Source organism: Roseovarius sp. SK2, from assembly GCF_028807495.1.
In the GTDB taxonomy this organism is placed as follows: domain Bacteria; phylum Pseudomonadota; class Alphaproteobacteria; order Rhodobacterales; family Rhodobacteraceae; genus Roseovarius; species Roseovarius confluentis.
Window position 1 is genome coordinate 394714 of the sequence record NZ_JARAMK010000002.1, and the last position, 56030, is coordinate 450743.

At 63.6% G+C, this 56030-nt stretch carries 55 protein-coding genes and 1 tRNA gene (2 of these 56 only partly in view); 10 read left to right on the forward strand and 46 right to left on the reverse strand.

What is annotated here, in order from left to right; translation table 11 throughout:
• The 7 genes from rplD to rpsL form a co-directional block, all read right to left on the reverse strand.
• Positions 1–84, reverse strand: partial view of a 50S ribosomal protein L4 gene (rplD, locus tag PVV74_RS06185; RefSeq protein ID WP_103762136.1) — the 5' end (the start) only. The gene continues 534 nt to the left of window position 1, outside the view; 84 of the gene's 618 nt are visible here — the first part of the coding sequence; it begins with the start codon at positions 82–84; its stop codon lies off the left edge, out of view.
• Entirely contained in the window at positions 81–947 is an 867-nt protein-coding gene (gene rplC / locus PVV74_RS06190) for a 50S ribosomal protein L3 (protein ID WP_103762135.1), read from the reverse strand. Before rplC ends, rplD begins: the two co-directional genes overlap by 4 nt.
• A gap of 12 nt (positions 948–959) precedes the next feature.
• Positions 960–1274, reverse strand: a complete 315-nt coding sequence (gene rpsJ, locus PVV74_RS06195; RefSeq protein ID WP_103762134.1) for a 30S ribosomal protein S10 — start codon at positions 1272–1274, stop codon at positions 960–962.
• A gap of 155 nt (positions 1275–1429) precedes the next feature.
• Positions 1430–2605 (reverse strand): elongation factor Tu, encoded by a 1176-nt coding sequence (gene tuf / locus PVV74_RS06200; protein ID WP_103762095.1) that lies wholly within the window; start codon positions 2603–2605, stop codon positions 1430–1432.
• 84 nt (positions 2606–2689) lie between these two features.
• Entirely contained in the window at positions 2690–4813 is a 2124-nt protein-coding gene (gene fusA, locus PVV74_RS06205; protein WP_103762133.1) for an elongation factor G, read from the reverse strand.
• A gap of 21 nt (positions 4814–4834) precedes the next feature.
• The gene (rpsG, locus tag PVV74_RS06210; protein ID WP_057796812.1) at positions 4835–5305 is read right to left on the reverse strand and encodes a 30S ribosomal protein S7; all 471 of its coding nucleotides are present in this window, start codon (positions 5303–5305) and stop codon (positions 4835–4837) included.
• 12 nt (positions 5306–5317) lie between these two features.
• Positions 5318–5689, reverse strand: coding sequence for a 30S ribosomal protein S12 (gene rpsL, locus PVV74_RS06215; protein WP_103762132.1), 372 nt, complete (start codon positions 5687–5689; stop codon positions 5318–5320).
• 457 nt (positions 5690–6146) lie between these two features.
• On the opposite strand from rpsL, the gene PVV74_RS06220 reads away from it, so the two are divergent.
• Positions 6147–6974: a glycosyltransferase gene (locus PVV74_RS06220; RefSeq protein ID WP_274592597.1), complete on the forward strand. Its 828-nt coding sequence runs from the start codon at positions 6147–6149 to the stop codon at positions 6972–6974.
• Here PVV74_RS06220 and PVV74_RS06225 read toward each other — a convergent pair.
• The 8 genes from PVV74_RS06225 to PVV74_RS06260 all read right to left on the reverse strand — a co-directional run bounded on the left by PVV74_RS06225 (position 6907) and on the right by PVV74_RS06260 (position 15196).
• Complete coding sequence (locus PVV74_RS06225) at positions 6907–7809, reverse strand: DMT family transporter (RefSeq protein ID WP_274592598.1); 903 nt, start codon at positions 7807–7809, stop codon at positions 6907–6909. The genes PVV74_RS06220 and PVV74_RS06225 overlap by 68 nt on opposite strands.
• A 47-nt stretch (positions 7810–7856) precedes the next feature.
• A complete protein-coding gene (locus PVV74_RS06230; RefSeq protein ID WP_274592599.1) occupies positions 7857–7991 on the reverse strand; it encodes a hypothetical protein in 135 nt (44 codons plus the stop codon).
• Positions 7975–8127: a hypothetical protein gene (locus PVV74_RS06235; protein ID WP_274592600.1), complete on the reverse strand. Its 153-nt coding sequence runs from the start codon at positions 8125–8127 to the stop codon at positions 7975–7977. The genes PVV74_RS06230 and PVV74_RS06235 overlap by 17 nt, the downstream gene beginning before the upstream one ends.
• A gap of 157 nt (positions 8128–8284) precedes the next feature.
• On the reverse strand, positions 8285–9076 hold the full coding sequence (locus tag PVV74_RS06240) for an inositol monophosphatase family protein (RefSeq protein ID WP_274592601.1): 792 nt from the start codon (positions 9074–9076) through the stop codon (positions 8285–8287).
• Positions 9063–10406, reverse strand: coding sequence for a TldD/PmbA family protein (locus PVV74_RS06245; protein WP_103762127.1), 1344 nt, complete (start codon positions 10404–10406; stop codon positions 9063–9065). Before PVV74_RS06245 ends, PVV74_RS06240 begins: the two co-directional genes overlap by 14 nt.
• Before the next feature lie 111 nt (positions 10407–10517).
• Entirely contained in the window at positions 10518–12083 is a 1566-nt protein-coding gene (locus tag PVV74_RS06250) for a hypothetical protein (RefSeq protein ID WP_274592602.1), read from the reverse strand.
• Complete coding sequence (locus PVV74_RS06255) at positions 12046–13566, reverse strand: DUF2125 domain-containing protein (RefSeq protein ID WP_274592603.1); 1521 nt, start codon at positions 13564–13566, stop codon at positions 12046–12048. Before PVV74_RS06255 ends, PVV74_RS06250 begins: the two co-directional genes overlap by 38 nt.
• An 88-nt stretch (positions 13567–13654) precedes the next feature.
• The gene (locus PVV74_RS06260; protein WP_274592604.1) at positions 13655–15196 is read right to left on the reverse strand and encodes a DUF2125 domain-containing protein; all 1542 of its coding nucleotides are present in this window, start codon (positions 15194–15196) and stop codon (positions 13655–13657) included.
• A 164-nt stretch (positions 15197–15360) separates the two neighbouring features.
• Between PVV74_RS06260 and PVV74_RS06265 the strand changes: the two genes are divergently transcribed.
• Together PVV74_RS06265 and PVV74_RS06270 are read left to right on the forward strand one after the other, a co-directional pair.
• Positions 15361–16104: an SDR family oxidoreductase gene (locus tag PVV74_RS06265; protein WP_274592605.1), complete on the forward strand. Its 744-nt coding sequence runs from the start codon at positions 15361–15363 to the stop codon at positions 16102–16104.
• Positions 16101–16715, forward strand: a complete 615-nt coding sequence (locus PVV74_RS06270) for an enoyl-CoA hydratase/isomerase family protein (protein ID WP_274592606.1) — start codon at positions 16101–16103, stop codon at positions 16713–16715. The genes PVV74_RS06265 and PVV74_RS06270 overlap by 4 nt, the downstream gene beginning before the upstream one ends.
• Before the next feature lie 76 nt (positions 16716–16791).
• Here PVV74_RS06270 and PVV74_RS06275 read toward each other — a convergent pair whose 3' ends face one another.
• Genes PVV74_RS06275 through PVV74_RS06285 form a run of 3 tightly spaced genes read right to left on the reverse strand, consistent with a single transcriptional unit; the run spans position 16792 to position 18946 of the window.
• Positions 16792–18174 carry a multicopper oxidase family protein gene (locus tag PVV74_RS06275; RefSeq protein ID WP_274592607.1) on the reverse strand — a complete coding sequence of 461 codons (1383 nt, stop codon included), beginning with the start codon at positions 18172–18174 and terminating at the stop codon, positions 16792–16794.
• A 57-nt stretch (positions 18175–18231) separates the two neighbouring features.
• On the reverse strand, positions 18232–18594 hold the full coding sequence (locus PVV74_RS06280; RefSeq protein WP_103762121.1) for an STAS/SEC14 domain-containing protein: 363 nt from the start codon (positions 18592–18594) through the stop codon (positions 18232–18234).
• Between the two features lie 58 nt (positions 18595–18652).
• Complete coding sequence (locus PVV74_RS06285; RefSeq protein WP_274592608.1) at positions 18653–18946, reverse strand: HNH endonuclease; 294 nt, start codon at positions 18944–18946, stop codon at positions 18653–18655.
• A 73-nt stretch (positions 18947–19019) separates the two neighbouring features.
• Here PVV74_RS06285 and PVV74_RS06290 point away from each other — a divergent pair, with 73 nt between their 5' ends.
• Both PVV74_RS06290 and PVV74_RS06295 read left to right on the forward strand, forming a co-directional pair.
• Positions 19020–19202 (forward strand): hypothetical protein, encoded by a 183-nt coding sequence (locus PVV74_RS06290; RefSeq protein ID WP_338020418.1) that lies wholly within the window; start codon positions 19020–19022, stop codon positions 19200–19202.
• Positions 19199–20371 carry a TIGR03862 family flavoprotein gene (locus PVV74_RS06295; RefSeq protein ID WP_274592609.1) on the forward strand — a complete coding sequence of 391 codons (1173 nt, stop codon included), beginning with the start codon at positions 19199–19201 and terminating at the stop codon, positions 20369–20371. Before PVV74_RS06290 ends, PVV74_RS06295 begins: the two co-directional genes overlap by 4 nt.
• 22 nt (positions 20372–20393) lie before the next feature.
• On the opposite strand, the gene PVV74_RS06300 is transcribed toward PVV74_RS06295, so the two are convergent.
• Positions 20394–21317: a sulfite exporter TauE/SafE family protein gene (locus PVV74_RS06300; protein WP_274592610.1), complete on the reverse strand. Its 924-nt coding sequence runs from the start codon at positions 21315–21317 to the stop codon at positions 20394–20396.
• A gap of 147 nt (positions 21318–21464) precedes the next feature.
• Positions 21465–22052: a glutathione S-transferase family protein gene (locus PVV74_RS06305; RefSeq protein WP_274592611.1), complete on the reverse strand. Its 588-nt coding sequence runs from the start codon at positions 22050–22052 to the stop codon at positions 21465–21467.
• A gap of 132 nt (positions 22053–22184) precedes the next feature.
• On the opposite strand from PVV74_RS06305, the gene PVV74_RS06310 reads away from it, so the two are divergent.
• The gene (locus tag PVV74_RS06310; protein WP_274592612.1) at positions 22185–22613 is read left to right on the forward strand and encodes a GFA family protein; all 429 of its coding nucleotides are present in this window, start codon (positions 22185–22187) and stop codon (positions 22611–22613) included.
• A 6-nt stretch (positions 22614–22619) separates the two neighbouring features.
• Here PVV74_RS06310 and holA read toward each other — a convergent pair whose 3' ends face one another.
• Genes holA through PVV74_RS06330 form a run of 4 tightly spaced genes read right to left on the reverse strand, consistent with a single transcriptional unit; the run spans position 22620 to position 26892 of the window.
• On the reverse strand, positions 22620–23645 hold the full coding sequence (holA, locus tag PVV74_RS06315) for a DNA polymerase III subunit delta (protein ID WP_274592613.1): 1026 nt from the start codon (positions 23643–23645) through the stop codon (positions 22620–22622).
• On the reverse strand, positions 23642–24133 hold the full coding sequence (lptE, locus tag PVV74_RS06320; RefSeq protein WP_274592614.1) for an LPS assembly lipoprotein LptE: 492 nt from the start codon (positions 24131–24133) through the stop codon (positions 23642–23644). The genes holA and lptE overlap by 4 nt, the downstream gene beginning before the upstream one ends.
• Positions 24120–26672, reverse strand: coding sequence for a leucine--tRNA ligase (gene leuS / locus PVV74_RS06325; protein WP_274592615.1), 2553 nt, complete (start codon positions 26670–26672; stop codon positions 24120–24122). Before leuS ends, lptE begins: the two co-directional genes overlap by 14 nt.
• Positions 26673–26694: 22 nt before the next feature.
• Positions 26695–26892 (reverse strand): hypothetical protein, encoded by a 198-nt coding sequence (locus PVV74_RS06330; RefSeq protein WP_146049976.1) that lies wholly within the window; start codon positions 26890–26892, stop codon positions 26695–26697.
• On the opposite strand from PVV74_RS06330, the gene PVV74_RS06335 reads away from it, so the two are divergent.
• Entirely contained in the window at positions 26872–28119 is a 1248-nt protein-coding gene (locus tag PVV74_RS06335; protein ID WP_274592616.1) for a glycosyltransferase, read from the forward strand. The genes PVV74_RS06330 and PVV74_RS06335 overlap by 21 nt on opposite strands.
• Before the next feature lie 19 nt (positions 28120–28138).
• Here the strand turns inward: PVV74_RS06335 and PVV74_RS06340 are convergent, their stop codons facing one another.
• Positions 28139–28627, reverse strand: coding sequence for a DUF3576 domain-containing protein (locus PVV74_RS06340; RefSeq protein ID WP_103762110.1), 489 nt, complete (start codon positions 28625–28627; stop codon positions 28139–28141).
• 173 nt (positions 28628–28800) lie between these two features.
• On the opposite strand from PVV74_RS06340, the gene PVV74_RS06345 reads away from it, so the two are divergent.
• Positions 28801–29454 carry a YggS family pyridoxal phosphate-dependent enzyme gene (locus PVV74_RS06345; protein ID WP_274592617.1) on the forward strand — a complete coding sequence of 218 codons (654 nt, stop codon included), beginning with the start codon at positions 28801–28803 and terminating at the stop codon, positions 29452–29454.
• Positions 29455–29781: 327 nt separating this feature from the next.
• On the opposite strand, the gene PVV74_RS06350 is transcribed toward PVV74_RS06345, so the two are convergent.
• The 6 genes from PVV74_RS06350 to rplJ form a co-directional block, all read right to left on the reverse strand.
• Positions 29782–30279, reverse strand: a complete 498-nt coding sequence (locus PVV74_RS06350; protein ID WP_274592618.1) for a L,D-transpeptidase family protein — start codon at positions 30277–30279, stop codon at positions 29782–29784.
• A complete protein-coding gene (locus PVV74_RS06355; RefSeq protein ID WP_274592619.1) occupies positions 30276–31709 on the reverse strand; it encodes an amidase in 1434 nt (477 codons plus the stop codon). The genes PVV74_RS06350 and PVV74_RS06355 overlap by 4 nt, the downstream gene beginning before the upstream one ends.
• A 126-nt stretch (positions 31710–31835) precedes the next feature.
• Positions 31836–36077, reverse strand: a complete 4242-nt coding sequence (rpoC, locus tag PVV74_RS06360) for a DNA-directed RNA polymerase subunit beta' (protein WP_274592620.1) — start codon at positions 36075–36077, stop codon at positions 31836–31838.
• 91 nt (positions 36078–36168) lie between these two features.
• Entirely contained in the window at positions 36169–40335 is a 4167-nt protein-coding gene (rpoB, locus tag PVV74_RS06365) for a DNA-directed RNA polymerase subunit beta (protein WP_274592621.1), read from the reverse strand.
• Positions 40336–40659: 324 nt separating this feature from the next.
• On the reverse strand, positions 40660–41040 hold the full coding sequence (rplL, locus tag PVV74_RS06370; RefSeq protein WP_103762105.1) for a 50S ribosomal protein L7/L12: 381 nt from the start codon (positions 41038–41040) through the stop codon (positions 40660–40662).
• Between the two features lie 72 nt (positions 41041–41112).
• Positions 41113–41631 (reverse strand): 50S ribosomal protein L10, encoded by a 519-nt coding sequence (gene rplJ / locus PVV74_RS06375; protein WP_103762104.1) that lies wholly within the window; start codon positions 41629–41631, stop codon positions 41113–41115.
• Positions 41632–42172: 541 nt separating this feature from the next.
• Between rplJ and PVV74_RS06380 the strand changes: the two genes are divergently transcribed.
• Positions 42173–43159, forward strand: a complete 987-nt coding sequence (locus PVV74_RS06380) for a response regulator transcription factor (RefSeq protein ID WP_274592622.1) — start codon at positions 42173–42175, stop codon at positions 43157–43159.
• A gap of 69 nt (positions 43160–43228) precedes the next feature.
• On the opposite strand, the gene rplA is transcribed toward PVV74_RS06380, so the two are convergent.
• From rplA to PVV74_RS06450, 14 genes are all read right to left on the reverse strand, one after another.
• Positions 43229–43927, reverse strand: a complete 699-nt coding sequence (rplA, locus tag PVV74_RS06385; RefSeq protein WP_103762102.1) for a 50S ribosomal protein L1 — start codon at positions 43925–43927, stop codon at positions 43229–43231.
• A 1-nt stretch (position 43928) separates the two neighbouring features.
• Entirely contained in the window at positions 43929–44354 is a 426-nt protein-coding gene (rplK, locus tag PVV74_RS06390) for a 50S ribosomal protein L11 (RefSeq protein WP_103762101.1), read from the reverse strand.
• A 185-nt stretch (positions 44355–44539) separates the two neighbouring features.
• A complete protein-coding gene (locus PVV74_RS06395) occupies positions 44540–45127 on the reverse strand; it encodes a hypothetical protein (protein WP_274592623.1) in 588 nt (195 codons plus the stop codon).
• A gap of 81 nt (positions 45128–45208) precedes the next feature.
• The gene (gene nusG / locus PVV74_RS06400) at positions 45209–45742 is read right to left on the reverse strand and encodes a transcription termination/antitermination protein NusG (protein ID WP_103762490.1); all 534 of its coding nucleotides are present in this window, start codon (positions 45740–45742) and stop codon (positions 45209–45211) included.
• 191 nt (positions 45743–45933) lie between these two features.
• Positions 45934–46131: a preprotein translocase subunit SecE gene (secE, locus tag PVV74_RS06405; protein ID WP_057796846.1), complete on the reverse strand. Its 198-nt coding sequence runs from the start codon at positions 46129–46131 to the stop codon at positions 45934–45936.
• A gap of 133 nt (positions 46132–46264) precedes the next feature.
• Positions 46265–47122, reverse strand: a complete 858-nt coding sequence (locus PVV74_RS06410; protein ID WP_274592624.1) for a hypothetical protein — start codon at positions 47120–47122, stop codon at positions 46265–46267.
• 210 nt (positions 47123–47332) lie between these two features.
• Entirely contained in the window at positions 47333–48334 is a 1002-nt protein-coding gene (locus PVV74_RS06415; RefSeq protein ID WP_274592625.1) for a response regulator, read from the reverse strand.
• A 181-nt stretch (positions 48335–48515) separates the two neighbouring features.
• Positions 48516–48591 (reverse strand) — tRNA-Trp (locus tag PVV74_RS06420).
• 91 nt (positions 48592–48682) lie between these two features.
• Positions 48683–49921 carry a CoA transferase gene (locus PVV74_RS06425; RefSeq protein WP_245890415.1) on the reverse strand — a complete coding sequence of 413 codons (1239 nt, stop codon included), beginning with the start codon at positions 49919–49921 and terminating at the stop codon, positions 48683–48685.
• Entirely contained in the window at positions 49918–50772 is an 855-nt protein-coding gene (locus tag PVV74_RS06430) for an FAS1-like dehydratase domain-containing protein (RefSeq protein WP_245890441.1), read from the reverse strand. Before PVV74_RS06430 ends, PVV74_RS06425 begins: the two co-directional genes overlap by 4 nt.
• A gap of 255 nt (positions 50773–51027) precedes the next feature.
• The gene (locus tag PVV74_RS06435; RefSeq protein WP_274592626.1) at positions 51028–51684 is read right to left on the reverse strand and encodes a CatB-related O-acetyltransferase; all 657 of its coding nucleotides are present in this window, start codon (positions 51682–51684) and stop codon (positions 51028–51030) included.
• A 132-nt stretch (positions 51685–51816) separates the two neighbouring features.
• A complete protein-coding gene (locus PVV74_RS06440; protein WP_274592627.1) occupies positions 51817–52281 on the reverse strand; it encodes a thermonuclease family protein in 465 nt (154 codons plus the stop codon).
• A 105-nt stretch (positions 52282–52386) separates the two neighbouring features.
• Complete coding sequence (tuf, locus tag PVV74_RS06445) at positions 52387–53562, reverse strand: elongation factor Tu (protein ID WP_103762095.1); 1176 nt, start codon at positions 53560–53562, stop codon at positions 52387–52389.
• 161 nt (positions 53563–53723) lie between these two features.
• A complete protein-coding gene (locus PVV74_RS06450) occupies positions 53724–54392 on the reverse strand; it encodes a hypothetical protein (RefSeq protein ID WP_274592628.1) in 669 nt (222 codons plus the stop codon).
• A 153-nt stretch (positions 54393–54545) separates the two neighbouring features.
• Here PVV74_RS06450 and PVV74_RS06455 point away from each other — a divergent pair, with 153 nt between their 5' ends.
• On the forward strand, positions 54546–55928 hold the full coding sequence (locus PVV74_RS06455; protein WP_274592629.1) for a cytochrome P450: 1383 nt from the start codon (positions 54546–54548) through the stop codon (positions 55926–55928).
• 68 nt (positions 55929–55996) lie between these two features.
• On the opposite strand, the gene PVV74_RS06460 is transcribed toward PVV74_RS06455, so the two are convergent.
• Positions 55997–56030: the 3' portion of a YHS domain-containing (seleno)protein gene (locus tag PVV74_RS06460; protein ID WP_274592630.1), read on the reverse strand. It continues 425 nt past the right edge of the window; only the last 34 of its 459 coding nucleotides appear in the window; its start codon lies beyond the right edge, outside the window; its stop codon occupies positions 55997–55999.

Here is a 56030-nt window from a genome sequence, read left to right on the forward strand (position 1 = left end):
ACGCGGATCGAGATCGAAGATCTCGCCCGAGAGCTCGACCGAACCGGCCTTGCCGCCGTCGAGTTTGATCACGTCGAGTTTCATTCCTCACCGTCCTTCTTCTCTTCGCCGGCATCATCGGACTTGTCGGCCTCGATTTCGGCTTCGGCTTCCTGCAGCGCGGCCGCTTCCTGGGCTGCCTGCTCTTCGGCCAGGCGCTGTGCTTCGGCCTCGGCCTCTGCGGCTGCCGCGGCTGCGGCTTCTTCAGCGGCTTTCTCTGCTTCGGCCGCGGCCGATTTCAGAGCGGCGGGCAGGATGGCGCTTTCCGGGAACGGCTTCTTCACCGCGTCCTTGATCGTCACCCAGCCACCCTTGGAGCCGGGAACCGCGCCCTTGACCATGATCAGGCCACGGTCGGCGTCGGTTTTCACCACTTGCAGGTTCTGCGTCGTCACGCGGGCGGCGCCCATGTGACCGGCCATTTTCTTGCCCTTGAACACCTTGCCAGGGTCCTGACACTGGCCGGTGGAGCCATGCGAGCGGTGGCTGATCGACACACCGTGGCTGGCCCGCAGACCGCCGAAGTTGTGCCGCTTCATCGCACCGGCAAAGCCTTTACCGATCGAGGTGCCGGAAACGTCCACGAACTGACCTTCGAAATAGTGGTTCGCGGTGATTTCCTCGCCCACGTCGATCATGTTCTCGGGCGCCACGCGGAATTCCGCGACCTTGCGCTTGGGTTCCACCTTGGCGACGGCGAAGTGGCCACGCAGGGCCTTCGACGTCCGTTTCGCCTTGGCGGTCCCTGCACCCAGCTGAACAGCGGCATAGCCGTGCTCTTCGGGCGTACGCTGGGCGACGACCTGCAGTTTGTCCAGTTGAAGAACGGTCACAGGAACCTGCTTGCCGTCTTCCATGAAAAGCCGGGTCATGCCGACTTTCTTTGCGATTACACCAGAGCGCAACATGTCCTGCCCTCCTTAAACCGAGATTTGCACGTCCACGCCGGCAGCCAGGTCGAGCTTCATCAGCGCGTCGACGGTCTGGGGCGTGGGATCAACGATGTCCAAGAGACGCTTGTGCGTCCGGATCTCGAACTGATCGCGCGATTTCTTGTTCACGTGGGGGCCACGCAGAACGGTGAATTTCTCGATCTTGTTCGGCAGCGGGATGGGCCCGCGTACGTCTGCGCCGGTCCGCTTGGCGGTGTTCACGATCTCCTGTGTGCTGGCGTCCAGCACACGGTAGTCGAACGCCTTCAGGCGGATACGGATGTTTTGGCTAGCTACGGCCATTTTTCTTATCCCTAACAGGGTTCCAGCGGAGAGGAAGAGAAGCGGAATTGCCGCCCTTCTTCGCGCCTAAAGTGGGGCCGGGTGCCGACCTCGGTCAGCACCCGGATATTCTGTATCACCCCGGGGTTGCGCCCGGGATGACGCTTTGCCTCAGATCACTCGACGATCTTCGACACGACGCCGGCGCCGACGGTGCGGCCGCCTTCGCGGATGGCGAAGCGCAGGCCGTCTTCCATCGCGATGGGCGCGATCAGCTCGACCTCGAACTTCAGGTTGTCACCCGGCATCACCATCTCCGTGCCCTCGGGCAGCGTCACCGTGCCCGTCACGTCCGTCGTGCGGAAGTAGAACTGCGGACGGTAGTTGGCGAAGAACGGCGTGTGACGGCCACCCTCTTCCTTCGTCAGGATGTACGCCTCGGCCTCGAACTTCGTGTGCGGGTTCACCGAACCGGGCTTGCACAGCACCTGGCCGCGCTCCACACCGTCACGCTCGATACCGCGCAGCAGCAGACCAACGTTGTCGCCGGCCTCGCCCTGGTCCAGAAGCTTGCGGAACATCTCGACGCCCGTGCAGGTCGTCTTCTTGTTTTTGTTCAGGCCCACGATCTCCATCTCTTCGCCGACCTTGATCAGGCCACGCTCGATCCGGCCCGTGGCAACCGTGCCGCGGCCAGAGATCGAGAACACGTCCTCGACCGGCATCAGGAACGGCTGGTCCACGGCGCGCTCGGGCGTCGGGATGTAGTCGTCGACAGCCGCCATCAGCTCGCGGATCTTCTCTTCGCCGATCTCCGGGTTGTTGCCTTCCATCGCCGCCAGCGCCGAGCCCGCGATGATCGGAATGTCGTCGCCGGGGAAGTCGTACGAGCTCAGAAGCTCGCGGATTTCCATCTCGACCAGCTCCAGCAGTTCCTCGTCATCGACCTGATCGACCTTGTTCATGAACACCACCAGCGCGGGCACGCCCACCTGGCGCGCCAGCAGGATGTGCTCGCGGGTCTGCGGCATCGGGCCGTCGGCCGCGTTCACCACCAGGATCGCGCCGTCCATCTGGGCGGCGCCCGTGATCATGTTCTTCACGTAGTCGGCGTGGCCGGGGCAGTCCACGTGCGCGTAGTGACGGTTCTCGGTCTCGTATTCAACGTGCGCGGTCGAGATCGTGATCCCGCGCGCTTTCTCTTCCGGCGCACCGTCGATCTGGTCATACGCGCGGAAGTCACCGAAATACTTCGTGATCGCCGCCGTCAGCGTCGTCTTGCCGTGGTCAACGTGACCAACGGTCCCGATGTTCACGTGCGGTTTCGAACGGTCAAACTTTTCCTTTGCCATGATGGCCTCCTGTTCCTTTGCGGATGGTGGGTTATCACCCACCCTACGATGATGGGTAGGGCGGGGTTCACCCCGCCACCCGGGTTATGCGTATTTTGCCTGGATCTCTTCCGAGATGTTCGACGGCACGGGTTCGTAATGCGAGAACTGCATGGTGAACTGGGCGCGGCCCGACGACATCGAACGCAGCGTGTTGATGTAGCCGAACATGTTGGCCAGTGGCACGTTCGCGTTGATCGCGATGGCGTTGCCGCGCGGTTCTTGTCCCGAAACCTGCCCACGACGCGACGTCAGGTCGCCGATCACGTTGCCGGTGTATTCTTCCGGCGAGATCACTTCGACCTTCATGACCGGCTCCAGCAGTTTCGCGCCGGCCTTGCGCAGACCTTCGCGCATGCCCATCCGTGCCGCGATCTCAAAGGCCATGACCGAGGAGTCCACGTCGTGGAACTTGCCGTCGATCAGTGCGACCTTGAAGTCGATGACCGGGAAGCCGGCCAGCGGGCCGCTGTCCATCACGCTCTCGATGCCTTTCTCGACGCCGGGGATGTATTCCTTCGGCACGGCACCACCGACGATGCGGCTTTCGAACGAATAGCCTTCGCCCGGCTCGGTCGGCGAGATGATCATCTTGACCTCGGCGAACTGACCCGAACCACCCGACTGTTTCTTGTGGGTGTAGGTGTGTTCGATTTCGTGGCTGATGGTCTCGCGGTAGGCCACCTGCGGCGCACCGATGTTGGCCTCGACCTTGAATTCGCGCTTCAGACGGTCGACCAGGATGTCGAGGTGAAGTTCGCCCATGCCCTTCATGATGGTCTGACCGCTCTCCATGTCGGTCTCGACGCGGAAGGACGGGTCCTCGGCGGCCAGACGGGCCAGGCCCTGGCTCATCTTTTCCTGGTCGTTCTTGGTCTTCGGTTCGACCGCAATCTCGATCACCGGATCGGGGAAGGTCATGGTTTCCAGAACCACCAGTTCCTTGGGATCGCTCAGCGTGTCACCCGTGGTGGTGTCCTTCAGACCAGCCAGCGCGATGATGTCGCCGGCAAATGCCTCTTCGATCTCTTCGCGGTTGTTCGAGTGCATCATCATCATGCGGCCGATGCGCTCTTTCTTGCCCTTGGTCGAGTTCTGGATCGTGTCGCCCTTGTTCAGCACACCCGAGTAGATGCGCGTGAAGGTCAGCGAACCGACGAACGGGTCGTTCATGATCTTGAACGCCAGGCCCGAGAACGGCATGGAATCGTCCGCGCGGCGGGCGATGTTCCGGGTCTCGGTCTCGTCATCGGGGGCAAAGCCCATGTAGTCCACAACGTCGAGCGGGCTCGGCAGGTAATCGACCACGGCGTTCAGCAGCGGCTGCACACCCTTGTTCTTGAACGCGGAACCGCCCAGGACCGGAACAAAGCTCAGCGACAGGGTGCCCTTGCGGATCAGTTGCCGCAGGGTCGGGATGTCGGGCTCGTTGCCTTCGAGGTATTCCATCATCGCGTCGTCGTCCATTTCGACGGCGTTCTCGATCAGCTTGGCGCGCCAGTCGTCGGCCAGCTGCTTGAGATCGTCGCGAATGGGCTGACGGGTCCAGGACGCGCCCAGGTCTTCACCTTTCCAGGTCCATTCTTCCATGGTCACCAGGTCGATGATGCCTTCCAGCTCGTTCTCGGCACCGATCGGCATGGCGATCGGCACGGCTTTCGCGCCGGTGCGGTCTTCGATCATCGCGACACAGTTGAAGAAGTCGGCACCGATCTTGTCCATCTTGTTGACGAAGACGATGCGCGGCACCTTGTAGCGGTCGGCCTGGCGCCAGACGGTCTCGGTCTGGGGCTCGACACCCGCGTTGGCGTCCAGCACGCAGATCGCACCGTCAAGCACCGCCAGCGAACGCTCGACTTCGATGGTGAAGTCGACGTGACCGGGCGTGTCGATGATGTTCATCCGGAACTTGGTGTCGTCGGTGCCCTCTTTCGTCGGGTCTTCCTGCCACTGCCAGAAGGTAGTGGTAGCCGCCGACGTGATGGTGATCCCGCGTTCCTGCTCCTGCTCCATCCAGTCCATGGTGGCTGCACCATCGTGCACCTCACCGATGTTGTGGGATTTGCCGGTGTAAAACAGGATCCGTTCCGAGCAGGTGGTCTTGCCTGCGTCGATATGGGCCATGATGCCGAAGTTGCGGTAGCGTTCGAGCGGATAATCGCGTGCCATGATGCAAATGCCTCTAGGGTTTTACCAGCGGTAATGGCTGAAGGCTTTGTTCGCCTCGGCCATCTTGTGGGTGTCTTCACGTTTCTTGACGGCGGTCCCGCGCGAGTTCACGGCGTCCAGAAGTTCGCCGGCCAGGCGTTCTTCCATCGTGTTCTCGTTGCGGCCACGGCAAGCGGTGATCAGCCAGCGGATCGCCAGCGCTTCGCGGCGCTCGGGGCGAACTTCGACCGGCACCTGGTAGGTGGCACCACCGACACGGCGCGAGCGGACCTCGACCGACGGTTTGATGTTGTCCAGCGCTTCGTGGAAGATTTCCACGGGGGCGCGCTTGACCTTGTCTTCGACGCGATCGAGCGCGTTGTAGACGATTTTCTCCGCGACCGACTTCTTGCCGTCGATCATCAGGTTGTTCATGAACTTGGTCAGAACCCGGTCGCCATACTTGGCGTCGGGCAGAATTTCACGTTTTTCAGCGGCGTGACGACGAGACATCTCGAATTCCTCTTACTTGGGACGCTTGGCGCCGTATTTCGAACGACGCTGCTTGCGGTCCTTGACGCCTTGGGTATCCAGGACACCGCGCAGGATGTGGTAACGCACACCGGGAAGGTCTTTCACACGGCCGCCACGGATCAGGACCACCGAGTGCTCCTGCAGGTTGTGGCTTTCGCCGGGGATATAGCTGATTACCTCGAAACCATTGGTCAGGCGCACCTTGGCAACCTTCCGCATGGCCGAGTTCGGCTTCTTGGGCGTGGTGGTGTAGACGCGCGTGCAAACGCCGCGCTTCTGCGGGCACCCTTGCAGGTGCATCGACTTCTGGCTTCTTGTTTTCGGCTGCCGCGGCTTGCGGATCAGCTGTTGGATCGTTGGCATAGGGTCTCTTTCCCGTCTCTCAACACATGTGTTTGCACCGGGTCACCCCCGCGCGGTTTCAGTTCCTCGCACATCACGCGTCCGCAATGCGCAAATACCGCAATCGTTTCCATTCCGAGGTAAACGACGCGGCGGGTTCCCAGAGGATCGGGGCACTCAAACGGCCCGGATCTTGTCCACTAGAATTTTGAGTTCGACATTCAGGGCGGCCCCCGAGGTCGAGATGAGCGGCGTATAGGGGGAGTCGGGACGGCTGTCAACACTCCCATCCGCCCGGGATGACGACGCGGTTTACTCCTGACAGAAAAGCCCGGATGCGCGGAACAGGAAACCTGTCACCCCGCCGCCGCCTCGGCCTAACGCCCGGCACCGCCTCGGGCAACCCCGGTTTCGCGCTTGCCCGCCTCACGCGCATTTGCAACCATGCGGCCACCACGTCTCGAAGGTGCCCCGCTTCATGCGCGCAATCGGTATATGCCGCTTTTCCTATCCCGCGCTCGGCGGCTTCAAACGCATGCACGACACCGTCGAGGAGCGCGAGGCCTACCTTTACGCGCCCGAGCGGATGGAGCTGCGCTTTCGCCACTTCGAGGCGCTCACCCTGCCCTCCATAGCGGCGCAGAAGGACAAGCGGTTCACCTTCATCGTCCTGACCGGAGAGCGGATGCCCAAGCCCTGGTGGGACCGGCTCAACGACATCTGCGCCCCCGTCGAGCAGATCAAGATCGTCACCGCCGAACCGATGAAACACCGCACGGCCATGCGACTGGCGATCCAGCACGAGCTTGCCCAGGGCGACGACGACGAATCCCTGCAGTTCCGCCTCGATGACGACGACGCCGTCGCCACCAACTTCATTCGCGGCATCCGCCGCACTGCCCGGCTGGCCGGCAAGCTACGCGCCGGGTGGCAGAACATGGTGATCGAATATTCCCGCGGCTATTCGGTCAAGCTGACCCCGGACGGCATCCTCGCCCGCGAGATCCAGGGCCAGTTCCTGGCCTGCGGTCTGGCCGTGCTCTTCCGCCCCGGTGACCCCAAGACGGTGATGAATTACGGCCATCACAAGCTGCACCATTCCATGCCGACCCTGATCGAGCCCGAGACCCACATGTACCTGCGCGCCCTGCACGACGACAACGACAGCCATGCGCGCACCAGCACCAAGGGCCTTGCCCCCCTGACCGCGGATCAGCGCGCCTTTTTCAAGGAGCGGTTCAATGTCGACGAGGCGGCTGTGCAAGCGGCCTTTTCCGCCCCAACTGCGATTCCCGGTAAAGCGTGAACAGCCCGCTGCCCACCACGATCGCAGCACCCAGCAGGGTCAGCGTCGCGGGCCATTCCCCGAACACCACGAAGCCCAGCAGCATCGCCCACAGCAGGCCGGTATAGCGAAACGGGGCGACGAAACTGATCTCGCCCACCCGCATCACCATGATCGAAAAGAGATACCCGCCGATGATGAACAACGAGGCGGTTCCGACCAGCCCGGCTTCTCGCATTCCCATCGGCGCCCAGTCGACGCCAAGGCTCAAGAGCCCGAAGATCGTCATCGTCGCGATGGATGTCAGCAACGTGACGAACATCGACGGTGTGTCCTTCGACAGCCGCCGCGTCGACAGGTCCCGCACCGTGACACAGCCCACCGCCAGCAGCGCGTAGACCGCATAGAAGTTGAAGTCGTCCGTCCCGGGCCGCACGATCAGCAGCACACCGACAAAGCCTATCAGGATCGCCACCATCCGCCGCCATCCCACCGGCTCGCGCAGGAACAGCGCGGCGGCCAGCGTGATGGTCAGTGGCAGGGCCTGCAATATCGCCGTCACGTTGGCCAACGGCATGTTGAACAGCGCCGTCAGAAAGAAATAGGCCGCGCCCACCTCGGCCGCTGTGCGCAGGCCCATCAATCCCCAGTCCCGGCGCGGCAGGCGGGCGCGCAACGCGCCCATGCGCCACGCGATACAGGCCACCAGAACCGTCGTGATCATCCCGCGCAGCAGCAGCAGTTGAAACAGCGGCACGTCCCCCGCCATCGCCTTCATCGCGGTGTCGTTGAACGTGAAGCACGCCATCGACGCCATCATCAGCAAGGCGCCGGTCAGGTTGTCGGAACGGGTCATACCCCGGCTCTAGACCGGCGCCGCACCCGGTACAAGCGCCAAGCGCGTCAGTCCGCCAGCATCAGGATCATCGCCAGGTTCGGCAACACCGCCACGAAGGTGATGAGCGCATATTTCGACGCCGTCACGGCCTTGCCCAGCCGGGTCTCCTTCCGGCTCGCACCTTCAAGGCTGTAGGCCACGGCCATAACCGCATGCCCCCCCCGCCTCTCGCCTGCGCCGCTCCAGCCGCAGGTCCGCCATGCTGCGTTCGAAAATCTCCTTCTGGCGCAGGTATTCCGCGTTCCGCGCGTCGTGCTCGATCGTCTGTCCGTCCATATCCCATCTCCCATCCTGGAAACGGGAACCTAGGTCGTGCCGAGCGCGGTTCGATTGCAAGCGGCGAAACGCGCCAATCTGTCGCTCAGCTGGCGTTTCATCGTTCCAAAAATACTCGAACAAAACCAAACCTGCGCGGCGCAGCCGCACATTCGGATCAGATCGCAGCCCCGGGCGCCAGCGCCTCCAGAAGCGCGCCATGCACCGCCGGGTTCGCGGCCAGAACGCCGTCCAGCTTTGGCATCGGGTTGTTGAACCGCAGCGGCCGCCCCGCGCGGTCCGACGTCACCGCGCCGGCTTCGCGCAGGATCAAGTCACCCGCGGCGATGTCCCATTCCCACGCGCCGCGCAGGGTCATCATCGCGTCGAACCGCCCCTCGGCCACCAGCGCCAGCCGGTACGCCAGCGACGGGCGGAACCCTCGATCCATCCCGGGCGGCTGTCCCGCGCGCCAGTGCCGCGCGTCGAAATTCGGTTTCGCCGCCAACATGCTGCTGCCGTCCAGCGCCCCGGCATCACTGACTTTCAGGCGTTTGCCGTTCAGTGTCGCCCCCTGCCCGGCCGCGGCGGCATACATCATGTCCCGCATCGGCAGGTAGACCACGCCCGCCACCACCGCGCCCCGCTCGACCACCGCCAGCGCGTGCGCCCAGGTCCGCGTGCCCTCGATGAAGCTGCGCGTGCCGTCGATGGGGTCGATGATGAAAACCCGGTCGCGCGACAGCCGCTCGGGCGTGTCGGCGCTTTCCTCCGACAGCCAGCCATACTCGGGCCGGGCGCCGCGCAACTGCTCGGCCAGCACCTCGTTCACGGCCAGGTCGGCCTCGGTCACAGGCCCCGCGCCCCCCGGCTTGTCCCAGACCCGCGCCTCGGGCCCGGTATAACGGCAGGCGACCTCGCCCGCCGCCCGCGCCGCCGCGATCAGAAGATCCAGCTCAGTTGCCGGCAAGGGTCAACCCTTCGACCAGCAGCGACGGCACCACACGCGACTTCCAGGGACGCGCGTCGTTCGCCGGGATAATCCCGCGCAGCATGTCCGGCAGGCTGCCCGCGATGGTGCATTCGTTCACCGGGAACGCGATCTCGCCGTTCTCGACCCAGAACCCCGACGCCCCGCGCGAATAGTCGCCCGTGTTGGGATTGATCGTCGAGCCGATCATCGACGTCACCAACAGGCCCGTGCCCATCTCCGCCATCAACTCTTCGCGGCTCTTGTCGCCCTGCGTCAGCGCCACGTTGGTCGACAGCGGCGACGGCACCGAGGACGGCGCCCGCCGCGCATGACCCGTGGACGGCAGCCCCAGCTTGCGCCCCGTCGACAGATCGAGAATCCAGGATTTCAGCACGCCGTTCTCGACCAGCGCCCGTTTTGCCACCGGCAACCCTTCGGCATCGAAAGGCTGCGAGCCAAGCGCGCGCGGGCGCAGCGGATCGTCGATCAGCGACAGCGCCTCGGGCAGCACGGGCTCGCCCATCCGGTTCATCAGCCACGACGCCCCGCGCGACACCGCGCCGCCGTTGATCGCCGCCAGAAGGTGTCCGATCAGGCTCGCGGCCACGCGCTCGTCATACAGCACCGGATAGGACCCGGTATAAGGCTTCTTGGCGTCCAGCATCGCAGCGGCACGTTCCCCCGCCCGCGTCCCGATCTCCTCTGGCGTCCGCAGGTCGGCGGCGAACACGCGCGTATCCGCGTCATAGTCGCGCTGCATCCCCGTGCCCTGCCCCGCGATCGCAACCGCGCTCAGGCTGCGGGCGCTGCTGGTGAACCCGCCGGAAAAGCCGTTGGTCGCCGCCATGTGCATATGCTCGACCTCGTGATCGGCCGACGCCTGAACCTGGGTCACGCCATCCACGGCCATCGCGACGGCCTCCAGCGCCAACGCGGCCTCCTGCATGTCGGGCGCTGCCGGTTCCGAACCGGGGTCGTGCAGTTCCAGCGCCGCGACGTCCCAGCTCTGCGCCAGCTGGTCCGGGTCCGCCAGCCCGGCGAACGGATCCTGGGGTGCCTCGCGGGCCATGGCCACCGCGCGCTCCGCCAGCATCACGAGGGTTTCCTCCCGCGTGTCCGACGCACCGACGCAGGCCTGCCGCTGCCCTACGAAGACACGCAGTCCGACTTCGACGCTTTCCGACCGCTCCGCCTGTTCCAAGGTTCCGGCCCGGACACCGATGCTCTGGGATCGCCGCTCGACGGCCACCGTATCCGCCGCGTCGGCCCCGGCCTTGTGCGCCGCCGCCAAAAGCGCTTCGGTCAGATTTTCCGGTGTCACGGGCATAAAGCTCTCCTGTGTGCTGCGCGGGTCTGGCGCCGCGCAGGCGTGTGGATTTTTGTCAGGGTCCGATCTACTGCGCTGCCGAAACGGGCGCAAGCCATGGGCGCAAGGCGTTCAGCGCAAGCGCTGGCCGTTCACAGTCACCTGTCCGTCCGGCTTGATCTCGAATTCGGCACGCACCGCGTCGTCCTCGCCATCCACCGGTGCGGTGAACATGCCCATCATCATCCGCGCCGACATCGCGTCATCGGTCGTCAGAACGCCGGCCTCTGTCAGACGGTCAAGCAACCCCTGGACGCCGGTCAGTTCGAACGTGGCGTCCCCTTCGGTCGCCGGGAACCCGTCGAAGGTGCGTCGCGCGCCGTGATCGAACCGCACCGCAGCCTTTCCCGTCAGTTCCGCATCCCAGAACCGGGCTTCCAGCGCCCTGAGGTCCAGCGTTTCGATCGACACCGGCAAGGGCCCGTTGAATGATTGGCCCAACGCGGCAAGGTCGAACAAAGTCTCCAGAAGAATCGCCTTGCCGCCCAGATCGACCTTCAGGTCCGCCGTCTGCCGCGAAAGCGCGTCGGATATGAAGAAAGCGAACCAGGTTTCTTCGGACAAACTCAGCCCGTCCAACTCGAATCGCAGCGCGTAATCCTGCGGTTCGATCGCGCGCAAGACCGGCACCGCCAAATCCATCAGGACCCTTGCCGCTTCCACATCCACTGTCAGTCCCAACAGTTCGTCCGTTATCTGCATCTCGGCCGCGTCCGAATCCGAAACGACACGCAAACCATCGCCCGATAGCGTGAAGATGCCCGTGATGTTGGTCCACCGGGTCTCACCGGAAGAGATCAGCTCGCCGGCATACCATTCGTCGTCCTCGTCAAAGCCGGACTTGGCCGCTGCCTCGTGGCGGAACATCATGCCGGCCTCTGCAAGCTCCGGCAGGCCGTCCAGCGTAGGCCCGCCACGCGGCAGCCGCAGCTCGGTCAGGGTTTCGACCTCGTCGCGTCTCAACGTACCGGCGAGGCCCTCCGTGCTGGTGTCATCTCCATATCCGTAATCGATCACCACCTGCCCGGCCACGCCGCGGCGCGTGAAGTCCAGCCAAGCATCGTCGATCCGACTGGTCTGCGTGATGTCGAAACCGGATTGAACGTACCGGTACTCAGCCGGAAAAGGCTGACCGCCAATACCGAACTCGGTCATGTCGATCTCGAAGCTTGTCCCGCTCCAACGGGTCTCAATGCCGGCGTCGGTCTGCCGCATCCGCACGCCGACATCCTCCATCCGCCAGGCGAACGCACCGGACGAGGTGAATCCCTCTTCCGCGTCGCCAATCGCGGCCACGCTGAAGGGCATGGCCTCGGAGGTGGGCAACTGCACCGCTACCTCCCCGGCATCGGGCACGAAACGCGGGCCGGGCAGTTGCAGGTTCATCTCCAGCGGAAGCCCCGGAAACTGCATCGACAGAAAGATCGGCCCCACCGCCAGCGCATCGCCGTCGGGCGCCGCTTCGGCCTCCCAGTCGAGGCCGAGCGCCTCGAACTGGGCCGTCCAGACACCCCACGCCTCCTCGACCGTCAACTCGGCAAGCGCGGCCTGCGGCGCACACAGCGCCGCCACCGCAAGGACCTGCCGCATCCTCATCGGCTCACCGCAGCCGCTGGCCGTTGGCAAGCACCTGGCCATCCTCGGTCACCTCGATGGTCGAGGTGATCACGTCCTCGCCCTCGCCCGGCGTGCCGAACATGCCCAGCATCATGCGGGTGCCCATGGCCTGCTCCTCGGGAACAAGGCCCATCGCGACCAGCGTGTCGATCAGGCCATTGGCACCGTCGACGCGCAAATCGACGCTGCCATTCGGCGCGGGCATGCCGGGGAAGGTCTCGTAATCCTCGTTATCGATCTCGAAAGCTCCGCTGCCGGTGACCTCCGCGCCCACTGCGCGCACCGCCAGTTCGTTCAGCTGAACGTTCTCGATCCGCCCAAGTGCCTCCTCGGTCGGGGAGACTTCCATCATCCGCATGATATCCAGCGGATCACGGCTCAGCGCGGCTTCGCCAGACAGATCCAGCACCACCGTCATCGGGTCACGCGGCAGTTGTTCCTGCGCATCGAACAGGGCCCAGATCGCCTCGTCCAGCGTCACCTCTTCCAGCGTCATGCGCAGATCCACCGGCACTGCGCCATCGGTTTCGGTCACCGGCGCGGTGATCTGGCCTTCACTGCGTGCGATCTGGCCCGCGATGGGAAAGGGCATCTCCGGCGGCATCACGAACTCGAACCCGAAATCGGTATAGACGCCGCCCACCGACAGCCCGTCTTCGCTCAGCGCGACATCGCTGCTCTCCATGGTATAGGCGGTGGTCTGGCGCATCTCCATGTCCTCGACCTTGGTCACGGTGGTGCCGTCCACCTGCATGCCGCCGGTCTTGGCCACGAGCATCAGCCCGGCGCGCAGCGCGTCGTCCAGGTTCAGCAGGTCAACCTGCCCGGCCGGGATCGCCATTTCCACTTCCGAAGTCCCGCCCGTCATCTTTTGCTGCCCGCTCGACACCGCGCCTTGCGGATCGCTGAATTTCGTATCGAAGGTCATGCTGTCCGACGTGGTGGATATCGACACCTTCACGATATCCCCCTCGATGATCTCGTATTGGCTGGTCCCGGTCAAAGTGCCTTCGACCGACACGTCCAGCACGCCTTCGTCCGGCACGGTGAAGTCGGTCAAGGCGAACCGCGCATTCTCGAACGACCCGTCATAGGTCACCTGGCCCGGCGTTCCGGTCGCAACGGTTGGCGTGTCGAAGCCTTCGTAGGACAGCGTCGCGGACATCACCTTGCCCTCGTCGGGCAAAGTGAAGGTGACCTCGGCCGTCATCCCGTCGGAATAGTTCAACGCGACGCTGCCGTCGCCCTGTTCGGTCAGGGTGAACCCGTCCGAGCTCAGCCGCGCCACACCCGCATCCATCGGCAGCGCATAGGTCATGACCATGCTGTCGACCCGCAGGCTGTCGCCTTCGCGCACCGGCTCGGCAGTGACCTCGAAGCCAAAGGCCCGGGCCGGGGCCATCATGTTGGTCAGCACGTCCTCGGCCGTCACGTCGGCCAACGCCGCCACCGGCGCGACGGCCGAAGCACTCAGGATCGCGGGGAAAACACGGGAATACGTCATCAGGCTCACCTTTCATCAGAGCTCAATCGTCAAAAGCACGAAGGGCCGGATCATCCGGCCCCCGCAAATGTCTTCGCCTCGGTCGGGTTCAGCGCAGACGCTGCCCGTTCGCCAGGACCTGCCCATCGCTCTTGACCTCGATCGTCGAGTTCAGCGCGTCCTCTCCCTCGCCGGGAACCGCGAACATGCCCATCATCATACGCACGCCCATAGCCTGTTCCTCGGGGACAAGGCCCATGGCGATCAGCTGGTCCAGAAGCCCGTTCGCGCCTGTCAGACTCAGGTCGACCGACCCCTCCGGCGCCGGCATCCCGTTGAAAGTCTCCAGATCGGAATTGTCGAAGGTGAACGCGCCTTCACCGGTCAATTCCGCACCTGCGGCGCTGACCGTCAGGGTGTTGATGTCCAGCGTGTTAAGCTCGCCCGGCACACCCAGCTCGCCGGTTTCCGCCGCTTCCATCTGCTCGGGGTCGAACAGGTCGAAGAACAGCTTGGCCGTCCCGGTCAGATCGAGGTCGATCGTCGCCGGGTCATGCGGCAACTGGCCGGCGGGGTCGAAAATGCCCCAGATCATGTCCGACATGGTGAAATCGCCCAGCGTCAGGCCCATGGCGAAATCCTGTTCGTCCTCGCTCTTGGCGACAGGCATGGTCAGGTTGAACGCGGCGGTGCCAAAGGCGACTTCGACCGGCAGCGGGATGTCGCCCCCGGCCATGTTCAGGTTCATGTTGCTGGCCGACAGGTCATAGGTCAGCCCATCGGCGCCCAGCGCAACGGTAATCTCGCCCCCGTCCGAACTGGTGGTGCCTTCGGTCATTTGCGGCGGATCGACGAACGTGAACTCGCTCGACCCCTCAGAATAGGTGACCGTCGCGTCCACGTCGAAGCCGTTCTCGATCGACGCCCCCATGTTGGCGGGGTCCATTTCCAGCGGCAGCGCCCCGTTGGCCGCGACCGTCATGCCGGCGAACTGACCTTTCAGCATCATCTCGCCGCCACCGCCTTCGGGCTCGTCGATATCGACGGTATAGGTCACCGGCCCCGTGGTCATCTTCTGTTCGGAGGTGCGCAGGTCGCCGATTTTCATCGTCGTCGTGCCGCTGACGTCGGCGATCCGGAACTCGACAGTGCCAAGGTCCATCGTCTCGCCTTCGACCGTGACGTCGTTCAGGATCACGGCGACTTCATCTGCCGTGTAATTGTAAAGCAGGTCGTCGGGGTTGCCGGACGCCGTCATTTCCAGACTTGTCGTGTCGTATTGCATACCAACGCTGAAATCTTCCGCATCGGGCGACGAGACCATCACGTTCATCGGCATCGACGCCGGCAATGCGATCGAAACCGTGCCATCGCCGTTATCGGTAAACGTCAGCTCGCCCATGTTGACCGAAATCGTCGTGTCTTCCTCGGGGATCGCCATCGACATCGTGATATTGGACACCGTCAGCGCGTCGCCGGACTGGTTTTCTTCGCCGCTGACCTCGTAACCCGATGCGGCCAGATATCCTTGCCAGTCCGCCCAGACATCCGCCGGCGTCACATCCGCCTGCGCGCTGCCTGCCGCAAGCGCAAGCCCGATCGCCGTCGCGGTTCCAAACCGTGCGCCGCCCGTCATGCCAAAAACTTTCATGCAGAATCCTTTCGTGTTCAAATTCCCAGCTTTGCTCCAGCTTCCGCCGTCGCGCAATCGGGGTCAAGGGGGGGAATCCCGGCCTTGCGCTGGACCTCGCCAGTTCAAGGCGATAGCTCTGGCGCGAACATACGTCACTGCAGAGCTGAAAAAGGTTCAATCCCATGCAAGACAAGACTGTCCTCGTCACCGGCGCCAGCCGCGGCATCGGCGCCGCCGCCGCCCGCCATTTCGCGTCGCTGGGGGCCAATGTGGTGCTCGCCGCCCGCAGCGCCGACGCGATAAAGGAGATCGCCTCGGAAATCGGTGATCGTGCGCTGGCCGTGACCTGCGACGTCAGCCGCTACGACGACGTCAGCGCCGCCGTGGCCGCCGCCCACGACCGCTTCGGCGGGCTCGACGTGCTGATCGGCAACGCCGGCGTGATCGAGCCCATTGCCCATCTCGCCGACGTCGATCCCGACGCATGGGACGAGGTGATCGACATCAATCTCAAGGGCGTTTTCCACGGCATGCGCGCCGCCCTGCCGGTCATGAAACAGGCCGGATCGGGCACCATCATCACCATCAGTTCCGGTGCCGCAACCAGCGCGCTCGAAGGCTGGAGCCACTACTGCGCGTCCAAGGCCGCGGCACTGATGCTGACCCGCGCCGCCGACAAGGAAAACCGCGATCACGGCATTCGCGTCATGGGCTTGTCGCCCGGCACGGTGGCCACCGACATGCAACACCAGATCAAGGCCAGCGGCATGAACCCCGTGGCTCAGCTCGACTGGTCCGACCATATCCCGCCCGACTGGCCCGCCCGGGCGCTGGCCTGGATGTGCACGGCGGAGGCCGATGGGTGGCTCGGCCAAGACATAAGCCTGCGCAACGAGGATATCCGTCTCGCGGTAGGGCTCAAATGATCGAGCTCGACAAATCCGACGACGGCCTCTGGACCGTCACCCTGAACCGGCCCGACAAGGCCAATTCCCTGACCTACGCCATGCTGACCGAGTTGGCCGATATCGCCGAGGGCGCCACCGAGGCCCGCGCACTGGTCCTGACCGGCCGCGGCAAGGCGTTCTCGGCGGGCATGGATCTCGAGGCCGCCAAGTCCGGCCTGCCGACCGACCCGGTGTGGGAACGCCTCTCGGCCGCCCTCTCGGCGCTGCCCTGCCTGACCATTGCGGCGCTCAACGGCACCGTCGCGGGCGGGGCCATGGGCATGGTGCTGGCCTGCGATCTGCGCATCGCCGTGCCGGGCACCAGGATGTTCTATCCGGTGATGAAACTGGGCTTCCTGCCGCAACCTTCCGATCCGGGGCGGCTGACGCGGCTGATCGGCCCGTCGCGGGCCAAGATGATCCTGATGGCGGGACAGAAAATCGACACGGAAACCGCGCATCACTGGGGCCTGATCGACCAGGTGACCGAGCCCGATGCCCTGCTCGACACCGCGCGCACCCTGGCCGCCGACGTGCTCGGCGCAGCCCCCGACCACACGGCAGGCATAAAGCACCTCTGCCGCTCCTGAGCGGGCCGGAATTTTTGAAAATTCCGGCCTAGAAAATACGTATTTTCTATTCCGTTTTCCGCGTGGAAAACGGCGCCTACGTGATCCGTATCCAGTTCATCATGCCCGACATCTGGTGCGCGGCCATGTGGCAATGAAACATCCAGTCGCCCGGGTTCTCGGCGACAAAGGCGATCTCTCGTGTCTCGTCTGGATGGATCACCAACGTATCACGCCACGGACCCACACGGCCCTCAGGCAGTACTTCGCGGAAATGCTGCCCATGCAGATGCATCGAATGGGAGAAAGCCGTCCGGTTTTCCATCGGCACCCGCACCGTTTCGCCCAATGCAGCCTGGATCAGCGGCTCCCCGTCCATCCCGGCCTGCCCGTTAAAGGCCCAGAACTGCCCCGCCTCATAGAGCGCCCGCGCCTCCATCTTCGATCCTTGCCAAATGACGCGCTCCGGCAGGCCCCGCATCGCGCCGCCCTCCATGACGAGCGGCACCTGCCGCGCGCCCTCGGCCTCAAGCACGGGCAGGTCGTTGGGGGGCAATGCTTGCGGCGCCTCCCGCACGGCCTGTTCCGCGCCGTCGACCGACATGGACACCGTCGCATAGGTGCCGTCCCGCTCCACCGATCCGATGATCGCCTCTTCGCCCGTCTCGGCAGTGATATCGACGATCAGGTCCACCCGCTGCGCCGACCCGATCTCGACCTGTTCGATCCGCTCCGGCGCCTCGAGTGGCATCGCGTCCAGCGCCACCACCGAGGCGTTCATCCCCTGGAACACCAGCCGGAACACCCGTGCCGTCGCCGCATTCACCAGCCGCACCCGCAGCCGCGCGCCCTTCGGATAGCTGCGCCGCAACTCGCCCGCGCCGTTCACGGTGATATAATTCCCCAGCCGCCCGGCATGGGACATGTCGTGCCGGTTGCCGAATTCCGGATGCAGTTGCGCGTCCTCGGTCAGCCGCCAGTCGTCCAGCACCAGGATCTCCTCGGCATCCACCTCCGGCGGCTCCGCCTCGTCCACCACCAGCACCCCGGCCAGCCCGCGCGAGATCTGCTCCAGCGAGTTGGCGTGCGGGTGATACCAGAACGTCCCGGCATCCCGCAGGGCAAAGCGATAGTCGAAGCTCTCGCCGCGTCGCACCGCCGCCTGCGTCATGCCCGGCACACCGTCCATTTCGTTGGGCAGGCGCACCCCGTGCCAATGCACGGTCGTTTCCTGCTCCAACCCGTTGACCAGCCGTGCCTCGAACATCTCACCCTGCCGCTGGCGCAACACCGGCCCCGGCACCTGCCCGCCGTAGGACCATACGCGCGTCTTCGGGAAATCACCGGGCGCCAACTGCACTTCGGCGGGCGCCGCGGTCAGAACGCGACCCGGCTCACCGGCCCACACCGGCCCCAGCACCACCTGCGCCCCGGCCAGTCCGCCCGCCAGCGCCAACACCTCCCGCCGTGTCAGATCCATCTTGCCCTCGCAGTTTGCCACGCCCGCAAGAGTGGCCCATCCCGCCCCGTGGTCAAGTCACTCTGCCGCGATCCATTCCCGCGCCTCGTCCAGATCGTCCAGATCATAGGTCCGCAGCTTGGTCGACATCAGCGCCCCCGCCGCCTTGGAGACCGGCCCGATCCAGCCGATATCCGACACCACCGCCACATGGCTGATATGGCGCAGGTTCCTGAAATCGAACTTGATCCCCGGCCAGATCACCGAGGGCTCGAACCCGTCGAGGCTCTCGATCACCTCGATCAGCTTCACCGTCCCATGGGCGTCGATAAAGCCCTGCATCCGGTCGACGATCCGGTCGTAATCCTCCCGCGTGACCATTCCCGACACCGTCAACTCGACGGTCTTCGTATCGGCATCTTCGATATATTTGACTGTCATGGTAAAATCCTCGCGCACCAAGCATTCCGCATCCCGGCACGCCCCGCCTTGCGCAGGATCAACGTTTCCGTCGCCCACCCGGTGTTTTCGAATGAAACCCGGGCGGGCGCTTGGCGACCCAGCGGATGAACTTCTCCAAGCGCGGATGTGCCCGCAACGCCTCGATCGTGGCATAGTCCCGCGCCAGCTCCGCCTCTGTCAGCGTGGCGTGGATCTCGTTATGGCAGATCTGGTGCAACAGCACGACCGGCCCGCCCTTGCCGCCTTTCAGCTTGGGCACCAGGTGATGCAGGCTCTGCTTGGCCTCGGGCGGGATGGACCGCCCACACAGCGGACACACCGGGTCGTCCATCGCTTTTCCTTGATCTTTTTGCCACGACAGGCAAGAGGATGGAGGCACTACGAAGAATGGCAAGGGAGCTGCCATGGATTGGGACAACCCGCCCGCGTTTGTCGCGCAAGGCATCGACGACGGCAAGAACCGCTTCACCCCGCAGGTCCTCTTCGCCATCTGGAACGCGCTCAAGGCGCATGACATCGAAATTCCCTTCCCGCAGCAGGTCGTGCATCACAAAGGCCTTGGCGCGGCGACACCCCCCGGCGCATGACCGACGCGCTGGTCATCGGCGCGGGGCCCGCGGGCCTCATGGCCGCCGACGCACTCGCCTCGGCCGGTGTGCCCGTCACCATGGCCGAGGCCAAGCCGTCCCCGGCCCGCAAATTTCTCATGGCGGGCAAATCCGGCCTCAACCTCACCAAGGCCGAGGATATGGAAACCTGCCTCGCCGCCTATGCCGAAGCCGCGCCACAGCTGCGCCCGATGCTTACTGCCTTCGGGCCGGACGATGTCATCCGCTGGGCCGAGGCGCTGGGCCAGCCCACCTTCATCGGCACAACCGGCCGCGTCTTTCCCACCGCGATGAAGGCCTCGCCGCTCCTGCGCACGTGGCTCTCCCGCCTCGAAGGGCTGGGTGTGACGCTGCACCGCCGCTGGCGCTGGACAGGCTGGAATGGCGATGCGGTAGTGTTCGACACGCCGGATGGCCCGCACCGGCTGACACCCACGGTCACCGTGCTGGCCTGCGGTGGCGCCAGCTGGGCGCGCCTCGGCTCCGATGGCGCGTGGGTGGCCCGTCTGCCGGGCCAGACCGCTCCGTTCCAACCCGCCAACATGGGCTTCACCGTCGACTGGTCTTCCCATATGCAGCGCCATTTCGGCCAGCCATTGAAGAACATCGCGCTCCAAGCCGGCACGCATATCTCGCGCGGCGAGATCGTCCTGTCCGCCAAGGGCATCGAAGGCGGCGGACTCTACGCCCTCTCCCGCCCGCTACGCGAAGGCGCGGCACTCACGATCGACCTGCGCCCGGATCTATCACTAGAAGCTCTCCGAAAACGCCTGAGCCGTCCGCGCGGCAAAGCCAGCCTGTCGAACCACCTGCGCAAGACGCTGCGCCTCGCACCCGTGGAACAAGCCCTCCTGAACGAATGCGCCCGGCCCCTGCCCGACGACCTCGCCCCGCTGATCAAGGCCCTGCCGGTCCCGCTCAAGGCCCCACGCCCCATGGACGAGGCGATCTCGACCGCCGGCGGCCTGCGCTTCGACGCCGTTACCGAAGATCTGATGCTGACATCCCGCCCCGGCACCTTCGCCGCCGGTGAAATGCTGGACTGGGAAGCACCCACCGGCGGCTACCTACTGACCGCGTGCCTGGCGACAGGGCTTTGGGCGGGCCGCGCCGCCGCACGCTTCGCAGAAGGCGTAACCGGTTCTTAGGCCAGCCGCGTCTCCACGGCGCTCAGCCCTCGCGCACGCTGGCGATCGAGAAAACGTTCGACGGCTCCAGCACCAGATCAAGGCCCAGCTTCAGACCGACGGCCAGCACCAGCAGGGCCAAAAGAATGCGCAATTGTTCCGCCTTCAGGGCCTGCCCGATCATGCTGCCGAACTGCGCGCCGACCACGCCACCGACGATCAGCAGCGCGGCCAGCACCGTGTCCACCGTCTGCGTGGTATAGGCGTGCATCATCGTCGTATAAGCCGACACGAAGATGATCTGAAACAGCGAGGTGCCGATCACCACCTTCGTCGGCATTCCCAGGATATAGATCATCGCCGGCACCACGACGAAACCGCCACCGACCCCCATGATCGCCGACAGAACGCCGACGCCGAACCCGACCATGAGCGGCGGGAAGACCGAGATATAAAGGCCCGAGGTCCGGAACCGCACGCGCAGCGGCATGGAATGCACCCAGTCGCGCCGCGTGCGCTGCGGCCGTCGCTTCGGCCCCTGGACCTTGGCGCTGCGCATGGCGCGCAGGCTTTCGATGAACATCAGCGTTCCGATCAGGCCCAGGAAGACGACGTAGAACAGGTTGACCAGCAGATCGACCTGACCCAGCTGCCGCAGCAGGCTGAAAATATAGACCCCCACGGTCGACCCCACGAGCCCCCCGGCCATAAGCGCGCTTCCCATGCGGAAATCGACGGTGCGGCGTCGCATATGCGCGAAGATGCCTGAAAACGACGAGGCGACGATCTGATTTGCGGATGTCGCGACCGCGACCGCGGGCGGAATGCCCAGGAAGAACAGAAGCGGCGTGATCAGGAACCCGCCGCCCACTCCGAAAATTCCCGACAGCAGCCCCACGACAAGACCGACCGACAAGAGCAGCGGGCCATTGACCGAGACCTCGGCGATAGGCAGGTAAAGTTGCATGGCGCGGGGTTTCCTAACCGGGCATGATCCGCACTTACGCCCATCCCCCGAGACCTGCAAGGCGGCGGCCTGTGATCCCACCCCCGCAACATTGCGCTCCACGGCCCGTAGGGTGGGTGAAACCCACCACTCGAACCGGCCGCTCTCTTACCCCATCTCCGAAACCTTGCGGAACGCCTCACGCTCTTCCAGCCGCGCCCGATACGCCCCAAGCAGCTCGCCGGGGCCGGGAAACTTCGCGATCTCCGCCCAGCGCAAACAATGCACCAGCAGGATATCCGGCACCGTCATCTCCCCGCCCATCAAAAACGGTCCCTCCAGTGCCTCGGACAGTCGCGCGATATTGGCCGCGTACTCCCATTTCAGCGTATCCTTGACCGCCGCCACCCGCTTGTCCTCGGGCAGGACAAACGTATGCCGCGCCGCCATCCACAGGCTGCAATCAACGTCATCGAGGATCTGGTGCGTCAGCGCATCCTGCCGCGCCCGCTCCAGCGTGCCCGCCGGATGGGTCAGCGCCCCGTGCCGGTCGGCCAGATACGTCATGATCGCCACCGACTCGGTCACGACCGCCCCGTCCACCCGCAACGCGGGGATCTTGCCCGACGGGTTCGCCGCCACCGCCTCGGCGCTGCGCGGCCCGGCAGGCGTGTGGTCGTAATCGACGCCCAACTCCTCCAGCATCCACAGCACGCGGAACGCCCGGCTGGCCTTCGATCCGATCACTTCGTACATCTCGCGTCTCCCTGGCATGTTGCCTCACGCTCGCCCGCGTTCAGGCTCTGCGCAACGAAATTCCACTCCACTGCTGACATTTGCTGTCACACTGATCGCCTATCCTGCCCCAACCTGGAGTGGAGACCCATCATGCACAAATCCGGAACCTGCCTTTGCGGCGCCGTGACCCTCGACATCGCCAACGCCCCCGACACGACCGGCGCCTGCCATTGCGGGATGTGCCGCAAATGGTCCGGCGGCGTCTACCTGGGACTGCACGTCAAGGCGGGCGATGCCACGATCACCGGCGCGGACAACATCACCGCCTACACCTCGTCCGACTGGGCCGAGCGCTGCTTTTGTGCCACCTGCGGTACGAACCTCTTCTACCGCGTCACCGCACCGGGCCCGATGCAGGGTGATATGCATGTGGGTCTTGGCCTTTTGGACGATCCCTCCGGTATCAGCCTGTCCGAGGAAATCTTCATCGACCGCAAGCCCGAGGCCTACGCGCTGGCGGGCGACCACAAGCGCATGACCGAGGCCGAAACGCTGGCCATGTTCGCAGAGATCTCCTGAACCAACCTACCGCTGCGCCAGCGTCGCCAGCCGGATAAGCGCGCGCTCCACCAGCGCCATGTCCGGCGCCGTCTGCCCCGCCGAGCGCAGGCGCAGGTCCGTGTCGGTCAGCACGCCCAGCGCCTCTTCAAGCTTGGCCGCGCCCCAATGCGCCGCCTGCCGTTGCATCCGGTCACGCCGGGGGCCAAAGACCGGCGGGCGCACCCGCGCGATGCCCTGCCCCGGCCCACCCGGATCGCAGGCCGCCGCGAACAGCGTTCGGAAATGACGGTTCGCCGCCATGCACAGGCCGACCGGCTGCACCCCCTGCGCCCGCAGCCGCTTCATCACCGGCCCGATCTCGCCCGGCTTGGCCTCGGCCACAAGATGCAGCACGTCATCCAGATCCGCCTCGACCGACACCGGCGCACAGGCGGCGATGTCTGCGGCGCTCAAGGGCGTGTCATCGCCCCGCTTGTACAGCGCCAGCTTGTCCATCGTCTGGCGGAAATCGCCCGGGTCCAGCGCGCGGGCCAGCGCATTCAGGTCCGCCATCGCCTCGCGCGGGATATCCCGCAAACCCGCCTTCGACAGGATCGCCTCGATCTCGGCCCGGCCCGGCGGCTCGTCATAGATGGCTGCCGCATAGGCGTTCCTGTGCCCCTCGAACAGCTTGCGCAGCTTCGATGTCGCCTTCAGGCTCCCGGCGGTCACCACCACCTGCGCATCCCCCGGCTGCCAATCCTCCAGCACCGCCGTCACCACCGGCGCCACGGTCTCGTTGGCGTCCTCGACAAAGGCCACGCGCGGGCCGGGAAAGAACCCCTGCGCCTTGACGGCATCCATCAGCATCGCCGGGTCCTTGCGCAAATCGCCCGCCGGGATACGCGTCAGCCGCATCTCTTCCTCGCCCTGCGGTCCGATAAGGGCCGCAATCACCTCCTGCCGCTTCAGCGCCACGCGCATCGCGTCGGTGCCATAAATCAGCAGGCCGGTCTTGTCGGGATCGGGCCGTGCGAAATAGGCCGGCGCATCGCGGGGCGACAGCTTCATGCCGGCAGCTTGCCGGCCTCGGCCGTCAGCCGGTTCAGGATCTGGTCCGCCAGGATCACCATCAGCCGCGCCTCGGCATCGCGCTGCGCCGCCTGCGTCGCCACGGTGGTCCCCGAGGCCGAGTACGAGGTAAAGCTGTCCGCCTGCCCGCTCAGGACAACCGCATTGCTGCGAAGATCGCGCAGCGCGTATTTCACGTTGCCCAGCAGGTTATACCGCGTCGTCACGTTGCTGCGCGAGATCGCCACGGCCTCTTCCGTCAGATTGATTGAATAGCCCAGCCCGTATACCTGCCGCTCGCCGCGCCCCAGCCGGTCCTCGATGTGGCGGGTCAGCAGATAGCCCGGCCGACTGTCCGGCGCATCCACCAGAACGGCATCCTGCAACCCCTGCGCCGCACCCCCCGGGCCATAAGCCGGCGCAAAGCCGCAGGCGGCCAGCCCGGCGGGCAGGCCCAGCAACACGAAACGACGGTTAAACGACGACATTCACGATCCGCCCGGGGACGACGATGACCTTCTTGGGCTGGGCCCCATCCAGCGACCTTGCCACAGCTTCGTGCGACAGAGCAACTTTTTCAACCTCTGCCTTGTCCATGTCCTTTGGCACGCTGATCTCGGCCCGGCGCTTGCCGTTGATCTGGATCGGCAGGGTCACGTTGTCATCGGTCAGCATCGCCTCGTCGGCCACCGGCCACGGCGCCTGCGCCACCAGCCCCTCGCCGCCCAGCGCGGACCAAAGCTCTTCGGACAGGTGCGGCGTCATCGGCGACATCAGCTGCGCCAGAACTTTCGCCGCTTCCTTCTTCGCCTCCGCACCCGCGCCGGACTTGGCCAGCGTATTGGTAAAGCCGTAAAGCTTGGCAATCGCCGCGTTGAAGCCAAAGCTTTCCACGCCGCCCGTCACGTCATGAATCGCCCGGTGCATTTCTTTTGCCAGTGCCTCATCCTCGGACGCATTGACCGGGCTGGTATCCCCGGCAATCTCCGACACGATCCGGTACACCCGCGCCAGGTGTTTGTAAGTCGCCTCGGCCCCGGCGGCGGTCCATTCCACGTCCCGCTCCGGCGGGCTGTCGGACAGGACGAACCACCGCGCGGTGTCGGCACCGAAGGCCTCGATGATGTTGACAGGGTCGACCACATTCTTCTTCGACTTCGACATCTTGGCCGAGGGGATGATCTGAACCTTGGTGCCATCGGCCAGCTTGCCGTCGGTCACGTCCTCCGGCAGGTGATAGACCGGGCGGCCGTTGGCGTCCTTCGTCTGGTAGATCTCGTGCGTCACCATCCCTTGCGTGAACAGCGCGTCAAACGGCTCGATCGCCTTTTCTGGCAGGTGCCCGCAGATATGCATCGCCCGCGCGAAGAACCGGCTATACAGCAGGTGCAGGATCGCGTGCTCGATGCCGCCGATATACTGGTCCACGTTCATCCAGTACTCGGCATCCTCTATCCGCGTCGGCGTGTCCGCGTCGGGGGCCGTGAACCGCGCGAAATACCAGCTGCTGTCCACGAAGGTGTCCATCGTGTCCGTCTCGCGCCGCGCGTCCGCGCCGCAACTCGGGCATTTGCACTCCCGCCACGTCGGATGCCGGTCCAGCGGGTTGCCCGGAATCGAAAAATCAATCGGCGTGCCACCCTCGTCATAAGGCAGCTCGACCGGCAGGTTTTCTTTCTTCTCCGGCACCACGCCGCAGGCCTCGCAGTGCACAACCGGAATGGGACAGCCCCAATACCGCTGGCGGCTCAGCCCCCAGTCGCGCAGGCGGTACTTCACCTGCCCCGTGCCAAGCCCGTTTTCCTCGAACCAGTCGATCGTGGCGTCGATGCCTTCCTGGCTGGTGGCCTCACCCACACCTGCGAAATGGTCGATATACACCACCGTCTCGGTCTTGGCGGGCACCAGCGCCTCGGTCTCGACATCCTTTTCCTGCCCGGGCAGGTAAAAGGCATTGCGCACCTCAAGCCCATACTTGCGCGCGAAATCAAGGTCCCGCTGGTCATGCGCCGGACAGCCGAAGACCGCGCCGGTGCCATAATCCATCAACACGAAATTCCCGACCCAGACGGGCAGTTCCTTGTCGGGCCAGACCGGATGACGCACCGTGATCCCGGTGTCGATGCCCTTCTTCTCGGCCTTCTCCATCGCGGCCTCTGTGGTGTCCATCTTGCGCGTCTCGGCAATGAACGCCGCCAGTTCCGGATTGTCCTTCGCCAGCTCACGGCTCACCGGATGCTCCGGCGAAATCGCGATGAAACTCGCCCCGCGCATCGTGTCGGGCCGGGTCGAGTAACAGATGATCGGGTCGCCCGCATCCGTCCGCGCGAACGGAATCTCGATGCCGCGCGACTTGCCGATCCAGTTCTCCTGCATCAGCCGCACCTTCGCGGGCCAGTTCTCCAGCCCGTCCAGCGCCTCGAGCAACTCGCCCGAAAAATCGGAGATCTTGAAGAACCATTGCGTCAGCTCACGCTTCTCGACCTCGGCACCAGACCGCCAGCCCTTGCCGTCGATCACCTGCTCGTTGGCCAGCACGGTCATGTCCACCGGGTCCCAGTTCACGACCGCGTTCTTGCGGTAAACCAGCCCCTTTTCCAGGAAATCCAGGAACAGCGCCTGCTGCTGGCCATAGTATTCCGGGTCACAAGTGGCGAACTCCCGGCTCCAGTCAAGGCTGAGGCCCAATGGCTTCATCTGCCCGCGCATGTCGGCGATGTTGCCATAGGTCCAGTCCTTGGGATGCCCCCCGCTCGCCATCGCGGCGTTCTCGGCGGGCATCCCGAAGGCGTCCCATCCCATCGGGTGCAGCACGCTGTGCCCGGTCGCCAGCTTGTAGCGCGCGATCACGTCGCCCATTGTATAGTTGCGCACGTGCCCCATGTGGATGCGCCCCGAGGGATAGGGGAACATCTCCAGCACGTAGTATTTCGGCTTCTCCTGCGACCGCGCGGCCCGGAAAATCCCGGCCTCGTCCCAGGCCTTTTGCCATCTTGCTTCGATATCAGCGGCGGAATAACGCGACATGACCCGATCGGCCCCTCGTTTCTCAAACTCCAAAGCGTGATAGGGCCCCGCGCCCGCAGGGTCCAGTGCGCAGCAGGCAAAAATCGAACGCCACCTGTTTCTTGCAAGAAATCGGACCGGAAAATTCAAATTTTCCGACGCGGAATTTTGCAAAATTCCGCCCCGCAGCTATAAGCCGGAAAAACGCGCAGGCATTTGCATGAAAATCCTCTTCATCCATCAGAATTTTCCCGGCCAGTACAAACACCTTGCGCCGCTTCTGGCCTCGCGCGGGCACCAATGCGTGGCGCTGACACTCAAGGTCGACAAACCCGCCAACTGGAACGGCGTCCGCATCCTGCCGTACAAGCTGCCCAAGCGCGACGGCCAACGCCTGCACCCCTGGCTGGTCGACCTCGATACCAAGGTCACCCGCGGCGACGCGTGCTACCGCGCCGCGCGGCAGCTCAAGGAAAAAGGGTTCGAGCCGGATCTCATCCTCGCCCACCCCGGCTGGGGCGAATCGATGTTCCTGCGCGACGTCTGGCCCCAGGCGCGCCTGGCGATCTATTGCGAACTCTATCACCTCGCCGACGACACCCATCTCAACTTCGACCCCGAGTTTGCCAAGGGCGACCCCGGGCCGCAATCTCTGCGCATCCGCCTCAAGAACCTCAACAATCACCTGCATTTCCCGTTCGCGGATGCCGGCATCAGCCCCACACGCTTTCAGGCTGACACGTTCCCGGCAGAGTTTCGCGACAAGATCACCGTGTCGCATGACGGCATCGACACGCTCAATGCCTGCCCCATGCCGGATGTGCGCCTTGTCATCGACGGCCAGGTCGACGTCACGCGCGACGACGAGGTCATAACCTTCGTCAACCGCAACCTGGAACCCTATCGCGGCTACCACATCTTCATGCGCGCTCTGCCGCGCCTCCTGCGCGAACGTCCCAATGCAAAGGTGCTGATCGTCGGCGGAGACGAGGTCAGCTACGGCGCCGCGCCGCCCAAGGGCCAGACGTGGAAGCAGATCTTCCTCGACGAGGTGCGCGGCCAGATCCCGGACGCCGATTTCGCCCGCGTTCACTTCCTCGGGCGCATTCCTTACGACCAGTTCCTGCGCCTTTTGCAGGTCAGCCGCGTGCATGTCTACCTCACCTACCCATTCGTGCTCAGCTGGTCGCTGCTGGAGGCGATGTCCTGCGGCGCGGCCATCATCGCCAGCGGCACCGCGCCGGTGCGCGAGGTGATTCGCCACGACGAGACCGGCCGACTGGTGGATTTCTTCGACGGTGACGCTCTGGTGGACGAGGTCTGCGCCCTGCTCGACGACGAAACCGCGCGTGGCAGACTGGGTGCAGCCGCGCGGCAACTGATGCGCGACAAGTACGATCTGAACACGATCTGCCTGCCGCGTCAGCTCCGCTGGATTTCGGCTGTCATGGATAACGCGCCCGTCTGACGGGCGCGCAGATGCCGGATCAGAACCGGCCTGCCTGCGTCCGCAATTGCCGCGCGCGGGTCAGGATCGCGTCCTCGATGGCGCGCTGCGTGCCCGCCGCAACCGGGCCGCTCTGCGATTGCAACGCCACGTTCAGCGCCCGCGCATCCAGCGCCGGATCGCTGATCAGGACGGTCGCGCGATAGGCGCGCCCGCCGCCCGGCGGTCTGCCGTAGCCGGTCGAGATCACGCCGGTGAACGGGTCCGCGCTTTGCACCGGAAGGAAATCAAGAACCTCCAACGACGCGGTCCACAGGAAACGGTTCACCCGAATACCGGCAGAGCCGTCGCTCTTGAACGCATCGAACAGGCTGGTGCCCCCGGTCGCGGACGTCGGTGTCTGGTTCGGCCCGCCTTCTACGCGGTAGGCCTCGGGATCCAGCTTGCCATTCCTGAACGCACTGCAAGAGGCCAGAAGCCCCACACTCGCCAACAGCACAACCGCGCTTTTCAAAGGGGATTTGAACATTCCACCACCCGTTCCAGTTTTCCCTTCATTATCCAACCATACCAACATCGGCAAGGTTGTTTCCCGGTCCAGTGACCGAATGGATCGCAACTGTGGTCCACGGGCGTGCGGATTTGCGCAAGCGCCGCACCTGTGGCACTAAGCGGGCAGCCGAAATCACCCGGAATCCCATGATGAGTCTGCATGACATCCAAGCCCGCATCGCGACCGCAGAAAAAGACGCCGGGCGCAACCCCGGATCGGTTGAACTGATCGCCGTTTCCAAGGTCCAGCCGAACGAACGGATCACTGCCGTGCTGGACGAAGGCCACCGCGTCTTCGGCGAAAACCGCGTTCAGGAAGCGGCCGGGAAATGGCCGGATTTCAAGGAACGGTATGAAGGTGTCGAGTTACACCTCATCGGCCCGCTTCAGACCAACAAGGCACGGCAGGCGTTCGATCTGTTCGACACGATCCATTCCGTAGATCGGCCCAAGCTGGCCAAGACCATCGCGCGCCTGGGGCAAGAGGAAGGCCACTGCCCCGGCCTCTTCATCCAGGTCAACACCGGCGAAGAGGACCAGAAGGCCGGTATCATGCCTGCCGATGCGGACGCCTTCATCGCCGACTGTCGTGCGCTCGACCTGCCGCTCGAAGGACTCATGTGCATTCCCCCCGTCGACGAGGAACCCAGCCTGCATTTCAGCCTCTTGGCCAAGATCGCCGAACGCAACGGGCTTTCGGGTCTGTCGATGGGCATGAGCGGCGATTTCGAGCGCGCCATCGCGCTTGGCGCCACGCATGTCCGCGTCGGCAGCGCAATTTTTGGCGAACGCGACTACGACTAAACGCAGGTTACGACCCCTGTCCTGACCTGACCTTTGCTGCAATCCGTCACCTGGACCCAAGACAGTTTCGTGGGCCTATTCGGGTCCGTTTCTACCGCCGTCGCGATTTAGACCAGCATGGACACAGCCGAGTTCACCTTCAGCTTCGACTGGGGCGCCCTCCCGCACGGCACCGCCAAGGCACGCCGCGAATACCCAGAGTAACGCCGGGACCAAAAGTCTTTCAAAGACTTTTGGCAATTTCCTTTCAAAGGAAATTGCCGCGCCGATGGCACCGACGCGTTGCCACCCGGATACCGACGCGATACCGACATGCGTTTCGCGGCGTCACCCCGGCACGACCAGCCGCGTCCCCAAGGTAATCCTTCCCGCGATCCAGCGCAGGTGATCCGGCCGGAACGCCACGCATCCCGCCGTCGGAAACCCCGGCCGACGCCAGCGATGCAGAAAGATGCAAGACCCCTTGCCGCGCTCTGCCCGCGGCCAGTTCCAGTCGGTGACGATCACCAGGTCATAAAGCGGATCGCCCCGCCGCAACACCTCGTGCGAATGTGGGTAAGGTCTTGAAACCATGAGGTTGTAATCCTCGTGCCTGGGCTCATCCGACCACAAATCACCGGGCCGGATCGGCACCGCCCAGTCCGCGGGCCTTGCCATCCGGTCGGGGCGATAGAGTATCCCGACGATCCGGTGCGTGCCCACCGGTGTCGCGCCGTCCCCCTCGCGCTTGTCGCGGGACAGCCCGCCACGCCCGATCGTGCAGGGAAAGCGGCGCCCCATGAAGCGCACACCCTTCGGTGTCAGAACCAGATCCTCGGGCGTCATTGCGCAACCCCTCCGGGACGTTTGACACCGGTCAGGAACAGGTCCGGCACCATTTTTTCATACAGATAAGCCGCCTCGAAAACCCGCGCATCGTCAAAGGTGGGCCCCACGATCTGCATCCCCGTCGGCACCCCGTGCCGGTCCTGCCCGGTGGGCACCGACATGACAGGGCAATTGTGCAGCATGTTGAACTGATGCGTCAGGACCCAGCCGTATTCCGGGTCAACCTCCTGCCCGGCGACCTCGAAACCGGGGCCTATCGGATCATGATCCGCCCGCACGCAGCCCACCGATAAGGTCGGGCAGATGAACACGTCCGCCGCGTCGAGGATCGCACCCATTCGCTGGTACATCTCATGCTGCGCCTCCCAGGATCGCGCCACATCATCCGGCCCCAGCCGCGCCGCCGCCTCTGCGGTGGCGATGGCGTAATCCGTCATCCGGTCGCCGTATTCCTCCAGCGCCCAAAGTGGTGCACGCCCGAAATGCATTGCCAGGTACCACTGCATCGCGGCGCGGTCGACGCGTTGATCCCAACCCAACTCCACCGGCGTCACGTCACAGCCCGCCTGCCGGAAAACATCCAATGCCGCCAGCGTGTTGTCCCGCACGTCGCCGTCGATCGGAACATATCCAAGATCCATCGAATATGCGATTTTCATCGGTCGCCCGCGCCCTTCCAGCGGCAGCACCACGCGGTCCCTCAGGCTGTCGTGATCCCGTGGATGCGGGCCCGAAACGATGTTCTGCCCCAATGCGCAATCCGTCACGCTCCGGCTCAGGAAACCGCAATGATTGTAGCGGTCGAAATTCGCCGGCGGCCCGTCCGGATTGCGCCCGTGCGGCGGCTTGTACCCCACCAATCCGCAGGCGCTGGCCGGGATCCGGATCGACCCGCCGATATCGGTGCCCGTGGCCAGCGGTACCATCCCCGCCGCCAGCGCCGCCGCCGACCCGCCCGAAGACCCGCCCGGGCTGTAACCAAGGTTGAAAGGGTTGCGTGTCACTCCGAACCTCTCGGACCGGCAGACGCCCGACAGGCAGAATTCCGGCGTGGTGGTGCGGGCCGGGATGATCGCTCCCGCCGCCAACAAGCGCTCGATCATCGGATCCGACCGCGTTTCGACCTCGTGCCCCATCGACCAAGACCCTTGCGTGGTGCGTTGTCCCTGCACTCGCTGCGCATCCTTGACCGCTACCGGCAACCCCTCAAGCGCGCGGGCCTTGCCGTTCGCATAAGCAGTTTCGGCACCGCGCGCCGCGTCCAGCGCGTCGTCGAAAAAGGCTTCGGTATAGGCGTTCAGGTCGGGATTTACGGCCTCGGTCCGGACAATCAGCGCCTCCAGATACGCAACCGGCGACAGGTCGCGCGCCTTGAACCGGGCCAGGACATCCCTCGCGGAAAGATAGCAAAGATCATTTTCGGTCATGGCGTCTCCCACACGGTCACCATGTCGAAAACCGAAGACGGTTGAAAGCCCGACGAAGCAACCGGCATCCCTGAAACGAAAAAGGCCCCGCCAGTGACGGGGCCTTTCTCAATTCTGTTGCGCGGATCAGTCCTCGCGGCTCTCCGGCGTTTCGACCAGCGTGTCGAACTCGTCGCCACCGACCACGTCGTCCACCGGGGCGGCCAGCGCGGCGGCCACTTCGGCCTCCTCGCGACGCGCCTCGATCACCACGTTGTCACGCTGCTGCGCGATCTGGCGCATGTTCAGCGTCGCACCGCCGGTACCGGCCGGGATCAGACGACCCACGATGACGTTTTCCTTCAGGCCCACCAGCTTGTCGCGCTTGCCCTGAACCGAGGCTTCGGTCAGAACCCGCGTCGTCTCCTGGAACGAGGCCGCCGAGATGAAGCTGCGGGTCTGCAAGCTCGCCTTGGTGATCCCCAGAAGGATCGGCTCGCCCTGAGCCGGGCGCTTGCCACGGGCAATCGCCTTCTCGTTGGCCGCGTCGAACTCTGCCTTGTCGACATGCTCGCCCTTCAGAAGCGTGGTTTCACCCGAATCCTGGATCTCCCACTTCTGCAGCATCTGGCGCACGACAACCTCGATGTGCTTGTCGTTGATCTTCACACCCTGCAGGCGATAGACGTCCTGAACCTCGTCGATCATGTAATCGGCGAGCGCCTCGACACCCATGATTGACAGGATGTCATGCGGCGCCGGGTTGCCGTCCATGATGTAGTCACCCTTCTGGACATAGTCACCTTCCTGAACCGGAATGTGCTTGCCCTTGGGCACCATGTACTCGACCGGCTCCATCGACTCGTCGGCAGGCTCGATGCTGATACGGCGCTTGTTCTTGTAGTCGCGCCCATAGCGAACGTAGCCGTCGATTTCGGCGATGATGGCGTGGTCCTTGGGGCGGCGCGCCTCGAAAAGCTCGGCCACACGCGGCAGACCACCGGTGATGTCCTTGGTCTTGGCGCCTTCCCGCGGAATACGCGCAACCACGTCACCCGCATGCACTTCCTGACCTTCTTCGATGGACAGGATCGCATCCACCGACATCGGATAGGTCACCGGGTTACCCGCGTCATTGCGGACCGGCTCGCCATCCTTGTCGGCGATCAGGATCTCGGGCTTCAGCTCGTTGCCCTTGGGCGCTGCACGCCAGTCGGACACGATCTTCTGCGTCATGCCGGTGGCATCATCGGTCACGTCACGCACCGACACACCCACGGTCAGGTCGACGAACTTCGCCGTACCGCTCTTCTCGGCCAGGATCGGCAGGGTATAGGGATCCCACTCGAACAGCTTGTCGCCACGTGCCACGCTGTCGCCGTCCTTGACGAACAGCTTGGTGCCATAGCCAACCTTGTGGCTGGCCAGTTCGACATCCTTCTCGCCCTTGATCAACACTTTCATGTTGCGGCCCATGACCAGCGTCTCGCCGCTGGAGTTTTCCAGTGTCTGGGCGTTCTCGAACGCGATCTTGCCGCCTTGGCTGGCCTCCAGGAAGGATTGCTGACCACCCTGAGCGACGCCGCCGATGTGGAAGGTCCGCATCGTCAGCTGCGTGCCCGGCTCACCGATCGACTGCGCCGCGATGATGCCCACGGCCTCGCCGGTGTTCACCATCGTACCGCGCGCCAGGTCACGACCATAGCACATCGCACAGACGCCATCTTCGGCCTCGCAGGTCAGCGGGCTGCGGATACGTGCGGTCTGCACGGCGGCCTGGTCGACAGCGTCCGACAGACGTTCGTCAATCAGCTGGCCTTCGGCCACGATCACTTCGCCCGACACCGGGTTCACGATGTCCTCGGCCGCGACACGGCCCAGCACACGTTCTGCCAGCGACGCCACGATCTCACCGTCGTTGACGGCAGGTTCCGCAGTGATCGCGCGGTCGGTGCCGCAATCATGCTCGCGCACGATGCAGTCCTGCGCCACGTCCACCAGACGCCGGGTCAGGTAACCCGAGTTCGCCGTCTTCAACGCGGTGTCAGACAGACCTTTCCGCGCGCCGTGGGTCGAGTTGAAGTATTCAAGAACGGTCAGACCTTCCTTGAAGTTCGAGATGATCGGCGTCTCGATGATGTCGCCGTTCGGCTTGGCCATCAGGCCGCGCATGCCGCCCAGCTGTTTCATCTGCGTGACCGAGCCACGAGCACCCGAGTGCGCCATCATGTAGACGCTGTTGGGTTCCGCGACGGCGCCACTTTCGTCCTTCACCTCGGCCGAGATGGAGCCCATCATCGCCTCGGTGACCTGGTCGTTACATTTCGACCAGGCGTCGACCACCTTGTTGTACTTCTCGCCCTGGGTGATCAGACCGTCCATGTACTGCTGTTCAAAGCCTTTGACCTGCTCACGGGTTTCTTCCACGATGCCCCACTTGCCGTCAGGGATCACCATGTCGTCCTTGCCGAACGAGATGCCGGCGCGGAACGCTTCCTTGAAGCCCATGCTCATGATCTGGTCACAGAAGATGACCGACTCTTTCTGACCGCAATAGCGATAGACGGTGTCGATGACCTGCTGCACCTCTTTCTTGCGCAGCAGCTTGTTGACCAGCTCGAACGGCGCCTTGGCGTTCATCGGCAGCAAGCCCCCGATACGTACCCGGCCCGGCGTGGTCTCGAAGCGTTGGATCACCTCCTGCCCGGTCTCATCGATCTGGGGCAGACGTGCGTTGATCTTGGCGTGCAGGTGCACCTCGCCGGAGTCCAGCGCGTGCTGCACCTCGTCGACCGAGGCAAAGCTCATGCCTTCGCCCTTCATGCCTTCGCGCATGATCGAGGTATAGTAGAGCCCCAGGACCATGTCCTGCGACGGCACGATGATCGGCGCGCCGTTGGCAGGCGACAGAACGTTGTTCGTCGACATCATCAGGACCCGCGCTTCCAGCTGTGCCTCAAGGCTCAGCGGCACGTGCACGGCCATCTGGTCACCGTCGAAGTCGGCGTTGAAGGCCGAACACACCAGCGGGTGAAGCTGGATCGCCTTGCCTTCGATCAGCGTGGGCTCGAACGCCTGGATACCCAGGCGGTGCAGCGTCGGCGCACGGTTCAGCATGACCGGGTGCTCGCGGATCACCTCGTCCAGGATGTCCCAGACTTCGGGGCGCTCTTTTTCCACCAGCTTCTTGGCCTGCTTCACGGTGCTCGACAGGCCCTTGGCCTCCAGACGCGAATAGATGAACGGCTTGAACAGCTCCAGCGCCATCTTCTTGGGCAGGCCGCACTGGTGCAGCTTCAACTCCGGCCCGGTCACGATGACCGATCGGCCCGAGAAGTCGACGCGCTTGCCCAGAAGGTTCTGGCGGAAGCGGCCCTGCTTGCCTTTCAGCATGTCGCTAAGCGATTTCAGCGGACGCTTGTTGGCGCCCGTGATCACGCGGCCGCGACGACCGTTGTCGAACAGAGCGTCCACGGATTCTTGCAGCATCCGCTTTTCGTTGCGGACGATGATGTCGGGCGCGCGCAGCTCGATCAGCCGCTTCAGGCGGTTGTTCCGGTTGATAACCCGGCGATACAGGTCGTTCAGGTCCGACGTCGCGAACCGGCCACCGTCCAGCGGCACCAGCGGGCGCAGTTCCGGCGGAATGACCGGAATGACCGTCATAACCATCCATTCCGGACGGTTGCCGGACTCGATGAAGCTCTCGACGACTTTCAGACGCTTGATGATTTTCTTCGGCTTCAGCTCGCCCGTGGCCTCGGCCAGGTCGGCGCGCAGGTTCTCGGCCTCGGATTCAAGGTCGATATTCGCCAGCATGTCGCGGATCGCCTCGGCGCCGATATTGGCGGTGAAGGCATCCATGCCATACGCGTCCTGCGCATCCATGAATTCCTCTTCCGTCAGCATCTGGCCATAGGTCAGGTCCGTCAGGCCCGGCTCGATCACCACGTAGTTCTCGAAGTAGAGCACGCGTTCCAGATCGCGCAGCGTCATATCCAGCATCAGGCCGATGCGGCTGGGCAGCGACTTCAGGAACCAGATATGCGCGCAAGGAGCCGCCAGTTCGATATGGCCCATCCGCTCGCGGCGGACCTTTTGCAGCGTGACTTCCACACCGCATTTCTCGCAGACGACGCCGCGATACTTCATGCGCTTGTACTTGCCGCACAGGCATTCGTAGTCCTTGATCGGGCCAAAGATACGCGCGCAGAACAGGCCGTCACGCTCGGGCTTGAACGTGCGGTAGTTGATGGTTTCCGGCTTCTTGATCTCGCCATACGACCAAGACAGGATGCGTTCCGGGCTGGCCAGCGACACCTTGATTTCGTCGAACACCTTCGCCGGTGCGGCGGGGTTGAACGGGTTGTTTGTCAGTTCTTGGTTCATTTCGAATTCCTAAAAAAGAGGAGCGTAGGAGGGACGACGCGAGGGTTTCACCCACCCTACGATTGGCCCGTAGGGTGGGTGACAACCCACGTTATTCCGCCGCGATGTCGGAAGACGGGTCTTCCTCGTCATCCTCCGCGTCCAACAGCTCCATATTCAGGCCCAGGCCACGGACTTCCTTCACGAGCACGTTGAAGCTCTCTGGCACACCGGCCTCGAAGTTGTCCTCGCCCTTGACGATCGACTCGTAGACCTTGGTCCGGCCTGCCACGTCGTCCGACTTGACGGTCAGCATCTCCTGCAGGGTGTAGGCGGCGCCGTACGCTTCCAGCGCCCAGACCTCCATTTCCCCGAAGCGCTGGCCACCGAACTGCGCCTTGCCGCCCAGCGGTTGCTGGGTCACAAGGCTGTACGGCCCGGTCGAGCGCGCGTGGATCTTGTCGTCCACCAGGTGGTGCAGCTTCAGCAGGTACTTGACGCCCACGGTGACGGGACGTGCAAACTGCTCGCCCGTGCGCCCGTCGAACAGGACCGACTGGCCGCTTTCGTCGAACCCGGCGCGTTTCAGCGCGTCGTTGACATCAGGCTCCTTCGCGCCGTCAAAGACCGGCGTCGCGATCGGAACACCGCGGGTGACGTTGCCTGCCGCCTCGATCAGCGCTGCCTCGTCCATGTTGGCGATGCCCTCGTCATAGACATCGTCGCCATAGGCATGGTGCATCGCCTCGCGCACGGGTGTCAGGTCGCCGGTGCGGCGATAGTCCTGCAGCGCCTCGTCGATCTTGATGCCCAGACCGCGCGCGGCCCACCCCATATGGGTTTCAAGGATCTGCCCGACGTTCATCCGCGACGGCACACCCAGCGGGTTGAGGCAGAAGTCAACCGGCGTGCCGTCCGACAGGAACGGCATGTCTTCCATCGGTACGACCTTGGAGATCACCCCCTTGTTGCCGTGACGGCCAGCCATCTTGTCACCCGGCTGAAGCTTGCGCTTCACGGCGATGAAGACCTTGACCATCTTCATCACGCCCGGCGGCAGGTCATCGCCCCGGCGGACCTTCTCAACCTTGTCCTCGAAACGGGCATCCAAGGTGCGTTTCTGCGCCTCGTACTGCTCGTTCAGGGCCTCGACAATCTGCGCGTCTTTCTCGTCCTTCAGCGCAAGCTGCCACCATTGGCCACGGCTCAGCGTTTCCAGCAATTCCTCGGTGATTTCCGAGTTCGCCTTGACGCCTTTCGGGCCTTTCACCGCAGTCTTGCCGAGGATCAGCGATTTCAGACGGGCATAGATGTTGCGATCCAGGATCGCCAGCTCGTCGTCGCGGTCCCGCGCCAGACGCTCGACCTCTTCACGCTCGATCTGCAGCGCACGCTCGTCCTTCTCGACGCCGTGACGGTTGAAGACCCGCACTTCCACGACCGTGCCATAGTCGCCCGGCTTCACCCGCAGCGAGGTGTCGCGCACGTCCGACGCTTTCTCACCAAAGATGGCGCGGAGCAGTTTTTCCTCCGGCGTCATCGGGCTTTCACCCTTCGGCGTGATCTTGCCCACGAGGATATCGCCCGGCTCCACGTCGGCACCGATATAGACGATGCCCGCCTCGTCGAGGTTGCGCAGGGCTTCCTCGCCGACGTTCGGGATGTCGCGGGTGATCTCTTCCGGTCCCAGCTTGGTGTCGCGGGCGGCCACCTCGAATTCCTCGATGTGGATCGAGGTGAAGACGTCGTCTCGTGCGATCCGCTCGGAAATCAGGATCGAGTCCTCGAAGTTGTAGCCGTTCCACGGCATGAACGCGACCAGCACGTTCTTGCCCAAGGCCAGTTCACCAAGGTCGGTCGACGGGCCGTCGGCGATCACCTCGCCTTTCTGCACCGTGTCGCCCACCTTCACCAGCGGTTGCTGGTTGATACAGGTGTTCTGGTTCGACCGCTGGAACTTGCGCATCCGGTAGATGTCCACGCCCGGGTCGCCGATTTCCAGGTCCTCGGTGGCCCGGATCACGATCCGGCTTGCGTCCACCTGGTCGATTACACCGGCTCGGCGTGCCAGAACCGACGCGCCCGAGTCGCGGGCCACAACGCCCTCGATCCCGGTGCCGACCAGCGGCGCCTCGGAGCGCAGCGTGGGAACCGCCTGCCGTTGCATGTTCGAGCCCATCAGGGCGCGGTTGGCGTCGTCGTTTTCCAGGAACGGGATCAGCGAGGCCGCAACCGACACCAGCTGTTTCGGACTGACGTCGATCAGGTCCACATGCTCGACCGGGGCCAGCATGTATTCGCCCGATTGCCGGGTGTTGACCATCTCGTTGACGAACTTGCCTTTATCATCCAGCGTCGCGTTGGCCTGCGCCACGGTATGGCGCATTTCCTCGGTTGCCGACATGTAGGTCACGTCGTCCGTCACCTGTCCGCCCTCGACCTTGCGATAGGGCGTTTCGATGAAGCCGTACTTGTTGACCCGCGCAAACGTGGCAAGGCTGTTGATCAGACCGATGTTCGGGCCTTCCGGCGTCTCGATCGGGCACATCCGGCCATAGTGGGTCGGGTGAACGTCGCGCACCTCGAAGCCTGCGCGCTCGCGCGTCAGGCCGCCCGGTCCAAGCGCCGACAGGCGGCGCTTGTGCGTCACTTCCGACAGCGGGTTGGTCTGGTCCATGAACTGGCTGAGCTGCGACGAGCCGAAGAACTCGCGCACGGCAGCGGCAGCAGGCTTCGCGTTGATCAGGTCCTGCGGCATCACCGTGTCGATCTCGACCGATGACATGCGTTCCTTGATCGCGCGTTCCATCCGCAGAAGGCCGACGCGGTACTGGTTTTCCATCAGCTCACCGACCGAGCGGACCCGGCGGTTCCCAAGGTGGTCGATATCGTCGATGTCACCCTTGCCGTCGCGCAGTTCCACCAGCGCCTTGACGCAGGCCACGATGTCCGACCGGTCCAGCGTGCGCTGGGTGTCCGGCTTGTCGAGGTTCAGACGCATGTTCATCTTCACTCGGCCCACGGCGCTCAGGTCATAGCGCTCGGAATCGAAGAACAGCGTGTCGAAGAGCGCGCTTGCGGCTTCCTCGGTGGGCGGCTCGCCCGGGCGCATGACGCGGTAGATATCCATGAGCGCGGTTTCGCGGTTCATGTTCTTGTCCTGCGCCATGGTATTGCGCATGTACGGACCAACATTGATGTTGTCGATGTCCAGCACCGGGATATCGGTGATGCCCGCCTCGATCAGCTCCTGCACGGTGCCGCCGATGATCTCGCCATCCTTGTCGCGCTCGATCGTCAGCTCGTCCCCGGCTTCGACATAGATCGCGCCGGTTTCCTCGTTGATGATGTCGCGCGCCACGAACTTGCCCGCGATCTGCTCGTAAGGCACCAGCAGTTCGGTGACTTCGCCTTCGTCGATCAGCTTCTTGACCGCGCGCGGCGTGACCTTCTTGCCCGCCTCGGCAATCACTTCTCCGGACTTGGCGTCGACAAGGTCATAGGTCGGACGCGTGCCGCGCACGCGCTCGGGGAAGAACTTGGTGGCCCAGCCCTTTTTCTTCTTCAGCTTGTAATCGACCGTATCGTAATAGGCCGTCATGATGTCTTCCTGGTCCAGCCCCAGCGCATAGAGGAGCGTGGTCACAGGCAGTTTGCGGCGGCGGTCGATCCGGGCGAACACGATGTCCTTGGCGTCGAACTCGAAGTCCAGCCAGCTGCCGCGGTAGGGAATGATGCGGCAGGCGAACAGCAGTTTGCCGGACGAGTGCGTCTTGCCCTTGTCATGGTCGAAGAACACACCGGGCGAACGGTGCATCTGGGAAACGATCACGCGCTCGGTTCCGTTGACCACGAAGGTACCGTTGGGCGTCATCAGGGGCATGTCGCCCATGAAGACGTCCTGTTCCTTGATGTCCTTCACGGACTTGGCGCCGGTGTCCTCGTCCACGTCGAACACGATCAGCCGCAGCGTCACCTTCAACGGGGCGCTATACGTCATGTCGCGCTGCATGCACTCCTCGACGTCGTATTTCGGCTTTTCCAGCTCGTAATCGACAAATTCGAGAACCGCGGTCTCGTTGAAATCCTTGATCGGGAACACCGACTGAAAGACGCCCTTGATGCCTTCGCCGTCCATGGGCTCGGGCTGGTCGCCGGATTTCAGGAAAAGATCATACGAGGATTTCTGCACCTCGATGAGGTTCGGCATCTCCAGAACTTCACGGATTTTGCCATAATATTTACGAAGACGTTTCTGGCCAAGGAAGCTTTGCGCCATGTGACAAGTCACCTTTCATTTCTCACCGGTCCTGCACGCTGTCGGGCCACAGCGGCAGAGCCACCCGAGAGAGGCGGGAACGATCCATTCTTGGCCCCAATCCCACAAGGGGCCACCCGATCGTTGAACCTCGCCTGAGAGAGGGTCTCGCCCGAACATGTCGTGGCGCGGCGCAAGGCCCTCTCTGAGACAGGTTCGGCTGGACCGGGATTTTGCCCGGTCCAGCCTGTTTTCATACGATCCCGCCGCGGATTTGATCCGGGACGTCGTCACATCGGCGAGAGATCCCGGATCAGGTCCGGGATAATCCCGCCGACGCCGGGATCACTTGAGTTCGACTTCGGCGCCAGCTGCTTCCAGCTTGCCCTTGATGTCGTCTGCTTCGGCCTTGTCGACGCCTTCCTTGACGGCTTTGCCGCCGGCTTCGACCAGGTCTTTCGCTTCCTTGAGGCCCAGGCCGGTGATGGCGCGGACTTCCTTGATCACGTTGATCTTGGAGGCGCCGGCCGACTTCAGGATGACGTCGAATTCGGTTTGCTCTTCGGCCGCGTCGCCGCCGCCTGCATCCGCCGGGCCCGCCATCATGACAGCGCCGCCGGAAGCGGGCTCGATGCCGTACTCGTCTTTCAGGATGGTTTTCAGTTCTTGTGCTTCGAGAAGCGTCAGACCAACGATCTCTTCAGCAAGTTTTTTCAGATCAGCCATTTTTCAGCTCTTTCCGTTCTAAGATGTGTTCCAACGTCGGTATTGCAACCCGTACGCAGGACTTGCAGTTGCTTACGCTGCTTCCGCCTTCTCTTCGATGGTCGAAAGGATGCTCGCGATGTTGCTTGCAGGTGCGCCGATCGCACCGGCGATGTTCGAAGCGGGTGCGCCAAGCATGCCGGCGATGGTGGAGATAAGCTCCTCGCGCGACGGCAGTTTCGACGTGGCTTCGACACCGGCCCGGTCCAGGGCCGTCTCACCCATGGCGCCACCAAGGATTTCAAACTTCTTGTTGTCCTTGGCGAAACCTTCCGCGACCTTGGCTGCTGCCACGGGGTCTTCGGAAAAGGTGAGCACGGTCATGCCCGAGAGGTAATCCGCAATGCTTGCGCACGGCTTGCCCTCAAGGGCGATCTTTGCGAGCCTGTTCTTGGCAACGCGAACAGATGCTTCGGCCTCGCGCGCACGGGCGCGCAGGTCTTGCATCTCCGCAACTGTAAGGCCTTCGTAGTGGGCAACCACAACGACGCCAGAGCTTTCGAAGATCTGGCCGAGTTCGTCGACCACTTTCTCTTTCTGGGCTCTATCCACAGTTTCACTCCAAATTTGGGGGTGTCCCCCGGCTCAGTACCACCGGGCCACTCACGACCCGGCAAAGGGTCCGCTAACGGGGCTGAGCCAGCCGGGGCACGCCTTGATACCAAGGAGAACCTCGAGAATTCTGGTCTTTCCCGTCTCAGGCAGGATTTATGACCGGCATATCCCGGTCACCCACCGTCTCGGACGAAACGCAAATGGCCCGACGATTCGAGCCATACGCGCAAGGCCGGTGTTTATGCCGCATGGCGGCAAATGCCAAGAGGGAAATTCATCGCCTGCCACGACAGGCAAACTTGCGCGGCCGGATACGATCTCATGCAGCGTGGGCGACACTCTGACACGCCCGCGCCCGACGCGCAAGTCTCGACCCGAAAACGCCGCGTCACCCGGGCCTCCGACCCGTACCGAGAAAAGCAGGCGTTGAAATATTAACGATTTCCTGCCTCGCTCGCGCCTTCTTTCTCCTTCTGATTGTACCAGTGCTCCCGGTGCGCCGATTGCCCGGGACCAAACGCTTGATATGAGGCACGACATGCACCTGCTCGCAGTAGATGACGAACCGGCTATCCTCGACCTGCTGGAACTTCTGATCACGCAGGACGGCAGGCACACCCTGTCCAAGGCCCCCTGCGTGGTCGACGCGCTCGGCGTGGTGGCCGACCCGGACGGTCAGCCGATCGACTGCTTCCTCGTCGACATCCAGATGCCCGGAACCAACGGCATAGATCTATGCCACATCCTGCGGGACCGCCCCGACCACCAGCTGACACCGATCGTCATGCTGACCGCGATGTCAGACAAGGCATCGCTCGATCAGGCCTTCGCGGCTGGCGCGAGCGACTTTATCCCCAAGCCCTTCGACATCGACGAACTGCGCCAAAGGATCGCCCAGATCGAAAACCTTGTCGCCAAGTCCGAAATGCCGTCGACCGACACGACTCCGCCAAACGCCGAAACCATTGCGGCGGAAGGCGACGCCCCCCTGCCCCTGGACGTACCGTTCCATCCGCAAGACATCGACGGCGTGATCGATCATCGCGCGCTGCAAAATTACGTCGCCGTCATGGCCCGCAAGAAGGTTTTCGGTTCGGCCGCCTTCGCCATCGGCATCAACGATATCGCCGACCTTCACGCCCGGTGCACCGCCTACGAATTCGAATGCCTCGTAACCGATATCAGCGAAGCGATTTCGGTTCTGCTCGACGGGCACCAGTTTTTGGTCGCATATACCGGAAATGGCGAATTCCTCTGCGTGGTCGAGGACGGATGGCGATCCGGCTTCGACCAGATCGGCCAGAGATTGCAAGCCATCCTCCAGCGCGTCGATTCGCATTTCAACGATGGCAGGCCGATGAACGTCACGGCCGCCATCGGCGACGTGACCCCGTTCGAGTGGAAGCCCGGCAGCAACGGCACCGAGGCGCTCGTCGCGGCGCTTGAAAGCACCCGACGGAAACGCCTGGATGAGCATGACGCGCCGGAAGAAAGCTGGCCCGGCAAGGGCAGTGCATCTGGCTGACCACCCTGCTCTCAACGAAAAAGGCCCCCGAAACTCTCGGGGGCCTTTTCAATCTCGAAACGTGTGCGCTTACTCGGTCACGGCGCTTTCAATCGCGATGCTGACGCCCGGACCCATGGTCGAGCTCAGCGCCACCTTCTTCATGTAGGTGCCTTTCGCGCCGGCGGGTTTCGCCTTTTGCACCGCGTCGATAAAGGCGCGGACGTTCTCGACCAGCTTGCCTTCGTCGAACGACGCCTTGCCAATCCCTGCGTGCACCACACCGGCCTTCTCGACCTTGAACTGCACTTCACCGCCCTTGGCGGCTTTCACGGCGTCGGCCACGTCCATCGTCACCGTGCCGACCTTGGGGTTCGGCATCAGGTTGCGCGGGCCCAGCACCTTGCCCAGACGGCCCACGATGGGCATCATGTCCGGGGTCGCGATGCAGCGGTCAAAGTTGATCTCGCCGCCCTGGATGGTTTCCATCAGGTCCTCGGCGCCGACGATATCGGCCCCGGCTTCCTGCGCCTCGTCAGCCTTCGCGCCACGGGCGAAAACGGCAACACGCACGTCCTTGCCGGTGCCGTTCGGCAGGCCGACGACGCCACGGACCATCTGGTCGGCGTGGCGCGGGTTCACACCCAGGTTCACGGCGATCTCGACGGTCTCGTCGAATTTCGCGCTGGCGTGGTTCTTGACCAGGGCGACAGCCTCTTCGACCGTCACGTTAATCTTGTCCGCAAAGGCTTCGCGGGCGGCGCGGGTACGTTTTCCAAGTTTCGCCATCTTACTTCACCTCGATGCCCATGGAGCGCGCGGACCCTGCGATGATCTTCATCGCGGATTCGACGTCGTTCGCGTTCAGGTCTCTCCACTTCGCTTCCGCGATCTCGCGCAGCTGCTTGGGGCTCACCGTGGCAACGCTTTCGCGACCCGGGGTCTTGGAGCCCGATTTCAGCTTTGCAGCCTTCTTCAGGTAGTACGACGCCGGCGGCGTCTTGATGTCCATTTCAAAGGACTTGTCCTGGTAGTAGGTGATCACGGTCGGGCACGGTGCACCGGGCTCCATCTCCTGCGTCTTAGCGTTGAACGCCTTGCAGAATTCCATGATGTTGATGCCGCGCTGACCCAGCGCCGGACCAACCGGCGGGGACGGGTTCGCTTGTCCGGCAGGCACCTGAAGCTTCATGGTGCCGGCAAGTTTCTTGGCCATTGGCCTTCTCCTTTTCAAACAGCCTCGGGGCGCGCCCCTAGGCCTATGTTGATGTGGTCAGGTCCGACGATCGCGACCGCCTCGCCTCCCACATGGATGAATCGCCCCTCGGGGCAATTGCGGCGACATACCGGGGCAATTCCATTATTGCAAGACCAGAGTCAGAGGCCCACGATGTCGCGGCTTCACTGTTGCGGCACGCCCTGCTTCACCAACCTGTAGCCCTTGTCGAGCACCGGCTTCGCCGGTTTGCTTTCCAGAATTAAATTCCGGTCATCCAGCTTGTAGTAAGTCGTGATCCTGTTGCCACTCGGATGTCTGACCACGGTACGCCCATTGCGTTTTGATTTTATCTCAAAACTGTTTTTGTGTCTGGCGCTGACTTTCCCCGTCGCGGTTTCGACAACAGTGTGCAAGTGAGAGCAGTGAGCCGCATTCGAGGACCAGCAAGCGAATGGCTCCCAGCTGTGCCGGGACTTGAAGAGCAGCTTGTCGAGGCGCACAAGGCGACCCGCCGGATCGAAATAAGCAATCTGGAAAGGTTCGGGCTTCACCTTACCACCTTGCAAAAAATATTTTCGCATCACGTGGCGGCCGTTCTCCACACCGCCGTAGTATTCGACCCAGGTAATCCCGTCGCCAATGGACTTGTAATAGAACGCGCTTCCTTTCGGGACCTGATCGAACTTAATCCCTCCGCCATCCGCTTGTGCTGACACGGGGGCCAGAAGCGGTATAGACATCAGGGCCAGAACACTCAGAAACCTGCGCATCTACAGAACACCTCGGGCACTTTCCTTGACGTGGTTGCTCGCAGGAGTTTGCGTACCGCGTCCAGGCGTTTATAGCCTGCCTCAGGCCTGCTTGGTCACCTGCGTGAATTCCAGCTCGACCGGGGTTTCGCGGCCGAAGATCGACACCGTCACCTTCAGGCGCTGGTTGTCGTCGTCCACTTCCTCGACCATGCCGTCGAAATCCTCGAACGGGCCGTCGTTGACCTTGACCTTCTCGCCCACCTCGAAGCTGACCAGCAGTTTCGGCGCATCCTCGCCTTCCTGCACGCGGTTCAGAATCTGGTTCACCTCCGCGTCGCGCATCGGCATCGGCCGCCCCTGCGGACCAAGAAAGCCGGTGACACGGTTGATCGAGTTGATCAGGTGATAGCCCTGGTCGGACATTTCCATATGCACCAGCACATAGCCCGGCATGAAGCGTCGCTCGGCGGTGACCTTCTTGCCCCGGCGCACCTCGATGACCTCTTCAGTCGGCACCAGAACTTCGTCGATATCTTCCTCGAGGCCCTGTTCGGCCACGGATTGCCGGATCTGCTCTGCGATCTTCTTTTCGAAATTGGAAAGAACGCTGACCGAATACCACCGTTTCGCCATGCTGAGCACCATCCCTCGTTGCCCGGGTCGCGCCCGGAAAGTTCATATTCCGAAGGGCCTTTCCGGCCCAAACCACCTTCCAGAAACAAATCAGCGCGCGGGCTCGAATCGCCGCGCGCTGCTGGAAGTGTCGGGTCAGTTACCGCCCTTTGCCCTTCATTTCAAGGCTCAAGCGCCAAAATTCGCGCGACTCAGCCGAAGAGGCCAAGCAGACCTTCCAGGCCGCTGCGGATCGCCAGGTCGACCAGCGCGAAGAAAACCGCCGTCAGCGCCGCCATGATGAACACCATGACCGTGGTCAGCAGAACCTCGCGCCGTGTCGGCCAGACGACCTTGGCGACTTCCGCACGGACCTGCTGAATGAACTGAAGCGGATTTGTAACGGCCATCGGTGCGCGACTTTCTTCGTTGGAAACCTCGTGACGCGCGACATACGCCGCACGCGGCACGAATTCAAGAGCCGAGACCGCCTGCGACGATCCCCGTGCACGTGCTGTGGCCTTCCCGCCCTGCGGCGGATCGTCAGGTCTGACGCGCCTCGGCGGCCAGCCGGTCGAACGGGTCGGGCCTGTCGTCGTCGCCCTCCTGCGCCCCCGAGAAATCCGGCAGCGCCAGCCGCTCGGCCCAGGAGTCCGGCAGCCAATCCAGCAGCCGGTCGAACTTCTCGGCAAATCGGTCGGCCCGCTGCCGTATTCGCTCGGCCAGTTCCGGCTTGCGGGCATGCAGCCGCTGCCACGCCCCACCGAGAATCTCGCCCCAGCGGTCGGGGCCCAGCGTCAGGTAGGCGATCAGCACCAGCCATACCAGCAGCAGCGCCACGAGCGGCACCATCAACGGCCAGTAGATCACAAGCCCGGCCAGCACGGCCAAGGCGATGTGCTTTTTCGTCGGACGGTAATTGCGCAGCCACTCCGGCAGGCGCCGCGTCACACGCGCGTGCAGCGGCACCGCAATCCCGGTTGCCGGCGCCGACCCGTTCGCGTTTTGCCTTTTGTCCGCGACAGGACTGCGGCGCAATGTCAGCCGCGGCAGGCGCACGCGCGGCACCCTCAGCCATCTCCGGCGGCGCCGCGTCACTTCGGGCATGACGGCCCGCTCGGCCTTCAGAATCTGCGCAATCGATTCCCGCACCGGTTCACGCTGTTTTTCGGGCTCTTTTGCATCACAGCTCAGGACCTCTTCCTGCGGCGCGATATCGGGCAGCCGCTCGGGCATTGTGCGGCGCTTCTCCTCGATCAGAAGCTGCCGAACCAGATTATCTGCGTTACTTTCGATACCCTGCGGGTCCTTTGCAACCACCGCCGGCGTCCCCGGCAGTTCCTCGCTGCGGATGTAAAGATCGTTCTGAAGCGCCTGACGGCGCATATCTGTCGTGGTCATGGCAACACTCGTTCAAGGTTCCACGCCCCCACGTGGTGACCGCATCGCGTCCTTCCCCCAAGGGTCCGCATTGCGATTCATGGGCTAGGGCTGAACTGTGGCCACAAAATGGCTTTGTCGGGGCAGAAAATTGGCAGAAACACCCCGGCGTTGCGCGCCACCCGCGCTGCGCCAATGCGCAGCGCGGGATCTGCCGTGTTTACCGAAGAGTCACTCGACCTTGTTCTTGGCGCCGCTGCTCCGACGGAAAATTCCTTCCTGCACTTTCGAAATCGGCGGCAACGTCATGTTCTCGCTCGACCCAAGGGAGCCGACAAAGCGCCGGATCAGGCCGATGGCGACATCTGGCGCCAACATCCGCTTGCTCGACAACGCCGCCACTTTCAGTTCCAGTTCGCCGGGCGACAGTATGTCGTGCGCGGCCTCAAAGGCCCCGAACGCGTCCCGGATACGCGCCTGTAAAAGGTTCGGCACGATATGGTTGCGCACCACGACAAGGCAGACGAACTTGCCGAAGCCCACATAGGAAAGCGAGGCACCTCTGGCCGGAAGGGTCTTTCCGATGATGTTCGCCACCGCCTCCACGATATCCAGGAAATCGCCCTGACCCAACCGCGCGCCCAGCTTCTCGATCCCGTCGATCTCGATCGACAGAAGCGTCATCGCATAAGTTCCCTCGCTCAGTCTCAGAAGCCTGTTTTCCAACTGGAAGTAGTCGCGCATGTTGGGAACATCGGAATAGGTGATCCGCATCGAGGGATCGAACTGCCCCGCTTTGGGCGAAGTCCGCAGCGCGGCCTTCAGCGCGCTGCGGCTCTCGGCCTCGCTCTTTAGCGTCTCGACCAGCAGCATCGCGATCTGGATGCGCACCCGCAGGTCGATATGCTCGATGGGCTTCATCATGTAATCCGTCGCCCCGGCATCGAAGGCCTCGTGCATGTGCTGCTTGGCCGCGGCCGAGGTGATCATGATGATCGGCGCGATCCAGTACTCGGGCATCTCGCGGATTCTCGAACACAGCTCGATTCCATCCATGCCGCCCATCTTGACGTCCAGCAGAAAGCAATCGAAAGGACTGTCCTGCGCGGCGATGACCTCCAGCGCCTCTTTGCCCGATGCCGCCGTGGTAACATCCTCGAATCCCATCTCCTTCAGGTATTCCGCAAGCAGCGCAACTATGATTTCTTCATCGTCCACGACCATGATTTTCATGGGTCACGTCCCCTCATTCACAAGTTTTCACCATCTCGGAAACAATTGCAGGGTGAATGGGGTAACTTTGCGACGTGCTAGGGTTAATTTCGTGATGCGCTGGACATGTGGCCAATCTCTGACGGATTGCCAGCCCAACAAAAGGCGCGATGCCGGACAGCTGCAATGTCATGAAAGCGAATGGCAGGGGCAGCAGGGCTCGAACCCGCGACCTACGGTTTTGGAGACCGTCGCTCTACCAGCTGAGCTATACCCCTAAGGCCGACGCCTCAGGTACGGCACATGGGCGCCGGAATCAAGTCCCCTTTCCCGCTGCCCGCACGGATTTTTTCGCCCCGCGTCCGGCCCTCAGGCGGCGGATTTCTTGCGATAGTCCGGGCTCGCCACGATCCCGTCGTCGAAGAGCTTCGAAATTTCCGTATCGCTCATCCGTGCCACGTCGCCCAGCACCTCCTCGGTGTGCGCGCCCAGTGCAGGCGCGGGCGCGGGCCGCACGCGACCATGGCTGCCGAATTCGGCCGGATGCCCCGGCACTGGGAATCGACCCATCCCGGGCTGCTCCGTCATCGAGAACATCGGGTTCGCCTCACCGAAATCCGGATCCTCTTGCACGGCCTCCCGCGTGCTGCGGAACACCGACCACGTCAGGCCCATCGCGTTGAAGTCCCCGGCGAATTCCTCGATCCGCCGCTCCGCAAACCATGGCGCAAGGATTGTTGTGATCTCGTGGCGCAGCGTCCAGCGCACGCCCTCGTCACTCATGTCCACCTTGTGCCGCTTGGCCAGCATCGTCATCTGGTCATTCTTGCCCGTGGCATTGACCAACCCTTCCCATTGCCGCTGGGTCAGCCCGATCACCATCACGCGTCCGCCGCAGGCACAGACGAAATCCTGCCCATATGCCCCGTAAAGCGCATTACCTGACTTGCCCCGCTCATTATTGTTTAGATGCACGTCTCCGACCATACCCAGATGCGCCATCGTGGCCGCCGCGACGTCCTTCAGGGTCAGGACAACCTCCTGCCCCGCGCCGTGGCGCAGCCTGTGCCGCTCGGCCGCCAGCAGGCTCGACACCGCGAGGTTGCCGGCAATCAGATCCCATGCGGGCAGCGCACTGGCCACCGGGTCCTCGCGTCCCTCCGGGCCCGTCATGTGTGGCACACCGATGGACGGGTTCACCGTGTAATCCACCTGCGGCCGCCCCTCGCGGTCTCCCAGCAGGCTGACCATCACCAGGTCGCTGCGCCGCTTGCTCAGGGTCGCGTAATCCATCCAGCCCCGCACCCGCAGGTTGGTCAGAAACATCCCCGCATCCGGCCCCGGCGCAGTGATGATCCGGCTGATCAACTCGCGGCCCTCGCGCGACCGCATGTTCACCGCGACCGACTTCTTTCCCTTGTTCAGCCCCGCCCAGAACAGGCTTTGCCCATCCGGCGCCAGCGGCCAGCGCCCGAAATCCAGGCCGCCTTCCAGCCGGTCGAACCGGATCACCTCGGCGCCCATCTGCGCCAGTGTCATCCCCGCCAGCGGCACCGCGACAAACGCGGAGCCCTCGACCACCCTCATGTCTTTCAAGATCTTGTTCACGTGGTTTCCTCCCATGTGGCGGTGGCCTGCATGCATTGATGCCCGGCCTGTCCGGTATGTAATGTCAGCCCGCGCGCCTCCTCCGACGCGCAGGCGGCAATCGTCATCTCCCCGCTTTCCCCGGGGATCAGCAGCATCGGATGCACGCCCCTGAAAGCAAAACTGTCAGGCGCCCGCCCCTTCACATCCGTCGCCGCCCGCATCAGCCACGCGGCCTGCATCGGCCCGTGAACGACAAGGCCCGGGTAATGCTCGACCTCTTGCGCATAGGGCAGGTCATAGTGGATGCGATGCGCGTTGAAGGTGATGGCCGAAAACCGGAACAGAAGCGCCTCGTTGACAGGCTGGGCCCAGTGTCCGACCGTCTCCTCCGGCATCGGCTGTCTCAAAGGCGGGCGAAATTCGGTCGGCAGGTCCAGGTAAACGATGTCCTGCCGCTCCTCGATCACCACCGCGCCCTCCGCGCTCAACTGATGGTCGACCGACACGAAGACCATGCGCCCGGTTTTCCCGGCCTTCTCGGTCACCCCCGCGATGGTCGATCGGCTGGCAAAGGGCACCCCGACGCGCAACGGCGCGCCGAAACTAAGCTTGCCTCCGGCCCACATCCGGCGCCCCAAGGGTACCGGCGGCAGGAACCCTCCCAGCTTCGGATGCCCGTCCGTTGCCAGCTTCTCCAGCGGGCAGACGGGCGGGAAGGCGCACCAGTGCCAGAGCGGCGGCATCGCCTCGCCCATCTTCGGCGCGTCACGTGCCGTATCGCCGATGGTCGCATGGATCTGTGCGGCCTGTGCCGGGGCGATCACGCCTTCGCGCGTCTCCGTTCGTCCTTTCCATGCCGACAGGTTCACTTGGTCCAAGGCGTGCTCCTCCATCCGAGAAGAATTGCGCCGCCTTAAAAAAATGTCAATATTTCAATACCTTAACGGAATACTACGGTATGCCACGCCGATGCTGCAACTGCAGAAACCCGGCCTAGCGCTTGATTTCACAACAGTTTCCCACCCTGCTTCGGCCTGCCCCCTCGCCCGGAACCGTGAGAAACCGCCTTACCGGGGCTCGGCCCGCTCTGTGGCGGATTGCCTCATGGGGTTCGACAATCGCCGTTACGGCGCAGCCTGCTCCAGCGCATTCATGTCCGCGCCGCAGATCGCCGCCTCATGCTTCAGGATACGGTCGATGGGCCAGTGCCACCACGCCAGCGCGTTCAGCCGTGCGATGTTCTCCGCGTCGAAGCGCATCTTCACCACCCGCGCGGGGTTGCCGGCCACCACCGCGTAATCCGGCACGTCGCCCCGCACCACGGCCCCCGCCGCCACGATCACGCCGTTGCCCAACCGCGCCCCCGGCAGCACCCGCACATCCTTGCCCAACCAAACGTCATGCCCCAGCACCGTGTCCGGGCCCGACCACTCCGGCAGGCTGGGCCGGTTCGCGGCCGTGGCATGGTCGAACACGGCGAATGGAAACGTCGAAAACCCGTCGCGCCGGTGGTTGGCCGAGGCGGTGATGAAAACCACCCCATCCGCGATTTGGCAGAACCTGCCGATCACCAGCCTCTCGTCCGAGACCGGAAACAGATACGGCGCAAGATGCGTCGCCCAGTCGTCGGGCGGATGCGTGGCACTGGCATAGCTGTAATCGCCCACGATGAACCGCGGATGATCGATCACCGCTTTCAGAAATACCGTCCCCGCATGGGCGGATCCATCGGGCAGGATCAACGGATTGCGCGTGTCCGGGGTGGGAAACGGATGTGCCATGCGCCTTGATCTCACCCCAGCCCGAAAAAGAAAAGGGCGCCCGTTCTGGACGCCCTTTCGACTTTGTAAGAGAGATCCCGGATCAAGTCCGGGATGACGCGTGGTTGTTTCAGTCTTTGGTCATTCTGCGCGTTATTTCGCGAGTTCACACCAGTCGATGTCCGGCCACCCTTCTTGCCAAGCTTCAGCCATGTCACTGTCCACCATCTCCTTGGCGAAATAAAGCCAGCGATCCGACCTATATCTTCTGATATCGGCAACTGCGCGACCAAAACTATCAAGCTCCACGTTTTCAATTCTAATCTCTGTACCGGGACCGTAGAGCCGTTCCGCTTTATCCCGAGCCTCCTCGGCCCAAGTTTTTTCCGCTGGGCAACCAGCACCACGCAGCTCAGGTGCATCAATGTCTTTGGCACGAACGGAATAAACTGCTTCAAGTCCGGGCCATAGTTCCAAACGAACAACTATCGTATCACCATCAATCACGCGCTCTACGACGCCATAATACTCTGAATAGGCCGACGGGATGTCCTGGCTGATCGCAGGAAAAGTTGTAGTAGCGAGCAATAGAACCGCGGCCTTTAGTTTTTCAAACACAGTCGAGTCTCATCTGAAGTTTCAAAGTGTTTGAATAATTACATCAAACGCAAAAAAGGCGGAGGAAAGATTTCCCCCGCCTTGTACTTTCAGCTTTGCCTCAGATCACTCTACGATCTTCGACACGACGCCGGCGCCGACGGTGCGGCCGCCTTCGCGGATGGCGAAGCGCAGGCCGTCTTCCATCGCGATCGGCGCGATCAGCTCGACCTCGAATTTCAGGTTGTCACCCGGCATCACCATCTCCGTGCCCTCGGGCAGCGTCACCGTGCCCGTCACGTCCGTCGTGCGGAAGTAGAACTGCGGACGGTAGTTGGCGAAGAACGGCGTGTGACGGCCACCCTCTTCCTTCGTCAGGATGTACGCCTCGGCCTCGAACTTCGTGTGCGGGTTCACCGAACCGGGCTTGCACAGCACCTGGCCGCGCTCCACACCGTCACGCTCGATACCGCGCAGCAGCAGACCAACGTTGTCGCCGGCCTCGCCCTGGTCCAGAAGCTTGCGGAACATCTCGACGCCCGTGCAGGTCGTCTTCTTGTTCTTGTTCAGGCCCACGATCTCCATCTCTTCGCCGACCTTGATCAGGCCACGCTCGATCCGGCCCGTGGCAACCGTGCCGCGGCCAGAGATCGAGAACACGTCCTCGACCGGCATCAGGAACGGCTGGTCCACGGCGCGCTCGGGCGTCGGGATGTAGTCGTCGACAGCCGCCATCAGCTCGCGGATCTTCTCTTCGCCGATCTCCGGGTTGTTGCCTTCCATCGCCGCCAGCGCCGAGCCCGCGATGATCGGAATGTCGTCGCCGGGGAAGTCGTACGAGCTCAGAAGCTCGCGGATTTCCATCTCGACCAGCTCCAGCAGTTCCTCGTCATCGACCTGATCGACCTTGTTCATGAACACCACCAGCGCGGGCACGCCCACCTGGCGCGCCAGCAGGATGTGCTCGCGGGTCTGCGGCATCGGGCCGTCGGCCGCGTTCACCACCAGGATCGCGCCGTCCATCTGGGCGGCGCCCGTGATCATGTTCTTCACGTAGTCGGCGTGGCCGGGGCAGTCCACGTGCGCGTAGTGACGGTTCTCGGTCTCGTATTCAACGTGCGCGGTCGAGATCGTGATCCCGCGCGCTTTCTCTTCCGGCGCACCGTCGATCTGGTCATACGCGCGGAAGTCACCGAAATACTTCGTGATCGCCGCCGTCAGCGTCGTCTTGCCGTGGTCAACGTGACCAACGGTCCCGATGTTCACGTGCGGTTTCGAACGGTCAAACTTTTCCTTTGCCATCTCGTGGGCGCCTTATCCTATTGGGGGCCTGTCGCGGCCCGAATTGCTACTGGCCGCGGATTTATTGGCTTCAACCGGGAAAATCAAGCGGTTCATGCGTCTTTCCGACGCCCGCGCAGGCAGGGATGACACAGGCACAGCAGACGGGCTACTGCGCCGTCCTACTGCGCCGCCTGCGCTTCGGCCTTTTTCAACGCCGCCTTGGCCGCCGCCTGCATCCGCTCCTCTTCCGAGGCCGCCGCCCGCGCTTCCGCAGCGCGAGCCTTGGCCTTGGACCGGGCGGGCCGACCATCATCCTCGAACCAGCCCTCGGCATTGTTCTGCCGCACCAGCCAGTTCTCGATCAGCTTGGCCGCCTTTTGCGTCAACACCTGCATCTGCTCCTCCGCCGTCCGCGTCAGGCCCGAACCCACGACCGTATCGCCCGACAGGCTCTCGATCACGGTAATCAGTTCCGGCGTCTCGTTCAGCCGGGCCTGTTTGGCGTCGTCCCAGGCCGTGACCTTCAGCACCAGCACCGACTTCGGCGCCGCCACAACCGGGATGCCCGCGCGCGCCAGAACATAGGCCTCCAGCGTGATCCCCAGGTGATATAGCCGCGTGCCCTCCTGCCGCGAGAACCGTTCATCCACCGCCTCTGTCATCGCCGCGATCCACGCCGCCTTGCTGGCCTCGCGCGACAGCGGCCCTTTCTGCAGGTTGGGCGCCGCCACCACGTTATGCCCGAGATGAAAATTGCCCAAATAGACCGGCGCATCGCCCAGGTCATCCACCCGCGTACAGGCCGCCACGCCGGCAATCATCAACCCCAAAGCCAGTATTCGCAGCATCCCCGCCCCCCGGATCCGTCCCCTTTCAGCGATAGCAAGACCGCCCGGCGCTGGCAATTCCCGCCCTGCCCCATATTGCCGCAGATTTCCGCCGCCGGTTTGCCGCCTGCCCTTGGCGCGCCTATGTTTGTTGCGAGTATCATCGGAGTCCCCATGTCCCACGCCGACACCCCCGTCAAAGTGCCCCTCGTCACCGAGCCGATGGGCATTCTCGGCAGTCTCGGCGCGGCGCGGCGCAACGTGCTCAGCATCATCCCCGAGCTTGCCACCCGCCAACCCATGGTGTCAGGCCGCACCGGCAAGCGCTGGCACATGGTGATGGACCCCGGCGCGATCCGCGAAATGCTGCTGGAGCGGGTGGAGACCTATCCCAAGTCGCTTGTCACCAAGAACCTGCTGAAACCGGCCATCGGCGACTCCCTCTTCATTGCCGAGGGCGCGCATTGGCGCTGGCAGCGGCGCACGGCCGCACCGGTGTTCTCGCACCGCAACGTGATGAACCTTGCGCCGATCATGACCGCCGCCGCCCAGCGCAGCGCCGACCGCGTGGCCCAGGCCGGCCCCCGCGCCATCGACATGGCCGCCGACATGGTGCGCACGACCTTCGACGTCATCGCCGACGTCACCTTTTCCGGCGACGGCATGTTCGACGCCGACGCGGTCCATCGCGGCATCGACGCCTATATCTCCGAAGCTGGCAAGATTTCCCTGCTCGATGTGCTGGGCGCGCCCGACTGGGTACCACGCCCCGGCCGCCTGATCTTTTCCCGCAACGCCGTGGGCGACATGCGCCGCATCGCCGACGAGGCGATCGAGGCCCGCCGCCAGCGTGGCCCCGATGGCGTGCCGGACCTTCTCGACCTGCTGATGGAAGGCGAGGACCCCAAGACCGAGCGCCAGATGAACACCGCCGAGCTGCGCGACAACCTGCTGACCTTCATTGTCGCGGGCCACGAGACGACGGCGCTCACACTTGGCTGGTCGCTCTACCTTTGCGCCTTCGACCAGGACGTGCAGGACCGCGCCCGCGCCGAATTGCGCGAGGTCTGCGGCGTCGGCCCGGTTACCGGCGAGCATGTGGAAAAGCTCCCTTTCATGCGCCAGATCATCGACGAGGCCCTGCGCCTCTATCCGCCTGCCGGGATGGTTTCCCGTACGGCCATGGCAAATGATACGCTCTGTGGGCGCGAGATCCGCAAGGGCGACACGGTGATCCTGCCCATATATGCGCTTCACCGCCATCATATGCTCTGGGAGGATCCCGACGCCTTTCGGCCCGACCGCTTTGCCGACCGTAAATCGGTGGAACGCTACGCCTACCTGCCCTTCGGCGACGGCCCGCGCATCTGCATCGGCGCCAGCTTCGCGCTGCAAGAGGCGGTGATCATCCTCGGCACGTTGCTGAACCGCTTCCGTTTCACCCCCGTCGCGGGCCGCAATCCCGACCCGGTGATGATCCTGACCCTCCGCCCCGAAGGCGGCGTCTGGCTCGAGGCCGAGCCGGTATCGACCCGGCAACCGGCCTCTGTCGCCTGACGTCACTCACGCAACGTAGGGTGGGTGGAAACCCACCTTTGGTGGACGAAAACCCACGCGCGACCACGCTAACCACCCAAGACCTTCGGCCAGTTCGCCTCG

What these genes read in the sequence shown, in the direction of transcription:
- rplC (WP_103762135.1), bottom strand. Translation starts at nt 947, where the DNA reads ATGTTGCGCTCTGGTGTAATCGCAAAGAAAGTCGGCATGACCCGGCTT.
- rpsJ (WP_103762134.1), bottom strand. Translation starts at nt 1,274, where the DNA reads ATGGCCGTAGCTAGCCAAAACATCCGTATCCGCCTGAAGGCGTTCGAC.
- tuf (WP_103762095.1), bottom strand. Translation starts at nt 2,605, where the DNA reads ATGGCAAAGGAAAAGTTTGACCGTTCGAAACCGCACGTGAACATCGGG.
- fusA (WP_103762133.1), bottom strand. Translation starts at nt 4,813, where the DNA reads ATGGCACGCGATTATCCGCTCGAACGCTACCGCAACTTCGGCATCATG.
- rpsG (WP_057796812.1), bottom strand. Translation starts at nt 5,305, where the DNA reads ATGTCTCGTCGTCACGCCGCTGAAAAACGTGAAATTCTGCCCGACGCC.
- rpsL (WP_103762132.1), bottom strand. Translation starts at nt 5,689, where the DNA reads ATGCCAACGATCCAACAGCTGATCCGCAAGCCGCGGCAGCCGAAAACA.
- PVV74_RS06220 (WP_274592597.1), top strand. Translation starts at nt 6,147, where the DNA reads ATGCGCGCAATCGGTATATGCCGCTTTTCCTATCCCGCGCTCGGCGGC.
- PVV74_RS06225 (WP_274592598.1), bottom strand. Translation starts at nt 7,809, where the DNA reads ATGACCCGTTCCGACAACCTGACCGGCGCCTTGCTGATGATGGCGTCG.
- PVV74_RS06235 (WP_274592600.1), bottom strand. Translation starts at nt 8,127, where the DNA reads ATGGACGGACAGACGATCGAGCACGACGCGCGGAACGCGGAATACCTG.
- PVV74_RS06245 (WP_103762127.1), bottom strand. Translation starts at nt 10,406, where the DNA reads ATGCCCGTGACACCGGAAAATCTGACCGAAGCGCTTTTGGCGGCGGCG.
- PVV74_RS06250 (WP_274592602.1), bottom strand. Translation starts at nt 12,083, where the DNA reads ATGGCCAGGTGCTTGCCAACGGCCAGCGGCTGCGGTGAGCCGATGAGG.
- PVV74_RS06255 (WP_274592603.1), bottom strand. Translation starts at nt 13,566, where the DNA reads ATGACGTATTCCCGTGTTTTCCCCGCGATCCTGAGTGCTTCGGCCGTC.
- PVV74_RS06260 (WP_274592604.1), bottom strand. Translation starts at nt 15,196, where the DNA reads ATGAAAGTTTTTGGCATGACGGGCGGCGCACGGTTTGGAACCGCGACG.
- PVV74_RS06265 (WP_274592605.1), top strand. Translation starts at nt 15,361, where the DNA reads ATGCAAGACAAGACTGTCCTCGTCACCGGCGCCAGCCGCGGCATCGGC.
- PVV74_RS06270 (WP_274592606.1), top strand. Translation starts at nt 16,101, where the DNA reads ATGATCGAGCTCGACAAATCCGACGACGGCCTCTGGACCGTCACCCTG.
- PVV74_RS06275 (WP_274592607.1), bottom strand. Translation starts at nt 18,174, where the DNA reads ATGGATCTGACACGGCGGGAGGTGTTGGCGCTGGCGGGCGGACTGGCC.
- PVV74_RS06280 (WP_103762121.1), bottom strand. Translation starts at nt 18,594, where the DNA reads ATGACAGTCAAATATATCGAAGATGCCGATACGAAGACCGTCGAGTTG.
- PVV74_RS06285 (WP_274592608.1), bottom strand. Translation starts at nt 18,946, where the DNA reads ATGGACGACCCGGTGTGTCCGCTGTGTGGGCGGTCCATCCCGCCCGAG.
- PVV74_RS06290 (WP_338020418.1), top strand. Translation starts at nt 19,020, where the DNA reads ATGGATTGGGACAACCCGCCCGCGTTTGTCGCGCAAGGCATCGACGAC.
- PVV74_RS06295 (WP_274592609.1), top strand. Translation starts at nt 19,199, where the DNA reads ATGACCGACGCGCTGGTCATCGGCGCGGGGCCCGCGGGCCTCATGGCC.
- PVV74_RS06300 (WP_274592610.1), bottom strand. Translation starts at nt 21,317, where the DNA reads ATGCAACTTTACCTGCCTATCGCCGAGGTCTCGGTCAATGGCCCGCTG.
- PVV74_RS06305 (WP_274592611.1), bottom strand. Translation starts at nt 22,052, where the DNA reads ATGTACGAAGTGATCGGATCGAAGGCCAGCCGGGCGTTCCGCGTGCTG.
- PVV74_RS06310 (WP_274592612.1), top strand. Translation starts at nt 22,185, where the DNA reads ATGCACAAATCCGGAACCTGCCTTTGCGGCGCCGTGACCCTCGACATC.
- holA (WP_274592613.1), bottom strand. Translation starts at nt 23,645, where the DNA reads ATGAAGCTGTCGCCCCGCGATGCGCCGGCCTATTTCGCACGGCCCGAT.
- lptE (WP_274592614.1), bottom strand. Translation starts at nt 24,133, where the DNA reads ATGTCGTCGTTTAACCGTCGTTTCGTGTTGCTGGGCCTGCCCGCCGGG.
- leuS (WP_274592615.1), bottom strand. Translation starts at nt 26,672, where the DNA reads ATGTCGCGTTATTCCGCCGCTGATATCGAAGCAAGATGGCAAAAGGCC.
- PVV74_RS06335 (WP_274592616.1), top strand. Translation starts at nt 26,872, where the DNA reads ATGAAAATCCTCTTCATCCATCAGAATTTTCCCGGCCAGTACAAACAC.
- PVV74_RS06330 (WP_146049976.1), bottom strand. Translation starts at nt 26,892, where the DNA reads ATGGATGAAGAGGATTTTCATGCAAATGCCTGCGCGTTTTTCCGGCTT.
- PVV74_RS06340 (WP_103762110.1), bottom strand. Translation starts at nt 28,627, where the DNA reads ATGTTCAAATCCCCTTTGAAAAGCGCGGTTGTGCTGTTGGCGAGTGTG.
- PVV74_RS06345 (WP_274592617.1), top strand. Translation starts at nt 28,801, where the DNA reads ATGAGTCTGCATGACATCCAAGCCCGCATCGCGACCGCAGAAAAAGAC.
- PVV74_RS06350 (WP_274592618.1), bottom strand. Translation starts at nt 30,279, where the DNA reads ATGACGCCCGAGGATCTGGTTCTGACACCGAAGGGTGTGCGCTTCATG.
- PVV74_RS06355 (WP_274592619.1), bottom strand. Translation starts at nt 31,709, where the DNA reads ATGACCGAAAATGATCTTTGCTATCTTTCCGCGAGGGATGTCCTGGCC.
- rpoC (WP_274592620.1), bottom strand. Translation starts at nt 36,077, where the DNA reads ATGAACCAAGAACTGACAAACAACCCGTTCAACCCCGCCGCACCGGCG.
- rpoB (WP_274592621.1), bottom strand. Translation starts at nt 40,335, where the DNA reads ATGGCGCAAAGCTTCCTTGGCCAGAAACGTCTTCGTAAATATTATGGC.
- rplL (WP_103762105.1), bottom strand. Translation starts at nt 41,040, where the DNA reads ATGGCTGATCTGAAAAAACTTGCTGAAGAGATCGTTGGTCTGACGCTT.
- PVV74_RS06380 (WP_274592622.1), top strand. Translation starts at nt 42,173, where the DNA reads ATGCACCTGCTCGCAGTAGATGACGAACCGGCTATCCTCGACCTGCTG.
- rplA (WP_103762102.1), bottom strand. Translation starts at nt 43,927, where the DNA reads ATGGCGAAACTTGGAAAACGTACCCGCGCCGCCCGCGAAGCCTTTGCG.
- rplK (WP_103762101.1), bottom strand. Translation starts at nt 44,354, where the DNA reads ATGGCCAAGAAACTTGCCGGCACCATGAAGCTTCAGGTGCCTGCCGGA.
- PVV74_RS06395 (WP_274592623.1), bottom strand. Translation starts at nt 45,127, where the DNA reads ATGCGCAGGTTTCTGAGTGTTCTGGCCCTGATGTCTATACCGCTTCTG.
- nusG (WP_103762490.1), bottom strand. Translation starts at nt 45,742, where the DNA reads ATGGCGAAACGGTGGTATTCGGTCAGCGTTCTTTCCAATTTCGAAAAG.
- secE (WP_057796846.1), bottom strand. Translation starts at nt 46,131, where the DNA reads ATGGCCGTTACAAATCCGCTTCAGTTCATTCAGCAGGTCCGTGCGGAA.
- PVV74_RS06410 (WP_274592624.1), bottom strand. Translation starts at nt 47,122, where the DNA reads ATGACCACGACAGATATGCGCCGTCAGGCGCTTCAGAACGATCTTTAC.
- PVV74_RS06415 (WP_274592625.1), bottom strand. Translation starts at nt 48,334, where the DNA reads ATGAAAATCATGGTCGTGGACGATGAAGAAATCATAGTTGCGCTGCTT.
- PVV74_RS06435 (WP_274592626.1), bottom strand. Translation starts at nt 51,684, where the DNA reads ATGGCACATCCGTTTCCCACCCCGGACACGCGCAATCCGTTGATCCTG.
- tuf (WP_103762095.1), bottom strand. Translation starts at nt 53,562, where the DNA reads ATGGCAAAGGAAAAGTTTGACCGTTCGAAACCGCACGTGAACATCGGG.
- PVV74_RS06450 (WP_274592628.1), bottom strand. Translation starts at nt 54,392, where the DNA reads ATGCTGCGAATACTGGCTTTGGGGTTGATGATTGCCGGCGTGGCGGCC.
- PVV74_RS06455 (WP_274592629.1), top strand. Translation starts at nt 54,546, where the DNA reads ATGTCCCACGCCGACACCCCCGTCAAAGTGCCCCTCGTCACCGAGCCG.